The following is a 57671-nucleotide window of genomic DNA, read 5'->3' as shown; positions in this document are numbered from 1 at the left end:
ATGAAAGACAATTATGATTTAGTCGTCATCGGCGGCGGACCTGGTGGTTACGAAGCAGCGATTCGTGCAGGACAGTTAGGTATGAGCGTGGCTTGTATCGAAAAACGCGTTTATAAAGGTGAGCCAGCCCTCGGCGGTACTTGCTTAAACGTCGGTTGTATCCCATCAAAGGCGCTACTCGATAGCTCGCATCGCTATGAAGCCACCAAGCATGACCTTGCTGAGCATGGTATTAGCACAGGCGACGTTGCAATCGATGTTGAGCAAATGATTGCGCGTAAAGAAGGCATCGTTAAGCAATTGACCGGCGGCGTTGCAGCATTGTTAAAAGGTAATGGCGTTGACTGGCTACAAGGCTGGGGCACATTAGAAGATGGTAAAGGCGCGGATAAAAAAGTTAAATTTACCGCATTAGAAGACGACTCTGAGACCACCATCACTGCTAAGAACGTGATTCTTGCGGCAGGTTCGGTACCGATTGATATTCCCGTGGCAAAAACTGATGGCGACCGTATCGTTGACTCTACCGGCGCGCTTGATTTCACTGAAGTGCCAAAGCGTTTAGGCGTGATTGGGGCAGGCGTGATTGGTCTTGAGCTTGGTTCAGTATGGCGCCGTTTGGGTGCAGAAGTAGTTGTTTATGAGGCCCTACCAAGTTTCTTAGCTGCTGCTGACAAAGACATTGCTAAAGAAGCTGGTAAGATACTGAAAAAACAAGGCCTTGATATCCGTGTTGATACCAAAGTGACCAATGCTGAAGTCAAAGGCGATCAAGTCGTTGTGACCAGCGAAGCCAAAGGTGAGTCATCTGAAGAAAGCTTTGATAAGCTTATCGTTTGCGTTGGCCGCCGTGCTTACTCTGAAAAACTGTTGGGCGAAGACAGCGGTATCACTTTAACTGAGCGCGGTCTTATCGAGGTTGATGACCAGTGTAAAACCAACCTTGATGGTGTTTACGCCATTGGTGACTTAGTCCGTGGCCCTATGCTTGCGCATAAGGCGATGGAAGAGGGCATGATGGCGGTTGAGCGCATTCATGGTGAAAAAGCGCAAGTTAACTATGACACGATTATCAATGTCATTTATACTCACCCAGAAATTGCCTGGGTTGGTTTGACTGAGCAAGAAGCAACTGAAGCGGGTTATGAAATTAAAACTGGCTCATTTAACCTAGCAGCTAACGGCCGTGCACTTGCGCAAAGTGAAGCACAAGGCTCTATCAAGGTCGTTGCTGATGCCAAAACAGACCGTCTATTAGGTATGCATGCTATCTGTGCTGGTGCGGGCGACATTGTCCATCAAGGTATGATTGCGATGGAATTTGTTTCTAGCATCGAAGATTTGCAGTTGATGACGTTTGCGCATCCAACCATCTCTGAAGCGGTTCATGAAGCGGCGTTATCAGCAGATGGCCGCGCGATTCACGCCATCCAGCGTAAAAAACGTAAGTAATTTTTTAGCTCAAAAGCGTTTAAGATTCACGGCGTTTAAGAGTCACTGCGTTTAAGACAAAAAGCTTTTAAGTCATTAAAGGCGTTTGAGTAAATATCAAGTTTGACCTGATGGTGCGACCGCTATCCCTATAAAAGTAGCGGCCGTCGTCATCATAAGTGCCGCAGAGATATTCTGCTAGGCACTTGTTTTCACTTTTTATTAATTGTAAAAAATAAAGGATACAATCAATGAATTTACATGAGTATCAAGCAAAAGAGCTACTAAAAAGCTACGGGCTGCCCATTCAAGAAGGTATCATCGCTCATAATGGCGACGAAGCAGCTGCTGCTTTTGATAAAACGCCAACCGACATTGCGGTTATTAAAGCGCAGGTTCATGCGGGTGGTCGCGGTAAAGCTGGCGGTGTAAAGCTAGTTAAAACTCGTGAAGAAGCCAAACAAGTGGCGGAAGAGCTTATCGGTACTAACTTGGTTACCTTCCAAACTGACGCCGAAGGCCAACCAGTGAATTTTGTTTTGGTTGCAGAAGACATGTATCCAGTACAAACTGAGCTATATCTTGGCGCGGTTGTTGATCGTTCTACGCGCCGTGTTACTTTTATGGCATCAACCGAAGGCGGCGTTGATATCGAAGAAGTTGCAAGCGAAACCCCAGAAAAAATCTTTAAAGTCAGCGTTGACCCATTAGTTGGTCTCATGCCTTATCAAGCCCGTGAAGTGGCGTTTGAGCTTGGCCTTGAAGGCAAACAAATCAATCAATTTGTAAAATTAATGACCGGTGCTTATCAAGCATTTGTAGAAAATGATTTTGCGCTACTAGAGATTAACCCACTAGCGGTTCGCGAAAATGGCGAAATCGTTTGTGTTGATGGCAAAATCGGTATCGACTCAAACGCACTATATCGTTTGCCTAAAATTGCCGCCCTACAAGACAAAACGCAAGAAAATGAGCGTGAGCTAAAAGCGGCTGAGTTTGACCTAAACTATGTTGCTCTAGAAGGTAACATCGGTTGTATGGTAAACGGTGCTGGTCTTGCCATGGCAACGATGGACATCATCAAACTGTACGGCGGCAAACCTGCTAACTTCTTGGACGTTGGCGGCGGTGCAACCAAAGATCGCGTGGTTGAAGCGTTCAAAATCATTCTAGAAGACAGCAGCGTTGAAGGCGTTTTAATTAACATCTTCGGCGGTATCGTACGTTGTGACATGATTGCAGAAGCGATTATCGAAGCAGTTAAAGAAGTGAACGTTCAAGTTCCTGTTGTTGTTCGCTTAGAAGGTAACAACGCTGAAAAAGGTGCCGAGCTACTAGAGCAATCTGATGTAAAAATTATCTCAGCTCAGGGCCTTGCAGACGCAGCGCAAAAAATTGTCGATGCGGTTAAAGCATAAGTCTTTAATATGAGCCGTGAGAATAAGCGCTGTTTTATTGATAACACGCTTAAACAAACGCTTAAGCATTATAGTCAAAGCGTGATAGCAGTTTTTTAGTGTGCATATTAGTGGTTAATATTTAACGATAAATGACTAGTAAACTGTTATTGCAAGACAACCGAATAAGGAAAAAATAATGAGTGTATTAATTGATAAAGATACCAAAGTATTGGTACAAGGTTTTACTGGTAAGAACGGTACATTCCACTCTGAACAAGCCATCGAATATGGCACCAAAGTTGTTGGCGGCGTAACCCCAGGTAAAGGTGGTCAAACGCACTTAGGTTTGCCGGTCTTTAACACCATGGCAGAGGCGATGGAAGCAACCCAAGCTGACGCATCAGTGATTTACGTACCAGCGCCATTTGTTCTAGATTCTATCATCGAAGCAGTCGATGCAGGCGTAAAATTGATCGTTGTCATCACTGAAGGCGTCCCAACAATCGATATGCTAAAAGCCAAGCGTTATATCGAAGAAGCAGGCGATGTGCGCATGGTTGGTCCAAACTGCCCAGGCGTTATCACCCCAGGTGAGTGCAAAATCGGTATCATGCCAGGCCATATCCATCTGCCAGGTAAAGTGGGCATCATCTCACGCTCTGGTACGTTGACTTATGAAGCCGTTGCCCAGACCACCAAGCTTGGCTTTGGTCAATCAACTTGTATCGGTATCGGCGGCGACCCTATCCCAGGTATGAACCAAATCGATGCGCTAAAACTGTTCCAAGACGATCCACAAACTGAAGCTATCGTGCTAATCGGTGAAATTGGCGGTACTGCTGAAGAAGAAGCCGCTGCTTACATCAAAGAGCATGTCACTAAGCCAGTCGTTGGTTATATTGCTGGTGTGACTGCGCCTGCTGGTAAGCGTATGGGCCATGCTGGTGCTATTATCTCTGGCGGTCAAGGTACTGCTGAAGAGAAATTTAAAGCCTTTGAAGATGCGGGCATTGCTTATACTCGCGATCCATCAAAAATTGGCGATAAATTAAAAGAAGTTACTGGTTGGTAATTTAGGTATCAAACGGTAACCTACTACCAAATCAGCGTTGAAAAAAATAGAAGGCACTCCTACAATGGGGTGTCTTTTTTTATTCTAAAAATAACTTTTCTTTGACTAAAATTAAAAAATTATGAAAAACAAGATATTGGTAACAGGCGGCGCCGGATATATCGGCTCGCACACTTGTATAGCCTTGCATGAGGCAGGGTATGATATTGTGGTATACGACAACTTGTCTAATAGTAGCCGCGAAGCGGTACGCCGTGTCTCTACCCTTATTGGGCAATCAATCGAGTTTATTGAAGGCGATATCCGAGATGCTGAGCTACTAAAGCAAGTCTTTACCGAGCATCAAATCTTTGGTGTGATGCACTTTGCTGGTTTAAAGGCCGTTGGTGAATCTGTGGCCAAACCCTTACTGTATTACAACAATAACGTCAGCGGTACGATTACTTTATTGGAAGTCATGGCAGCGGCCAATGTTAAGAATTTGGTTTTTTCCTCTTCTGCCACTGTTTACGGCGATCCTGACGTACTACCGATTGATGAGAGCGCAAAGCGTTCTTGTACCAATCCTTATGGTCAAAGCAAACTGATGGTCGAGCATATGCTGCAGGATTTGGCAGCCACCGATGAGGGCTGGAACCTGATTGCGCTTAGATACTTTAATCCCGTAGGCGCCCATCCATCTGGACAAATTGGCGAAGATCCCAATGATATTCCCAATAATTTGATGCCTTATATCTCCCAAGTCGCGGTCGGGAAGCTTAAAAAACTCAGCATTTTTGGTAATGATTACGCTACCGTAGATGGTACGGGGGTCCGTGACTTTATCCATGTTACTGACCTTGCCCAAGGGCATGTCGCGGCGCTTAATTATCTAGAGCAGCAAAAAGGATTAACGAAAGATTGCTCGGATAAAGAAAGCGCAAATAAAAATAGCACCATAGGCTTTTTACCCATTAACCTTGGAACGGGTAAGGGAACGTCTGTTTTAGAATTGGTCACGGCTTTTTCTGAAGTATCAGGGCAAGACATTCCTTATCAGTTTTCTGCTCGCCGCGCAGGCGATATTGCCAGCTGTTATGCCAGCGCTGATAAAGCAAAGGATTTATTAAACTGGGAAGCGAAACTGTCTATCACTGAGATGTGTCAAGATACGTGGCGTTGGCAAAGCAAAAATCCCCGTGGCTATCATAGCGCTTAGTAATTGTTAAACTTATCTTTTACCTTCCATTTTTTAATACAGTCTAAAAATTATGAAAAAAATCACTCACGCTGTTATTCCCGTTGCCGGCTTTGGCACTCGTATGCTGCCTTTATCTAAATCGGTACCAAAAGAGCTGTTACCACTTGGCAATCGCCCCGCGATTCATTACGTCGTTGAAGAAGCGATTGCTGCTGGTATCAAACACATCGTTTTGGTCGGTCATGCGCAAAAAAGTGCGATTGAAAACTACTTTGATATCAATGCTGAATTGGACAACCAATTGCGTCAAAAGGGCAAAGACGCGTTAGCCGATAGCTTAAATTGGTTACCAGAGGACGTAACGGTTTCTATGATACGTCAAGGCAAGCCGCTAGGATTGGGACATGCGGTATTGGCGGCACGTCCAATCATTGGTGAACATGATTTTGCCGTGCTGCTGCCCGATGTGGTGCTTGACCCATTTACCACCGATATGGCAACTGACAACTTGGCGTTTATGATTGCAGCGTTTGCTAAAGACAAGCATTCACAAATATTGGTTAATGAAGTCGCTGATGAAGACGTACATAAATATGGTATCGCCCAGTTAAGTGATAAAAGTGACATCGAGCAGGCGGATATCAATGCGAGCTTTAAGGTGGCAGGTTTTGTCGAAAAGCCAAACTTAGCCGATGCGCCTTCAAAATTGGCGGTCGTTGGTCGCTATGTATTTAGTAATCAAATTTTTGATTACCTGGCTAATACTAGAGCGTCGGTTGGCGGTGAGATTCAACTGACCGATGCGATTGACGCGTTAATTAGCCAATATGGGGTCAATGTCACGACCATGCGCGGCGACAGTTATGATGCAGGCGATATGCGCTCGTATATGCAAGCGTTTATATATTTTGCCGAGCAGCAATTAAAGGACGATAAATAGCTCATGGATGCGATAACTATTAATAAAAAATGTAACAGTGCCCGCCACTCCGAGTACTGGCAGCATTTGTGTCAGCTGGCGGAGCAGCCTTGGTCGCTTGCGACATTGTTCGCGCAAGATAGTGAGCGTACGACCCGTTTTAGCACGCAAGCGGGTGCGCTATATATGGACTATAGCAAGCAGTGTATTGATGAGCGTGTGTTAAGCAATTTGCTTGGCTTAGCGGATAGCTGTGAGTTATCTGTTCGTATTAAATCCTTGCTACAAGGGGCAATGGTCAATACCAGTGAGGAGCGTGCAGCACTGCATACCGCGTTACGCTTGCCGTCCACGGCAACGTTACAAGTAAGCGAGCAAAATGTCGTTGCTGATGTGCACGAGAGCTTGGCGCGGGTAGAAAGGCTGTCAGAGCGCGTACGCAATGGTACGTGGCGCGGGTTTTCGGGTAAGGCGATTACGGATGTCGTTAATATCGGCGTTGGCGGCTCTGATTTAGGCCCGCTGATGGCCACTACTGCGCTTGATGAGTGGGCAGATACCGACATTGAGGTGCATTTTGTCTCCAACATGGATGGCACGCAGCTTGATAATTTGCTAAAGCATTTAAACCCTGAAACCACATTATTTATTATCTCCTCCAAATCCTTTGGCACCGTTGATACGCTGTCGAATGCCAAAACTGCGCTGTCATGGCTGCTTGCGACATCTAAGCTGCGCGCTGGTACGGAAGACAGTGTGTTACGCCGCCATTTTATCGGCGTGTCGGCCAATTGTGAAAAAATGAGTGCCTGGGGCATTCATCCTGAGCATCAATTGCAGCTTTGGGAATGGGTTGGCGGGCGTTTTTCATTATGGTCGGCGATTGGGCTTGCCATTGCCATTCGTATCGGCATGGCTAGGTTTAAAGAGCTGTTGGCGGGCGCTCATAGTATGGATGAGCATTTTGCCCAAGCGGATTTTGCCGAAAATCTACCGGTACTCTTAGGTTTACTTGCCGTTTGGAACAGTACCTTTTTGCAAGTCAATGCGCATACCGTGCTGCCTTATGATGGGCGTTTGGAGTATTTGCCAAGTTATTTGACCCAGCTTGAGATGGAAAGTAATGGCAAATCGGTGACGCAGTATGGCGGGCGCTTGGATTATGATACGTGCCCAATTTTGTGGGGCGAGATTGGCTCAAACGCGCAGCACGCTTTTTATCAGCTCTTGCATCAAGGGACGCAGCAAGTGTCTTGTGATTTTATCGCTTGCGTCCGGCGTTATAGTGACAGCACCACAAATGAGTCACTACAGCAGCAGCACGAATTGTCTTTGGCCAACTGTCTGGCGCAAAGTCGGGTGCTGGCGTTTGGTAATGCTGCTATTGCTGATGGTGATGTTAAAGCGGTTTCTTCTGCTGATAAATATAAGTATTACCGCGGCAATCAGCCATCAACCACGCTCCTTATCGATGAGCTGACCCCGCATAGTCTGGGCGAGCTGATTGCGCTTTATGAGCACAAGGTTTACGTCATGGCAAGCATTTGGGATATCAACCCGTTTGATCAATGGGGCGTTGAGATGGGTAAGCGCATGGCAGAGTCGGTACACACCGCCATGCAGCAAGGCGGTGATGAGCAATTTGACACCTCGACAAATCAGCTACTGCAGCATATCAAACTGTTGTCTTAATAGAGCCACTGCCAACTTAACCATGCTACTACATTATCAACGCTGCTAACTTCCTAACAATAAAAGGTCACCTTATGAGCGCTGCTGCTATAGATAAACTAGAGACACACAAGTCCCGATCTGCATCAAACGTGTTTAATCCATCCGCTACAAAAACCAGCGTTTGCGTCGTTGTCGGTCACAGTATCGAGGCCATTACCAGTGCGGTAGTGCTGGCAAGTCTCGGTCATGCGGTGCATTTTTATGCGGACAAAGACATGTTGACGCAGCAATTACAGCAATATGGTTTTGAGCATCATTTGCAGGCGCTGTGGCAGATGTATGTACAGCAGCAGCAGATTCTCAGTTATCCTTTACCAGATAGCGCTGATAAGCTACTACAGCGCTATGAACAATCAAATCAGCATAATGGTTATGACGATAATAAGAGTGATAGCAATGATAGCAATGATGAGAAAGGAAGAATTGCTGAGCAAAAAGCAGTTTCGCTGTATTGGTTGTTTTTAGACAGTATCAGCCCAGTATGGCAAGAAGACAGCTGGATTACCGCCTTTAATCACAGTCATGAGCAAACGTTGCCGCTCATCATGAGTGGCATAAAGCGGTTAGGGGCAGTTGCTGCCTTGTCCAAGCAGTTGCAGCGCGCGTGGGTTTATTATGTGCCGTTCGTGTTTTTAAAAGACGGCGACGCTTATAGTTCGATGTTAAATCCATCGCTGTTGTTGCTTGGTGAAAAAACGCCAAATAGCAGCCATCATTTAAGTATGCTGCAATCTTTAATGCAGCATGCGCGCGCCTTTCATCAAGCCGATATTGCGACCATAGAATTTGCCCGTAGTAGTATCATGGCGATGCTTGCCACAAGGGTCAGCTTTATGAATGAGATGTCGCGCTTGGCTGACAGTCAACAGGTCGATATCCAGCAGGTCAGCCACATCATGGGACTTGATGAGCGCGTCGGCAGTAGCTACTTGCAAGCGGGCTGGGGATTTGGCGGTAATACGCTCCCAACTGAGCTGGTTAAGTTGCAGCAGTCGAGTACAGAAAAAAGCCTGGCTATGCCGCTATTACAGTCCGTCATCCATATCAACGAAGATCAAAAAGAGCTGATTTTTCGCAAATTTTGGCAATACTTTGATGGGTTTATCGATAATAAAACGGTGATTATTTGGGGCGGTAGTTACAAGGCGGGCTCGGGACGCACGGCAGAATCCGCCATTCATCCATTGCTAGCGCTGCTGTGGTCTTATAATATCCGTACGCTGGTCTATAGTGATAAAGCATGGACGGAGCTTGCCGAGCTTTATGGAGAGCAGTCTTTGCTTGAATTGATTGCCAGTCCGTATCAGCAGCTTAAAGCGGCGCAGGCGATTTTTATTATCAGTTGGTTACCAGAAAACAGACTAAATACTGCTAAGCTTAATGAGCAAGCGATACCTATATTTGATGCGCGCAATGCCTTGTCACGGCAGCAGGTCGAGAGTTTAGTGGGAGACTATATAGGGATTGGTCGCGCTAAGTGATGGGATTTATCAACTGTAAAGTTAGCCTTTAAATAAGACAGTTTTGAAACTTATAACACATAATAAGCGCCTGTTAATCTAAGATTAGCAGGCGCTTATTTTATCAATAGATAGATAGGCCAAAATCCTAAGCAGAGACAGCGCCTTGGGTGGCAAGCCAGTGCTGTATTTCTTGCGTTTTGCTGGCTAATAATTGCTTATCACCACGACTTTCGATGTTTAGCCTAATGAGTGGTTCTGTATTGGAAGCACGTAAATTAAAACGCCAGTCGCCAAAATTCAGGCTTAAACCATCAAGCGTCGATTTGGTTGGATTTTCGGCGCTAAACTTGTCTTCAATGGCGCTGATAATTGCCTTTGCATCATGCGTGGTCAAATGAAAATTTAGCTCGCCTGAGCTTGGATAGGCCGCAATATAGCCGCTAACCAATTCTGATAGCGTCTTACCGGTAATCGACAATAACTCAATGGTCAACAGCCACGGAATCATGCCGCTATCACAGTAGAAAAAATCACGGAAATAATGGTGGGCGGACATCTCGCCACCATAGACCGCGCCAGAATCACGCATGACTTGTTTGATAAATGAATGCCCAGATTTGCTAATAACCGCCGTGCCATTGTGCTCACGTATGACGGCTTCGGTATTATAAATCACCCGCGGGTCATAGACGATTGACACGCTCTGCTCTTGATGTTGGTATTTATTTAAAAACGCCTGCGCGAGCATACCAACGACATAACTACCATCGATAAATTCACCGTATTCATCGAACAAAAAGCAGCGGTCAAAATCGCCATCAAAGGCAATACCAAGATCCGCTTTATGGTCTAATACCGCCTGCTGAGTGACGGTTCGATTGGCCTCAATCATAGGATTGGGGATGCCGTTTGGAAAGCTGCCATCAGGCGTGTGATGCAGTTTAATCACTTCAATCGGCGCGCCAGCTTGGGTCAGCTTGTCGACTAACAAGTCGACGACGGGACCGGCGCTACCATTACCAGAGTTCATAACCAATTTAAGCGGTTTTAATTTATCAACATCAATAAAACTCATGACATGGTCGATATAAGCGCTTTTATCTGCTCGTAATTGTAAATTGCCTTGCGTATTATTTGTATTAAATTGACCAGATTGCGCCAGCGCCTGAATCTCTGCCAAACCATCATCGGCGCTAATCGGTTTTGAGTGTTCCTTTACCAGCTTTAAGCCATTATAATTAATCGGATTATGACTGGCAGTGACTTCGATACCGCCCAGCGCTTGATAATAACTGGTGGCAAAATACACCTCTTCTGTACCGGTCATGCCCAAATCAATCACATCGACGCCCGCGTCCAACATACCTTTGATGGCCGCTTGTTTTAACTGCTCGCTGGAGTGGCGAATATCGCTACCAATAACAATAGCAGGCTGTAAACCTTTAAGATCAGCTGGGCTATCTGATGCGCTATAACGCTCAAATAAAATCTGCGCAAAGGCGCGTCCGATACGATAAGCGATGTCTTCATCGAGATTGACGCCAAGCTCGCCGCGAATATCGTAAGCTTTAAATGAATCAATTTTAATCGGCGCAAAGGGAAATTGCGGTGTTTTATAGTTTGTATGTTGAGTAGTATCAGAGGTGGGCATAACGATAAAATCCTTGCGTTTTAGCAGTGAGATAATAATTAAGTCGGTCACACGATTATAAGCTAATCCGCGTTCAATGATACACTAACGCTACCATAACGATAAACTCAGCCATATTTTGTTGCCTTTGCCATTAAAGTCAAAGAACCCCTTTCAGAGAGCTCCTTTATGAATAATCCAGACATGATAAATAATAAAAAACACACTCAAAATGATAATGCAAAACCGTCGACTGACAAACATGACAAACAAGTCTCAGCGCCTACGCCTGTGCAAGGCGTGCCAGCGGCCAGTGGTGAATTGGACGATTTATTGGCGTTAATGGCGCGGCTGCGGGTCGACTGTGCGTGGGATAAAAAACAAAGTAATCATAGCCTTATTCCGTATGCCATCGAAGAAGCCTATGAGCTCGGCGAGGCGGTACAAAGCGATGATGATGAAGACATCAAAGGCGAGCTTGGCGATGTACTCTTACAAGTGATTTTTCATTGTCAAATATATGCTGAGCAAGGTCGCTTTGATATGAGTGATGTGATGACGACCTTGCAAGAGAAATTGATTCGTCGGCATCCGCATGTGTTTGAGGCAGAAACGCTAAAAGACGATGCCGCGGTCAAAGAACGCTGGGATGAGATTAAGGCAGAGGAAAACCAAGCCCGCGCCGCACGTGGCAAGCCAAAACGACGTTTGGACAATATCAAGGCGGGTAGTGCGCTGATGCAAGCGCAGGAAGTACAAAAGCAAGCGTCAAAGTTGGGTTTTGATTGGGAAGGGGTCAGCGGCGCATTTGATAAACTCGAAGAAGAAATTGCTGAATTAAAAAGCGAGCTGACCGATAAATCAAAAACCGAAATCAAAGCCAATATGAGCGATATTGAAAAAGAGCTCGGCGATTGTATGTTTGCGCTGGTCAATGTCGCGCGTAAACTAAACCTCGACGCTGAAACTGCAACGTTAACCTGTGTGCATAAATTCAAATCGCGCTTTGGTTATATTGAAGAGCAATTGGCCGCCGCTGGCAAGTGTGTCGAGGACAGTAACATTGATGAGATGGACGCCTTATGGGACGCGGCGAAACAACATGAACGCGACTAATAAATCGTCACCTGTTAAATGGACATTCATTAGACGGTCATTCATTAAATGCTCGCCCGCTGATTTGCTTAAAAAATGGGTTATTTTTTTAATAGGCATATTTTTTATCATTCTTATGCTATCTAATCAGGTTCTAGCTGCACCATGTTTTAATAATGCCCAAAGTGCTTATGATTATCTGCTATCACAAGAAACGGCGCAAAGCCAAGCGCGCGCGCAGACCAGCATTAATATCAATCGCGCCACAGAAGCGGAGCTGGTGGCATTAAACGGTATTGGCAGCAGTAAAGCGCAGGCGATTATTTTATATCGTGAGATGTTTGGCGGTTTTAAAACGGTTGATGAATTAACAAAGGTAAAAGGCATCGGAGCAAAAACCGTTGAGAAAAATCGCCAGCGTTTAAGCGTGCAAGATTAAGCCCTTTATTTTTAGTAAATTGACCCCAATATTGACAAAATAGCATGTAAGTAAATGTCATAACACACCCACCATGGTCAAAATTTGTTAAACTAGCAGATACATCCGCCTGCTAGATGCTGTGTTCATCAAAGGTGGTTAAGAATAAAGGCGAGGAGTAGATGCATGGCCGAGCGTGCCGCCAAGCAGTTAGAACTGAATAAATCTGAATTACCCAATTCCATTACCGAAGTGATAGCTACCCTAACCCGAGCTGGGTTTGATGCTTATATCGTCGGTGGCGGCGTGCGCGATACCTTGCTAGGCCTGCGTCCAAAAGACTTTGACGCGGTCACTGATGCCAAGCCTCATGAGATTAAAGACGTCTTTGGCAAGCGCTGCCGTATTATTGGACGACGTTTCCAATTGGCGCATGTTTACTCTGGTCGCGAGCTCATCGAAGTGGCGACGTTTCGTGGTCCGCCGCTCAATAATGCCAACACCAATCAAGATGGGATGATTTTGCGCGACAATGTCTGGGGCGATATCAAACAAGACTTTGCCCGTCGCGACTTTTCTATTAACGCGCTTTATTATCAGCCACTCAAAGGCGTGGTGCATGATTTTTGCGGGGCGCTGGAAGACATCGATAATAAAATTATTCGCTTATTAGGCAATGCGCCGACGCGTATCGAAGAGGATCCAGTCAGATTGCTGCGAGCCCTACGATTTAAAGCAAAGTTGGGTTTTGACTTTGATAGTGAACTCGCCGCGCAGTTCCACGATGACAATTGGGCGCTGCTGGAGCAAATCTCTCCGCATCGTCTGTATGATGAAACGCAAAAGATGTTTACTGGTGGTTATTTGGTACCATTATTGCCGCTATTATTTGAATCTGGGGCGATGGATAGTTTGATTATTTATCCGCCTGCTGAACCAAGTGCGTTGGTCAAACAAGTCGCCATTAATACCGATAAACGTATCGCCGCTGGCAAAAGTATCAACCCTGCTTTCTTTTATGCCGCGTTGCTGTGGGAAAATTATCTCCATCAATTAGAAAAAGCCAAAAAGCGCAACATGCCTTTTGCTGACGCACAGCTGCATGCAGCGGGCAAAGTCATCGACCGTCAACGTATCAAGACCGCCATTCCAAAATTTGCGGAGCAGTTTATCCGTGATATTTGGATATTGCAGCCAAAATTGGCGGCGCCGCGTAGCAAACAAATTGTCCAGTTGTCTGAGCACCCACGTTTCCGCGCTGCTTTTGATTTCTTGTTATTGCGCGAGCAATGCGGCGATGCCGAGCATCCACTATCAGAATCGACCAATGGTATGGGCGAGTGGTGGCAAAATTATCAAACTTTGACCGAACAGCAGCAGCAGCAAGCGATTGACGATTTTGATGAAAATATTCGTCGCGGCGCTTATAAGCAAGGGCAGCGTGGTCGCGGACGTAATCGTCAAAAACAGCAAAGCTCGAACGCTAATGCTAAGGTAAATCACATAGAAAACGATCAACAAGACAAAGCATATCGCAATGGCAGTGCCAAGCCCGCGCTTATGAATGATGCGTCAGACGTGCCATCACGTCGCCGCCGCGCTGCTAGTCACTCTTCTGACAAACAGGTTGATAACGATATCAATAATGACAGTCGTAGTAACAGTGCTCGTCATAACGGTTATGATAAGCAGCAGGCAACACAAGACAGTCATGAGCTTGCACAATTGCAGCAATTATCACTGGCGAATACTGATAAGCAAGCGACAAATAAGCGCCAAGATATAAAACCAGCGCCGTTATTTGTCATCGAGCATGAAAAGGTTGTGCCGCCGCTGCGTAAACAATTGCCAAGTGACGAAAAGCCGGAATTTGCTTCTAATTCCGAGCAAGCAGCTGTAGCGCAAAGTACAAATACTGAAAACGCCAAAGTTAAGAAAGCAGCGATAGAACGTCAGTCAGGTATCTCTGACAAAGCTGATAAGCAAGCTCAGCAGCAGAATGCAGAAGTAAAACAAGCCGATGCCAAGTATGTTACTAGTAAGCCTGTTTCTAGCAAGTCAGACCCCGCTACAACAGCGGATACTAAGCGCACAGTGGCCCAAGCTCCCGCGCTCGTCAGCATAAATAACGAGCCAATACCTTATAAACGTCGCCGTCGTCAGCCTACTGTAGACAGCAGTAGTAACGACAACAGTAAAAATAGCGCCGACAATAGCAGTAGCGTAGAGGCAAAACCAGTTGAGCGTAAAGAACAAACGGCAAAGGCTGCCAAGTACGAGAGGAAAGCGCCTAAACCCGCACCGCAGTTTGCTGAGGACACAAACACCGTTTCTAAAAAGTCTGCTAAAGCCAGTCAGGATGCTAAGAACCCAACCGTCAAAACTCAGACGACGAAAAGCCAGGCAGCTATTATTAACACCAATAACGATAAAGGCCCTGTGCCGTCAAAGCGTCGCCGCCGTCAGCCAAGCGTTAACAACGGCTAGGCTTGTTATAAAACCATAAAATAAAGTGATAATTATGAACGCGCACTTTGTTACTAGTGATGATACTAGCGATAACAATAATCGTGACGGCACGACTTGGATTACCTGCTATGTAGGTCTAGGCAGTAATCTAGAAAACGAGCTAGGTTCGCCAGTAGAGCATCTGCAACAAGCCATTAAAACGATGCGAGAACATGAGCAGATACGCACAGTACGTGTGTCTTCTTTCTATGCTTCAGTGCCAATGGGGCCGCAAGATCAGCCTGATTTTGTTAACGCGGTTGCAGGTTTTGACACCACTTTAACAGCATTTGAATTGCTTAGTTTTTGTCAAGCGTTGGAGCAGCAAGCCAAACGCGCCCGCCTGCGCCGCTGGGGTGAGCGCAGCCTTGATGTCGATATTTTATTGTATGGTGATAACGAAATCTCAGAGCCGCAATTAACCATACCGCATGCAGGCTTGTATGAGCGCAATTTTGTCTTGATGCCGCTACGAGAGTTGGCGCCAGAGCTAATTATTTTAAACAAGCCAATAGCGAATTACCCGCCGAGTAACGATTGGACGGGATTAAAGCTCCTAGAACTGAATTAGAACTATAGCCAAAGTAGAAATAGGCGGCTTACTAAAGATATTTAAAATCGGTATGCATTTTATCACAGCAGCAAAAGCCATAGATAGTTAATAGCATTGAGGGTTATATGACGACGTTATCTACTTTAAATAAGTTTAAAAAAGACGGCACCAAATTCACCTGTCTGACCTGCTATGACGCGATGTTTGCGCGCATGATGGATAAAGCGCAGATTGATGCGATTTTGATTGGGGATAGTCTTGGCATGGTGGTGCAAGGTCATGATTCAACCTTGCCAGTTACCGTTGACGATATGGCTTATCATACGGCAAATATTGCCCGTAGTAATAACCATGCGCTTATTTTAGCGGACTTGCCGTTTATGAGCTATGTGACGTTGCCAGAAGCCATTGCCAATAGCCGCAAGCTGATGCAGGCGGGCGCGCATGTGATTAAAATTGAAGGCGGCAGTGAGCTTTGTGATTTGGTCAAAACGTTGGCGCAAGCTGGTACGCCGACTTGTGTGCATTTAGGGCTGACGCCGCAATCGGTCAATGTCTTTGGTGGTTATAAAATCCAAGGCCGCGGTGATGAGGCGGCGGAAAAACTGCTTGCTGATGCTAAAGCCGTGGTTGCTGCTGGTGCTGCGCTTTTGGTGTTAGAATGTGTTCCTGCTGAGCTTGCCAAAGCCGTTACAGAGGCGGTTGCCGTGCCCGTCATCGGGATTGGTGCTGGTGCCGATACCGATGGTCAAGTCTTAGTCATGCATGACATGCTGGGTATGGTACATGGCCGCGTGCCGCGCTTTGTCCATGACTTTTTAACCGATGAACGTAATGGTGCGCACAGTATCGAAGGCGCCTTTGCCCTGTATCACCAATCGGTACGCGATGGCAGCTTTCCCACTGAGCAGCATCAATTTAGCTAGGCTTGTTAAAGTAGGCCATATTTTATTTAGTGACTTCACGATTTTCAGTAAAAAAGCTATTAGCATAAGAAGTATTAACCATGCCAATCATACATCATCATATCTCAGCGCTGCGTCATGCTTTAACGCCTTATTACGGTCGCCAGCGCATTGCCTTAGTGCCAACGATGGGCAATCTGCATGATGGCCATCTTGAGCTGGTAAAGCTTGCCAAGCAGCATGCTGATATTGTGGTCGTGAGTATCTTTGTCAATCCTACCCAATTTGGCGAAGGAGAGGACTTCGATAGTTATCCGCGCACGCTAGAGGACGATGTTGCCAAGCTTGCCACCGTTGATGCGGACTATGTATTTGCGCCAAGTATTGACGAGATGTATCCGGTGTTACCGCCGCCAACGTCAGTTCGCGCTGGCGCAATTACCAGCCAGCTATGTGGGCAGTCGCGTCCTGGACATTTTGATGGGGTTGGCATTGTTGTCTCTAAATTATTTAATATCGTCCAGCCAGATGTAGCAGTATTTGGCCAAAAAGATTACCAGCAATTGGCCATTATTCAGCAATTGGTGCGTGATTTAAGCTATCCGATTGAGATCATAGGCGCGCCTATCGTGCGAGCAGAGGATGGTTTAGCCTTATCGTCACGTAATCAGTATTTAAGCGACGCTGAGCGCAAAATAGCGCCGGTGCTCCATCAAGAATTGCAACGCTTAGCCGAGCAACTCAAAAATGGTAAATATAGCGAACAAGGCGTTGAGCCTTTATTGGCTGCGGCTAAAGCGCGTATTACTGACGCGGGTTTTACGGTTGATTATTTAGACCTAAAAACGGCTCAGCTCGATGCTTTAAAAGCAGACAATTTGCAGGCAAGTTTAGAGGAAAATCAGCAAGATTTGGTGATTTTGGTTGCTGCTTGGCTGGGGCGTGCACGTTTGTTAGACAATCAATTGGTGACAGTAAAGCTGCCATCATGACAGAGGAAATTGCCGGACGCAATGCATGAGGATGACGGATTATGAGTGCAAATAAGGACGACAAGCAAGCCAAATCAGGTAATGAACAAACACCGCCAAATGACAATTTAGCTAAGCCCGCCAAGCTAGCCAGGCCAGCATCCGCTAGCAGCGCAAATAAAGACAGATTAAGTATCTTAGTAGTATCAGGACGTTCGGGGTCTGGCAAAACCTCCGTACTCAATATCCTAGAGGATTTGGGCTATTATTCTATTGATAATCTGCCTTTATCATTGGTTCCTGAAGCGGCGCAAAGGCTGGTTTGCGATAGCGGGATTAAACGCGTCGCCCTTGGGGTCGATATTCGCACGCCGCGCGCCGATTTGTCCAATTTCGCTGCCACTCATGATGTCTTAAAGCAAACGTATGGCGAAGAGGCGGTTACGGTAATATACGTGACGGCGCAAGAGGATATCTTGGTGGCGCGCTTTAATGCCACCCGCCGTATTCATCCTTTAATGGTGCAAGATAGCAAAGGCGTAGAAAATACGGTCGATAATTTGCCAGCGGCGATCGAAAAAGAAAGCCAGCTTTTGCAACCGATATTTAAGCAGGCTGACCTTAAAATCGACACCAGTATGCTGAACATTCATCAGTTAAAAGAGCGTCTGCGCGATTATGTTGGGGCCGATAATCAAATCGCCATTAATCTGTTATCGTTTGGCTTTAAATATGGCAGTCCAATCGATGCTGACTTTGTTTTTGATGTGCGCATTTTGCCCAATCCGCACTGGAATCCGAAGCTGCAAGCGGCGACAGGTCTCGATGCTGAGGTCGCTGAGTTTTTTGCTGATTATCCAGAAGTGGCTGAGATGACTGAAGATATCGCTACTTTTCTCAGTCGTTGGTTACCAAATTTTTTACATAACAACCGCCACACGGTGACGGTCGCGATTGGCTGCACCGGCGGCAAGCATCGCTCGGTATTTATTACCAAGCATTTACAAGATAAACTGTCCGCCAGTTTGCCCAAAGGTTTAACCGTTACGGCCAAACACCGCGAAAAGCATCGTTGGTAATGGCGAGTTTTAATGCCTAATGACTGCAATGGTTCAGCTACAAGGTTTAAATGGCAACACGCAATTAACGTGTTTCATTACACTCTACTATTTACTATCTCGAAAAATGGAAAGCTTTTATGATTGACTGGTCAGAACAAGATATGCGCGTCTCGCGCACAGAGCTCAAAAAAGCTCATGAGCGCTTACAAGCATTGTCGATACCGCTTGCCAGCTTATCGAAAAAGCAACTGAAAGCATTGCCAGCCAGTGATTATTTTATGGCGGAGCTGATGGCGCTTGCCGATATCACCAGTGCTAACGCGCGCAATCGCCAAACCAAACGTGTCGGCAAACTTATCAGTGAAGAAAATCGCCACGAACTTGTCAAAGCCTTGTTCGACGCTTTTTTCCCAAAAGAGCAGATCTCTAAAATTGAAAGCTGGATTGAGCGCTTAAACATCAATGATGAAAGCACGCTTAAACAGTTCGTCAAACAATACAAGGCGTCCGAGCGTAATAGCCTGTATCAGCTGCTACTTTGGATTGAGTACGCCAAGCACATACAAGACGACGAGCTAATGGCAGAATCAAAAGAAGACTTGGCCAGTTATATTCGTGAAGTGGCCATATTATCGCAGCTTAAAAGCTAATCATTTAGGTTAAAACGGAACATGACTCGAAAAAAAAGCCAATCTTAACGATTGGCTTTTGGCGTTTTAATAAATGTGTGTCTTTTAATAATCTCTGCCGTTTAAGTTATTTTTTCTCGGCACGTACTTTATCGACCAAATAATCAACCACTTTAGGGACGGTAGCGCTTTCACCCGTCACCACATATTTACCTTGTACGACTACTGCTGGTACGCCTGAAAGCTGATAACGCTTGGCGCCTGCTTGTGAGCGACCAATTTTTGTACCAACGGCAAATGAGTTATAAAGGCTGTTAAATTTCTTTTCGTTGACGCCTTTAGACGCATACCATTTGCTCAGTGACGCTTGGTCAAATAACTGTTTGCCATCTTTATGCACGGCATCAAATAGCGCATTATGAGTCTTATCTTCATAACCCAACAGCTGCGCGGCATAAAAACCACGGGCACTGGCTTCCCAAACGGGATTAAGCGCTGCTGGGGTTCTAAAAAAAGCCACGTCTTTGTCTTTGGTTTTTGCCCATTTTTCCATATATGGATTGAGGTTGTAGCAATGCGGACAGCCGTACCAGAAAAACTCGCGCACAATAATAGCATCACCGCTGATTTTCTCTGGGTTATCCAGCACGCGGTAGTCTTTTCCTGCGACATAATTGGCAGCTTGCGCGCCCATATTGGTCAGCCCAATAGCACAAGCCAGACCAGTCAATGCGATGATACGTTTCATACTTTTTCCTTGAGATGTCGAGAGTCAGAATTTTTGCTTCGAAGTTTTCGATTCAGCAGTCATTTCGCGCATTTGTATATAGGTTTTATGTGGTTAAGCGACAATGCGCCGCGTAAAGCAACCTGTTATAGACTACCGCCTATAATAGCGTAAAATGCCCATACTTGTGAACCGGATTCTTAACTAACGGTTGTAAAGCTGTGAGCGATTATTTAAGGTATCTTACCTATGATTTTTAAAGGTATTTTTGCCTTTAATATTTTAACATTGCTATGTAGCTGAATTTTTTGGCGCTAAAAATAATGGTCATACGGAGCTATTGTTAAGCGTTTCACAAACGGTGACGATGTACTCACGACAAAGCCGCCGCTCTCATGCTAATATTGAGCCTATACTGTTGAGCGTCTCAGCGTACCTATAAACGTAAACGATAATAACTATAATGCCGAAAAAGGAAACATCCTATGAGCCAAGCTTTACCTTCTACGCCGCCTGTAAACAGTCAGGCAAATCAGCAAGCAAGCGACGTTAATGACGCCGCCGCTATTAATGTCGATGCCAATGTTGATGCTAGCGAAGTGGAAAAATTTAACAATTTGGCAAGCGAGTGGTGGAATAAAACCGGCGCGTTTGCCACCTTACACGAAATCAATCCGCTGCGTCTTAATTGGATAGAAGACAATGTAAAACGCGGCTATGCGAGTCATGATAACAGTAAAAGCGCAGAGATGGGCTTAGCGGGTAAAAAAGTCCTTGATGTTGGTTGTGGCGGCGGCATTTTGTCAGAATCGATGGCGCGCCGCGGTGCTGATGTTACCGGTATCGACCTTGGGACAGAGAACCTAAAAGCAGCCGCCTTACATGCTGAGCAAAGCAACTTAACTGACACGCTACGTTATCAGCATATCCCGATTGAGCAGTTAGCCGTCACTCATGCTGGTCAGTTTGACGTGGTGACTTGTATGGAGATGCTTGAGCATGTGCCAGACCCAACTGCCATTATCGAGGCGTGTTTCAAGCTGCTAGCGCCGGGCGGGGTTTGCGTGCTATCGACGATTAATCGCAATCCTAAATCGTATCTATTTGCCATCGTTGGGGCGGAGTACGTGTTGCGCCTGCTTGATCGCGGCACTCATGATTACGCCAAATTTATCACCCCAGCTGAGTTAGACAAAATGGCGATCAATGCAGGCTTTAGCCGTCAAGATATCATTGGGCTACATTATAATCCGTTAACCAAGCGCTACTGGTTGGCCCAAAACGTCGATGTCAATTATATGATGGCGGTACAAAAACCCTTGTCGTAAATCGTTTTTATAAGCATTCCTTTTTAACCACTTTTTAAATCAATGTCTTAAATCCATGTTTTAAATAAAAATTAAGAGCGCCTGTTATGAGTCAATTTGTAAAAGCTGTCTTGTTCGACCTTGATGGGACGTTAATCGATACTGCCGCCGATTTTATCCGAATTATTGGGAAAATGAGCGGCGAAAATGATTGGCAAGCGCCACCTGCAGTAGAAATTCGCGAGCAAGTATCCGCAGGCGCTTCGTCGATGGTGCGGCTGATGCTGCGTCATAATGGCCAGCTTGAGGTCAGTGAAGAGGCGCTGCTTACGTTTCGTCAGCAGTTTTTAGACGATTACGAAGCAGATATTTGTGTCGATAGCTGTGTTTTTAGCGAGCTTGAAGAAGTGCTGCGCGTCCTTGAAGACCAGCGGGTGCCCTGGGGCATCGTTACCAATAAACCGCGCTATTTAGCAGAGCTTTTGTTAGAAAAAATGCAGCTAGATGAGCGCTGTTCGGTGCTGGTCTGTCCTGATGACGTATCGCGTACTAAGCCAGATCCAGAGCCGATGTATGTGGCGTTAGAAAAACTTGCTATCCCGCGCGGCGCTGCTGAAAGCGTCCTCTACGTTGGCGATCATATACGCGATATCGAAGCTGGCAACGCCGCTGGTATGACGACAATTTTAGCCGCCTATGGCTATATTCCACCTGAAGATCAAAAAAGTCTAAAGAAATGGGGTGCAGACTATATTGCGGAGACTCCTAAAGACTTAAATAAACTTCTGCTTTCTTCGGGCAAGTTTGACTATTTATAAAGTAAATAATTATAAGCCAAATACGACATAATCGAGATAGCTATTAAGCGTCCTACCTATTCAATAATAAGCCGTGAGTAATGCCATGAGTGACCATACTAATCCGCCAACGCCGCAGCAAAGCAATCAACCAGCTGCGCAAAACTCTGCATCGTCTATATCGCACGACGCTATTCGTAATTTTGTACCGCCTGATAACTGCTTAGATGGCAAGACAATCTTGGTAACGGGTGCTGGTGATGGTATCGGCCGTGTCGCTGCTTTAACTTATGCCCGTTATGGGGCAACGGTGTTATTGTTGGGGCGCACCAGCAGCAAGCTTGAATACGTTTACGATGAAATTGAGAGCTTTGGTGGCAAGCAGCCTGCGATGCTCCCGATGAATTTAGAAGGCGCCACCTATGCTGAGATGCAAACGCTAGAGAATTTGATTGCGAAAGAAGTCGGTCAGCTCGATGGTGTATTGCATAACGCTGGCATGCTCGGTGCTTTAACGCCGCTTGAAATGTACGATGTCGATATGTTTGCCCAAGTCATGAAGGTTAATTTTACGGCTACCTTTATGCTCACCCAAGCGCTGCTGCCGCTGCTTAAAGACGCGCCAAATGGTTCTATCGTCTTTACCTCTAGTAGCGTCGGCACCCATCCGCGCGCATTTTGGGGCGCGTATGCGCTCTCTAAGCAAGCGGTTGAAGGCATGAGCGATATCTTTACCCAAGAAACGCAAAACACCACCAATTTACGCTTTAACTGTATCAACCCTGGCGGCACCCGTACCAATATGCGCGCCCATGCCTTTCCCGGTGAAAATCCGATGAGCCTAAAAACGCCAGAAGATATTATGGGTGGTTACGTGTTTTTGATGAGTGATGAAAGCATCGGCGTGCGCGGTCAAGTGGTTGAGCTACAGCCAAAAAATTAATCATCATTTACCATTTTATTGCTCATTATTTTTATCGCTATTAATGGTATCTATAAAAGCATTTATTGATTGAAATAAATGCTATATAACCCCATCTATTTGTTATTAAAGACTTTTATCAATTACAACCTAAATAGTATTAATAAAAAACAGGATAAGATTATGGCAGGTGGTTGGTCAAGAGATGGGGCAGAGCATGAACAAATGGATGCGACGGTCAACGATGCGTTAGAGCGGGCACGGCGTGCGCTACCAACGGGTGAAAGCGCTGAGTTTTGTGATGAGTGCGGTAACGCCATTCTAGAAGCGCGGCGCGTTGCCGTACCAGGCGTGCAGCACTGTATAGGCTGCCAAACAGAGCTTGAAAAACAAGCAAAGGCGGTCGAGCTGTTTAATCGCCGCGGTAGTAAAGACAGTCAATTACGTTAGTTTTAGGTATAAGAAAAATTTGTTCAGTCGCACGTGGATATTAACGTATCAATTTTATTTTGAATGACTGTAATTATCGTTAGTTAGATCAATAAAAAGCCCTGCACATTGGCTGCAGGGCTTTTTATTGCCTTGAATACCATCAAGCGCTATTCGCTCTTAGCCGCTTCTACTTCCGCTTCGTCAGGGACGAACACATAGCCGACACCCCAAACGGTTTGGATATAACGCGCTTGTGACGGGTTGTCCTCAATCAGGCGGCGCAAACGCGATACTTGCACGTCGATAGAACGCTCCATCGCGCCCCACTCACGGCCGCGGGCAAGGTTCATTAATTTATCACGCGTTAACGGCTCACGAGGATGCTGAACTAAGGCTTTTAACACCGAAAATTCACCAGTCGTTAAAGTAACCACATTGCCTTCACGTTTCAGCGTACGGGTCGATAAATCAAGCGTCCACGGTCCAAATTCAACCACTTCCATCTGATGACTTGGCGCACCCGGCAGCTCACGGTTTTGGCGGCGCAGGACTGCTTTGATACGCGCCAGTAGCTCTTTTGGATTAAAGGGCTTTGGCAAATAATCATCAGCACCCGCCTCAAGTCCAGCAATGCGGTCGGCATCGCCACCTTTGGCCGTCAGCATGATAATTGGAATATCGCCGTTGTCTTCACGCAAGCGCTTACAAATACTGATACCGTCTTCGCCTGGCAACATTAAATCTAACACCACCAATGAGAACAGCTCACGCTGCATCAATTTGTCCATCTGATTGCCATCATGAGCCGTACGGACGACAAACCCATCGTCCTCTAAAAAGCGCTGCAATAAAGAGCGCAAGCGCGCATCGTCATCAACGACTAAGATGCGCTGGTTTAAAGTGTCGGGGCTGTTGTTATCAGTCATACAGTCATCCTCTTATAAAAATTATTATTAGTAGAAACTTTCAGTAAAATTATTAGTAAAACCTATTTATAAAAACATCATTAAAGGATATAACTTAAAATCTTGTTATTATTTAATGATCAATCCGTTGATAAGTTTTATTGCTAAAAAATATAATAGTCGAAAAAACGTATAAAAAATAAAGACTTTTGTTCAATGTGGTAATGCTGAGCTATATTTGCGCCCTTGATACTTTAGTGTATAAGATTGCAATCCTAATTGCATCACTGATACTGATAAATGCTGTATGCGTTTGTTTAACAAGGCGTCAGAACGGATGATATCCGATGATTTTTATGATAAAACAGGCATTAAATAACGAAAAGATAAAAAGGATTTTTATTCATGCAGCTTTTGCTATAATGCAAAACTACATTTCTCAACGATTGATACGTCTATGAGTAGCACTGATACCTTAACGCCATCTCAAACCTCGACAAATGCACAGGTTTTAGATGCAACCACACACGCGAATATTCACGACAAGCTTGCTCGCGCGCTTGGCATTAAGACTGCTCAAGTCAATGCGTTTGTCAAACTTTACGATGAAGGCGCGACCGTTCCGTTTATTGCCCGTTATCGCAAAGAAAAAACGCAAAATCTTGACGATGCGCAGCTGCGAGCTTTAGAGAAGGCGCTTAATTATGAGCGCGATATGGCAACCCGTCGCCTTAAAATTACCGAGCTGCTAAGCACGCAGGGTAATTTGACCGACGAGCTGCAGGCGCGTATTGATAATGCGACGTCGAAACTTGAGCTTGAAGACATCTACTTGCCCTATCGTCCGCGTCGCCGTTCACCAGCCGCAAAAGCACGGGCCGCCGGTTTGGACATGCCAGCAAAGGCTATCCTAACGCAAGAGATTACCCCGACAGAAGCGCTGGCTGATTATCAAGTACCATCTAGTATCTCTGACGATGGTGGTAATGAGATTGACGTCGATTTTAATGATATCGACAAGCAATTGGCAGGCGTACAAGCCATCATCGTTGATGAATGGACGCAAGCGTTGGACTTACTCGATAATCTGCGCAGTGGTTTTGCAAAAACGGCAAGTATTGTATCGAGCGTTGCCAGTGAAGAAAAACGTGAAGTCGGCGAGAAATTCAAAGATTACTTCGAGCATAGCGAAAGCCTTGCGCGTCTGCCAAATCATCGCTTGCTTGCGATGCTACGTGGTCGCCAAGAAAACGTTTTAGGGTTAAAAATCGAAGGCGAAGACGCTCCTTTTATCGACAAAATTATTAAGCATTTTGAGATTGATACCAAAGCGCCAGCTGAGCGTCAGGAGTTTTTGACAGAAGCAGCAACTAGCTTATGGAAAGAAAAATGGCGTCCGCATATCGAGCACCGTTTATTGACCGAAAAACGTCTGGCTGCTGAAGCCGACGCCATTGATGTCTTTGCCAATAATTTACAGCATTTGCTCATGGCAGCACCTGCTGGCCGCAAAGTAATTTTGGGCGTTGATCCTGGTATTCGTCATGGCGTTAAAATGGCAATTGTCGATGCCCAAGGCCATGTGATGTTAGATAGTGAAGACAAGCCAGTTGTGGCAACCGTTTATCCATTTGCTCCTGATAATAAGATGGATGAAGCCAAAAAAGTCATCGATGAGCTGTTAAGCACCTATAAGGTTGATTTAGTCGCAATCGGTAATGGTACGGCAAGCCGCGAAACTGACGCGATGATTAAAGAGATTTTGGCGGCCAACGCTGAGCTAAAAGCCAAAGCCGTTATCGTGAATGAATCTGGCGCTTCTGTTTATTCGGCGAGCGAGCTTGCCAGTGATGAACTTGCTAATTTAGATGTCTCGGTACGCGGTGCGGTTTCTATTGCGCGCCGCTTGCAAGATCCTTTATCAGAATTGGTTAAGGTTGACCCAAAAGCCATTGGCGTTGGTCAATATCAGCATGACGTCAATCAAAACCAGTTAGCAGACAGCCTCGATAAAGTCACGCAAGATAGCGTGAATGCGGTTGGCGTTGATGTGAATACCGCAAGTCCTGCTATCTTGGCGCACATTGCGGGTTTAAATAAAAACGTCGCCCAGCAAATCGTCACCTATCGTAAAGAGCATGGCGCCTTTGATAGCCGTGAAGCGCTAAAAAACGTGCCGCGCTTAGGGGTAAAAACCTTTGAGCAAGCAGCAGGTTTCTTGCGTGTGCATGGCGGTAGCAATCCCCTTGATGCAACAGGCGTGCACCCAGAAAGCTATGCGCTGGTTGACAGCCTACTTGAGCAAACGGGTAAAGCATTGCCAGAAATAATCGGTAATGAAGGCGTGCTAAACAGTATCGATACCACCGCGCTTGCTGCCAATGATGATAACATCAGTGTCAAAGCGATCATTGAAGAGCTTGCCAAGCCTGCTCGCGACCCGCGTCCTGAGTTTAAGACCGCCAACTTCCGTGAAGACGTCAATAGCATTAAAGACTTAAGCGAAGGCATGCAGCTTGAAGGCGTGGTGACCAACGTTACCGCCTTTGGTTGCTTTGTTGATGTCGGCGTGCATCAAGATGGCTTGGTTCATATCTCACAGATGGCCAATGACTTCGTTGCTGACCCGATGAACCGCGTTAAGCCCGGTGATATTGTCTCTGTACGTGTGATTTCTATCGATGAAAAACGCGGCCGTATTGGTTTTAGTATGAAGCCTGAAGGTGTAAAACCTGCACGTTCAGCAGCCAAGGCTTCTGAAAGTACGGGTAATGACGACAAAGCCAGTCGCCCACGCAGCAGCCGGCCAGCTAGTAATCGTGAAAGTAATGACCGTGAAAGTGATAACCGTAAAAATAGTAGTCGCTCAAATAACAACCGCCCAGCAGCGGATAAGCGTCCGTCAAAACCGCGTGGCAATCGTCAAGATAAAGACAATAGCAACAACCGCAGTAAAGCGCCAAGAACGGAGAAAGCAGAAGCGCCCAGTAAAATGGGCACGCTAGGTGCGCTATTACAAGAAGCGGGCGTGACTAAGTCTAAGAAGTAATAAGGACTAAGAAGTAATAAGTTTTGATATCAGAGCATCATAAAAAAGGCAGCCATCAAGCTGCCTTTTTTATGTCTTAAACGACCATTTATAACGCTGAGTTACACCATCATGCAACTCAGTGCGTTTTGTTGATTTACCACTGTATTTTTAACCAACATACCTTAGCGGGCTACAGCAATGCGGCGGCTTTCTTTAAATTCAACATCCGCTGGCTGCGTGGCCAATAGCTCACCGCGTTTGTCTTTTTTCTTCTCTTGCAGAGTAATAGGAGTATCTGTCGATTCTTTGGCGGCCGAGCCTTCGCCTGCAATTAGCGGCTGATAGTTTGCATCGCTATGCTGCATGTTTAGCGCCTGTGCAGGCTGTGCAGATTGTAGAGCAGCGGCTTCTACGCTGTTATTTTCCTCATCTCCAGCTTCATCCATGTCTGCATCCGCGACAGTCACAGACTCATTGCTTTCCACCGCACCGGGCTGTGTGGCCAGTAACTCACCATCTGGCCCTTCTACTTCAGCTTGTAAGGTATTTTCCACGGGCGCAGAAAGCTTATCTGCTGGCGTCACCTCTTTAGTGTTGGCAGGGGCAGCCATAGCAAGCGTAGGTAAAATCAGCGTAGCTCCTAAAATTAGGGATAAAGCATTCTTTTTCATATGAGTCTCCAAAAATAGATAAAGGATAATTTTTTAAACAAGCGAGTTATTTTTTAACAAATAACTTGTTAATGAGAGTGTTTTTCACTTGATTGTACTTTTATTGCCAAACGCAAAATACCAGCTATCTAGCCAGTATTTCAGTAGTAAAGTTATTAACCTTCTAACAGTTTGGTATATTGTTGTGACGTTATGCAACCATCACTCATAAGTTTGAACAATAACCAACCAAGCGTATTCATTCCCAAAAAATTATTCAACAATCACATATTTTCCTGTGCTTGGATCGACAACGCGCTGCTGTTTATTGTTGTCAGGTACACGAATCACAGGAAAGGTTTGGCTGATTTCTGTATCTTCAAGGACGTTGGCATCTGCTTCTTCACCAACGATAACGGCACGATTGGCGCCATCTTCTACCGCAATTGCCGTACCACTTGTGGTGTTAACCCGTTTGATTTGGTCTTCTGGCGCAATGATAACTTCTTTTACACGATATTTAGCCGGACGGATAACGCGTGTGGTTTCGACAACGACTGGCTCCATGCTACGTGCTTCCGTGATAGCAATTTGGGGCTCTGGTGCTGGCGCTTCGGTTTCTTTGGCGACACTCATAATAGGCGTTGGAAATTTAGCGCTAAAGTGGTTGTCACACTGCTGCATGCTTAAACGTACCGGATTGCCAGCTTTATCCATATAAACGTTGACTGGCATATCAGCTGCAATTGGTACATATTTGCCCACCAATGCGCCTGAGACACCGTAGCGACCATTTGATTGTCCCACCCCTAAATCACAGGCACCTGCTGAATAATCACTGGCTTGTAAGTTGTTATTATTTACCACCGTTTGCGGAATCATGACCTCAGATAAGCGCATTTTTTTGATAGAAGCTTCGCCCGCACGCAGCTTTGGTTTTTGATAGGTATAAGGCGTATAAAATTTGGCTGAGCCATCTTTGACGGCCATGACACACTCATCATAAGTATCATAACCGACGTTGCCATGATTATCAGTGGTCATAGCGGCGTTGGCCGTACTGGCAAACATGGCGGCACCTGAAGTTAAAATAGCGGCTGTTAATACATGCAGTTTCATAATCATTCCCTCTTAATTATTGTTAATGTTTCTCTTTGAGTTTTCTAATGGGGTTTACCAACATTGGTTTTGGTATATTTGGGCTCGATGGTTAAAATCCGCGCCATAACCTGTTTTATCCTACGTCAGTTCTAGCAATATGGCTGTGACATTAGTCTGGAAATGTGTAGTTTAATGTATTGAAAAAGGGCAAATGGACAACATCGTTTACCAAAAAAACACGTTGTTATTATTTATTAACATTTGCCTAAAAAACTTTAGCGCCGCGATGTAAGAAAAAAATAATGGAGGAAAAATAGGTAATAAAAAACCGCGTCTTATTATCAAGACGCGGTTAGGCTACTTTACTAAAAATTACATTGCTTTTCTTTTATAAATAGGAAGTTTGCTTTTATAGATAGAAAGTTTTAAGCATCGACGACTTCAAAGCGCAGGCCCGAATGCTCTTCTAGGCGCGCTATTAAACGATCGCCCATTGCCGAGGCAGGTGTCCAAAAACCGCCGCTCACCTCTTTTTTGCTAATGTCTTGCGCTAAGCACAATGCCGCTTGCGCTAACATGCGTGAGGTGCTGCCGTACCCCGGGTCTTTATCGCCGGTTACCTTGGTATGAATGGTATCGTTATTGGCCGTTTGCCCAAATAAGCGAATATCAAAATAGCCGTTTTCTTGCTCTTCTTTAGAAGGACCTGAGCCTGATTTGGGTAACACATGCTTAGATAATAGCTCGCGGCTCGGCTTAATCATCATAGCGGTGGCAAAGCCTAACAAGCCTGCGCTCATCGCATAGCTCGATAGTTTTCCTTTAACGCCATCTTTCATCCACATCGCTTCGTCGTATTTAAAGTCGCGGCCATATTCATAACCGAGCAGCTGGTTACTACGGTGCACGATACGCGTGTTGATGCTAGCCATGACAAAAGGCGCAAGCCAGCGTTTGTGTTCGTCATCGTATTCTGGTTTGCTGATATTGTCTTGGCGCACGTTTGGCGCATCTTTATCGTCGTTGAGCAAATAAGGATTGGCAACTTGCTTACGGCGTGATTTATCTTGCCCGACTTCTTCAAAGATGGTGGCCATCGACGCAATAGTGCCACCAGATAAACCGCCTTTTGCCGCTTTGACGCGCATGTGGATGACATCGCAGGCGCTACCGAACTTTTCTTCCGCTTGCTGCTGGGTAAAGTAAACGCCCAAATCTGAAGGGATAGAGTCAAAGCCGCAAGAGTTGACGATACGTGCGCCGCTTTGCTTTGCTGCATCCTGATATTTATCCATCATATCTTTGATAAAGATAGCTTCGCCCGTGAGATCAACATAATCAGTGCCATTATGGGCGCAAGACTTAATCAGCGGCTCACCGTACTTTAGGTAAGGGCCGACGGTTGAAATAATGACTTGAGTTTGCTTAGTCATCTTATCGAGGCTAGCAGCATCGTTACTATCGGCAATAATGATATCAACTTTGCTGGCAAGCTTAGATTGCAGCTCATTGAGTTTTTCCTCATCACGTCCGGCTATTGCCCACGTGACGTTCGCGCCGTTTTTGTCTTTAGCGTTCGATAAAAACTCTGTTAAATAATGCGCCGTAATCTGACCGACAAAACTGGTCGCGCCATATAAAACCACCGCATAGGAGCGTTTTTCGTTGACCGTTGATTGCTCATCATTTGCTGTATTGGTGGTGTTTGAAGTGTCCGTGTTCATACTTATTTTCCTTATTAAGTAGTGGTTATTGTTAAATTATCATTGTCATTAAATGCTACTGAGTAGCTGTCATCGTTAATGGTTAAATAGCTATTGCTATGCCGCTAAAAACCTTTGCTAAGCCTAAAACAAGCTCTTCAGCTTTATAGCAGATTTTGGCATAAAAATAACCGCGTTTCGGTGATTGTTCACCATCTCTACACATAAGTCTTGCAAAGCCAAGTAAAAAATCATCAAAGCTAGGATTTGCTACAAAGTTTACATAACCTATCGACATTATTACCAAAATGAACGTTTTCTAAAGAAAATCATTGCTAATCTATATTCGTAAGCAGTGATAAGCAGTATTAAAACAAAAAGCAAATTTTTAGGTGAATAAAATCGCTGACTGGCTAGTGAACGGTTTATTAGATGTGTTAGTAGCGACAGTCGCCATTTGAACACCGAGTTTTTTAACCATGATTTGAGGAGAATACTATGTTTCGTTGGGCTATTATTTTTGCCGTAATTGCATTGATTGCAAGTTTACTTGGGTTTGGCGGTATCGCTGGACTGTCTGCAAACTTTGCTTATATCTTATTAGCAATCGCGGTCATTTTATTCATTGTCGCATTTGTCAGTCGCCGTATGTAATAGCGAACAATGACTGCTTAGATTTTAAGTGTTCAGCTCTATAATAAAAAAGTCCTCAATAGAGGACTTTTTTATGGCTAAAAATTTGTATCTCTAATCATCGTAATCAATACAGTACTCATGATTAAATGCGAGAAGACTATTAATATTAGAAGGTTTTAGGTTGGATGATATGCTCCATGCGTCTGGCTAAGCGTATATCAAGGCTAGTAATACCGCCGGTATCGTGAGTGGTGAGGCGCACATTAACGACGTTGTAAATATTGCTCCATTCAGGATGATGCTCGAGCGCCTCAGCATGAAAAGCCGCTTGATTCATAAAGCTCATGGCTTCGACAAAATCGCTAAAATGGTAGCTTTTGACGATACTGTTACCGTCGCGCTGCCAGCCCGCTAAGTCTTCTAATTGTAAGTCGATTTGTTGGTCAGATAAACTACTCATGGTGATATCCTTTATTATTATTAGAGAGGGTGATACGGTTATGGGTCTGCTACTTTCTATTTTTATCCTAACTACTGCCTATTACCTAAGATGATGGGGGATAACTGAAAAAATATAAACAGCCATACAGGACAAAAAACCCACCTATCTCTGAGTGCTTATTATATAGTTGCTTACATAGTTGCGAGCAAAGATATAATAAAGAGCGTCAGGCAAATAGGAGGGTAGTGATACGTATTGGAGCTTAAAATATGGCTTTTATAGCATAATTGCTGTTAAAAGGCGTTATTTATGGCGCCTAAAGCAAATCTTGAAATTCAGGGTGCCTATCAATATATGAGGCGACAAACGAACACTGCGGTACTACTTTTTTATTATTATCTTGCGCGTATTTTAACGCATGTTTGACCAACGCTGAGCCGATACCGCGGCCCTCTAACGCTCGCGGGACGATAGTATGGTCATATACCAATTTATCGCCGCGCTCTTGGTAGCTGATATAACCAGTTTGCCCATTGATTGTGGTTTCAAAGCGCTTTGCTTGCTCGTCATGCACGATATCTATATCTGGTTTAGTATTGTCGTTAGACATAAAAAATCTCCCTGATTGGTATTTATCATTATTTGGCGCTACTGATTAAGCAATCTAATTATTTGTCTTTGCCCAATCCGCAGTAGCTTATACTTATTCTGCTACTTATTCTGCTTATTGTGGGCTTTTTTGAGCGAAGTTTCTAGTCATTTACCGTAAGACTAGATAGGATGAATGTTACTGGCCGCGTTTTCACCCAACATGGCTGTAAACGTTTGTCATTTAAGGTTTTATGCTAAACGCTTGGGCATAAAGGATTGCTAAAACAGCGTCCTGTAAACGAGAAATGGTTAAAAAATGCTAAAAGGCGCAAAACGACAGGTAAAACAGCCTGTTAGCTTGCAGGGCATGCGCCACAATGCGATAATGGTAGACAATTTATAACCCTGATTTTTGAGGCGCAGTCCATTTAGCATGCTTGCTGAGTGCGGTTTGTAGGCCTCGTCTATGCAGTCTGTCGGAGTGTTAATGGCTCAATATATCTACACGATGAACAACGTGTCAAAACTTGTTCCACCTAAGCGTGAAATTTTAAAAAATATTAACCTATCGTTTTTCCCGGGCGCCAAAATTGGTGTGCTTGGTATCAATGGTGCGGGTAAATCGACCTTGCTACGCATTATGGCGGGCGTAGATAAAGATTTTAGCGGTGAAGCGCGCGCGCAGACTGGTACTAAAGTCGGCTATTTGCCGCAGGAACCCCAGCTGGATGACAGCAAAGACGTCCGCGGTAATGTTGAAGACGGTATGCGTGAAGCGTTAGATGCGCTCGAACGTCTCGATGCGATTTATGCGGAATATGCTGAGCCTGATGCCGACTTTGATAAGCTTGCCGAAGAACAAGGCAAAATGGAAGACATCATTCAAGCGTGGGATGCGCATAACTTAAATACCCAGCTAGAAAAAGCTGCTGATGCGCTGCGTCTACCACCATGGGATGCGGACGTTAGTAAATTATCGGGTGGTGAAAAACGCCGCGTGGCATTATGCCGCCTGCTATTATCGCGTCCTGATATGCTGTTACTTGACGAACCAACCAACCATTTGGACGCCGAATCTGTCGCTTGGCTTGAGCAGTTCTTGCAGAATTATAGCGGTACTATCGTTGCCATTACCCATGACCGTTATTTCTTAGATAACGTCGCCCAGTGGATTTTGGAGCTTGACCGTGGCCATGGCTATCCTTATGAGGGCAACTATACTGAGTGGCTCGAGCAAAAAAATAACCGTCTTGAGCAGCAGCAAAAGCAAGAAGAGTCTTTTGCCAAAGCACTGAAAAAAGAGCTTGAGTGGATTCGTAAAAACCAAAAAGGTCAACAAGCCAAGTCTAAATCTCGTGTGCAGCGTTTTGAGGAGCTAAACTCAACGGAGTTCCAAAAACGTAATGAGACCGCTGAGATTTATATTCCACCAGGCCCACGTTTGGGTAACAAAGTCATCGAAGTCAACAACATCTCCAAATCATTTGGCGATCGTCTGCTTTATGAAAACCTAAGCTTTAACGTGCCAGCGGGCGCTATTGTTGGTATCATTGGCCCAAATGGTGCGGGTAAAACCACGCTATTTAACATGATTACCGAACGTGATACCCCAGATACGGGTTCCGTCGATTTGGGTGAAAGCGTGAAGGTCGCTTATGTTGGTCAGGTTCGTGACAACTTAGATGATAAAAAGACGGTTTGGGAAGAAGTCTCTGACGGCTTAGATATCATCAAAGTAGGGGACTATGAAACCCCAAGCCGCGCTTATATTGGCCGCTTTAACTTTAAAGGCTCAGACCAGCAAAAGCACGTCGGTCAATTATCAGGTGGTGAGCGTAACCGTTTGCAACTTGCTAAAACGCTAAAGCAGGGCGCCAACGTCTTACTTCTTGATGAGCCATCAAACGATTTGGATATCGAAACCTTACGTGCGCTAGAGGACGCGATTCAAGTATTCCCAGGAACGGTGATGGTGGTCTCGCATGATCGCTGGTTCCTTGACCGTATCGCGACCCATATTTTGGCATTCGAAGAGGAAGGCCCGATTTGGTTTGACGGTAACTACTCTGAGTTTGAAACGTATCGCAAAAAGACCATGGGTGATGACGCCAGTCCTAAGCGTATGAAGTATAAAAAGATTTCTACCTAGGGTAGTTATTTCTAGTATGCATTTTTAGACAGTAATCTTAGATATAAAAAAAGACCTCTAATCATTAGAGGTCTTTTTTTATATTTCGCATTTACGCTATTTATTAGCGCTTACGGCCAAATTTACGCTGCCTTTTATTACTAATCTCAGTAATGGCGTGGGCAATCTCTTCTTCATTAAGACTGGCGACCTGCTGCAAAATTTGCATCATGTCAGGGCTTAGGACATATTTGGCATAGTGGGCAATATTATCGATGCGCTGATCAAAGGTTAGTATCCCCGTTTCTTCCTCTTTTTGCAGATAATCGAGGCGCGTCAAGGCACTGATAAAGCTGGTAAATAGCGCACGATCAAAGAAGTCAGGGATGTCATCGGCATATAAAACCGACAAGCGCTGACCAAGCAGATGACAGAGGTCAACGACTTCGTTTTCGGTCAAATTACCCGAGCCTTGCTGCGCAAGTAGCGCAAGGGTCATAAAGTAACGTTCAAGACTTTGTTCAACTGGGGTTGCGAGCACTTGTAGCTGCTGATAGTGCTTACTATTTGTCTCAGGTACGCTTAACATGCCGTTACCCAGTTCAACAATTAGCCCATTGGCAAGCAGGCTATCGACTTTTTTATTGAGGGTATCTTGTAGGCCATGCGCCGAATAATATAAAAACAGCTCGCTTTGTAGGAACGGATATAGCTGCTCGGCGATACTGTTTAGACGGCTGCGTTCGATGCGGCCGTTACGCGCCACCAAAGCCGCTAAGAAAGACAATAAAATAAAGACGTGCAGGATGTTGTTACGGAAATAGCTCAGCAAGGCCGCTTGTTTACCAGCAACCTGAATAATGTCACCCAAGATATGCGGTATGCGTTCGATAAGCTTTAGCTTAATGCCATAATCAATGATTTGCTGCGGCGTCATATCCGTGATAATCGTATCATCAGAGTAGGGCAGATACTGCGCCAGACTTTGGTAAAGGGCGATTTGCTCACGGCAAATATCTTCATCAAGCGCCGCTTTTGGTGCTGATAATAGTACCAATGACAATAGCGACACAGGGGTGATGACCGCCGCTTTATTGATATGCTGCATGACTTTGACGCCAATATTATCCACCATGGCGCTGGTTTTATCATCAAGCGGCGTATCGGTGCGATCGGCAGGTAAGCTATTGGCAGACACCTCAAATTTTTGCATAAAGTCGCTAAGATGCAGCGGCGTGCCAAAGCTTAAATGCACATTGCCAAAGATACGCTCAATCTTACGCCCAACTTTGAGGAGACCGATTAGCGATTCTGACTCTTTTGGCTTACCTTTTAGCTCACCCACGTAGGTGCCGCCTTCCATGATGCGCTCGTAACCGATATAGGTCGGTATAAATACCACAGGCTTATTGGTTTGGCGCAACTGACTGTGGACTGTCATCGCCAGCATGCCCATCTTTGGTGGCAAGAGTCGCCCTGAGCGCGAGCGTCCGCCTTCGATAAAGTACTCAATCGGTGTGTTGCGGGTAATCAGCGTGTGCATATACTCACGTAACACCGCGGTATATAGTGCATTGCCGCGGAAGCTACGACGTATATAAAAGGCAACGGCGCCGCGTAATAAGGGTCCTAAGATGGGCACATCTAAATTGTCACCTGCGGCAATATAAGGAATGCTCAAGCCGCGCTTATAGATGACATAAGACAGGAGCAAGTAGTCGACATGACTGCGATGGCAAGGCACATAAATCAGCTCATAGTCAGTCGCCAGCTCGCGCACGCGCTCAAAGTGATGCACCTCTACGCCGTCGTAAAGCTGCGTCCATAGCCATGTCAGAAATTTGTAAAAACCACGGATGATAGAGTAGGAATAATCATTGACCATCTCATTGGCATAGCCCTTGGCTAACATCCGCGCTTCACGAACACTGATGCCTGACTCTATGGCTTCTGTTTCTATTGCGTGTTTGATAGCAGGCGAATAAACCAATTTATCGACCAAGTTACGTCTGTCCGACAAATCGGGCCCGAGCATACTGGCACGCTGTTTGTCTAAATAAACGTTAAGCTGTTGTTGCAACGACCGCACCAGCTCGCGGTTGCCATCAGCTGATGCCACCATTGCATAGCTTGGTGCGGCGTCGCTTGGTACAGTGTCGCTTAGTGCAGTGCCGCTTGTGTCATTAGGACTGCTATCGCCATCACTTTTTAGGCTGTCATTAATAAGAGTGCGCAAATCTTGCGGCGGATGGAACTGGACAAAGGTATCGCGCCCCATAACGCCGATATTAAATAACTGCTTGGTAATGCTAGGGTCTTCCCAGTTATCGGCGGTCAAGAGTTTAAATAACGAGTCTTCTTTTTCTGGGGCGCGTCCCCAAAGAATCGTTACTGGCACCAAACGTACTTTTAATTCTGGATGTTGTAAGACCGCAGCAACTAGGCGCGATAGGCGAGGGGAGAGCTGGTTATCTTTGGCATGCGGATGATGCAAAAATATAATGGCCGCGTTTTCTTTAACATCGTGGGCAATGTCTTGTACCCCGACCAAGGCTGGCGGCAGATTGTGCGCTTGCGTTTGCAGGTCAATCAAAATACTGTTGGAGCGCGAATAGTCTTGCAGCACATAAAATCTAAGAACATTGTCGTCCTCATCAAATTCTGGCAACTCGCCCAAAAGCTTTGGCTTCACAGCGACATCAAGCAGCTGTCCCGATAGTTTGCGATAGAGCTGGTTAATCGGCGCATTGGCATAAAGGGTTGACGCAACCGGCAACATCTCAGCCTCGAATTCTGGGGTTGAGGTTGTATGGTCAGTTGCGACGGGCGCTTTAAAAATCCGTTTTTTTAAGAACTTCGGTATCATAATCAGTATCAAAATAAGTCAAATGTGGTGCGCTTATGATGCCATAAAAGCCGTCAAAGCGATATATTGAGTCTGTATATACTGTCAATATTAACAATTTCGCGGAAGAATATAGCCGATAAGAAGGCGGCTTAGAGGCACCATCATTTAAAGCCAAAGGTAGTAAAAACGCAGTTTCGCATGCTGCGATATTCGTGATACTGTATTGAGATAAAAGCAGTATTAAGGTTAAATCAGAAATGCTATATTTAAATTCATTAACTAGCTCAGCCAAAACATTATGACTCCTGCTATTAAACTTGCCAAACAGCGCAACCTTGATTATCAGTTGCATGAATACACTCACGACAGTAACGCCGCCTCTTTTGGATTAGAAGCGACTGAAAAACTGGGCATAGCTGCCGAGCGTGTGTTTAAAACCTTGGTGGTGTCAACCGACGCTGGCGCGCTTGCGGTGGCGATATTGCCGGTCGATAAAACCTTAAACTTTAAAAAAATGGCCAAAGCTTTATCGACTAATAAAATGCTGGCTTGTAAAAAAGTACAAATGGCCGACCCCAAACAAGTCGAACGAACGACGGGCTATGTGCTCGGCGGTGTCAGCCCATTGGGGCAAAAAAAGCGCTTACCGACGCTCATCCATGCCGCAGCCCAAGAGCAAGCAACTATTTATGTGAGTGGCGGTCGCCGTGGCCTAGAGATTGAGTTGCCACCTGAGCAATTGGCGACCACGCTTGCTGCGCGCTTTGCAGATATCATTGATGATTAAAAATGGTTAAGAAGAACTCTACACACCGTTTATTCTGCGCCTTTGTCATTTGCTCTTATCTGCGCTTTTGTCATTTACTCTTAATAGTGTTTGCGCTGCTTATTGGCAGATTTGCTATTTTTAATAAGGATTTTATCCATGCCGCATTTAACCATTCAAGTATCGCCAAACGTTATGATTGCTCATGAAGAGTCATTTCTTAAAGTACTAAATCAAGCGCTATGGGATAGTGGGCACTTTGGTAAGCCTGCTGATATCAAAGCGCGCATCGTACCGATTGAGACGTTTTTGGTCGGCGTAGAAGATGATGAGCAACGCAACGGCTTTGTTTATGCGCATCTAAAAATTATGAGCGGCCGCAATGAAGTCATACGGCATCAGCTTGCTGAGTTATTGACAGCTGCCATAGAAGAGACATTAAGTGAACAGCAATCAGGGCGTGCAGACATCCAGATATGTGTTGAGGTAGAAGAGATCAGCGTGATTTATCATAAAAAAATGCTTAGCTAGCCTTGAAAGATGCCTGTTTATAACCTAGTTATTTTCGCACAATGACTTACTGGCATATTTAGGCAATATCATCACCTCGGCTTTATAACCAGCGGTTTTACCGTGAGTTGCCATCAAATTGCGTGCGATACGCAAGCGATATTCGCCAGTGGCAGGCAAGCAGCCTTGATAAATAATCCCGCCTTTGGTGCCGTCATACTTGCCATTTGGCATATACAGCACACCAACATTGGCAGTCTCAGGCGTGCCAGCAAGTGGCGCAATATTGATAATGGCATATTGCGCAGCGCTTGCATTAAAACGATACCAGCGCTCATCTTCATTAGGTTTTAATTTACCAGTAACAACACTACTAACAGCGCCTTTGGCAAAATGAATGGTGGTATCGCCAGTTTTAGCCAGCGCGTTACTTGCGCCAGTGCTGATTAATGTGGCACTTAGCAACAGCGTTTTTAGCACTCGTGCGCTTGATAAAGTAGTTTTATTGTTAATCGACAACATCACTGCCTCCTTATTAAGTTATTGTTTATCAGCTGTCTGTTTTTGGATGTCTATTATTTGATAACTATGGTTCTAATTTATTCTCTGACTTTTAGTTAACCATAAAAAAACGCCTAATGCATAGGCGCTTTTTTTGTGAATTATTGCTTAATTGTGAGGCAATCTTAGTCTAAGAAAGCAAAGTTATCGATTTTCATTGCCGTCATGCTCTCGCTTGGGGCAACCATACTTTCGGCATGGCCTGAGGTACGTGGTAAGATTTTATCAAAGTAGAACTCGGCAGTTTGAACCTTGGCTTTGTAGAATTCTGGAGATTCCGTGCCACCGTTTTTAAGCTTGTCATAAGCGACCGCCGCCATACGCGCCCAGTGATAACCCATCATCACGTAGCCTGAGTACATCAAGAAATCATCCGATGCCGCAGAGATAATTTCGCGGTCTTTACGTGCCATGAGCATTAAGCGGACGGTCAATGTGTTCCACTCAGCGCATAGTTTGGTCAGTGCCCAAACGAATTTACGCATGTCTTTATCAAGCGCATACTCGCCGCACCACTTCATGATGCTTGAGGTGTAATCACGAATGATTTTACCTTTAGATTGCAAGATAACCTTACGGCCTAATAAATCAAGCGCCTGCACGCCAGTGGTGCCTTCGTACATGGTAGCGATACGAGCATCACGAGCGATCAGCTCCATGCCCCACTCTTTGATATAACCGTGGCCGCCATAGATTTGCTGCCCGTGTTTGGCCGCTTCGATACCAAGCTCCGTTAAGAAGCCTTTTAGGATAGGCGTATAGAAGCCCAATTTATCATCCCATTTTTCAAATTCGGCATCATCACCGTTGGCAACGCCCTGTGACATTTTATCCGCATAGCGAGCGGCATGATAAATCATCGAGCGGCCACCTTCAGCAAAGGCTTTTTGGGTCAATAACATACGGCGTACGTCAGCATGATGAATGATGGCATCAGCGACTTTTTCAGGGTCTTTGGTACCTGACAAAGTACGCATAGAACGGCGGTCTTTGGCGTATGGTAGCGCATTTTGGAAAGACAGCTCAGTGTGCGCCAAACCTTGGATACCTGTACCAATACGCGCGGTGTTCATAAAGGTGAACATCGCTTTTAGGCCTTTATTTGGCTCACCGATAAGGAAACCTGTCGCATCATCGAAGTTTAAAACACAAGTTGACGATGAGCTGATGCCCATTTTGTGCTCAATAGAGCCACAAACCACGCCGTTACGCTCGCCAGACTCGCCTTCAGCATTTGGTAAGAATTTTGGTACGATAAATAGTGAAATACCACGCGTGCCTTCTGGTGCATTTGGTAGACGAGCCAAAACGATGTGCACGATGTTATCGGTTAGGTCATGCTCACCGCTTGAGATAAAAATCTTGGTACCGCTAATTTTATAAGTACCATCATCTTGCGGGATGGCTTTTGATTTTACTTGGCCCAAATCGGTACCACACTGCGGCTCAGTCAAACACATGGTGCCCGACCAAGTGCCTTCAACCAATTTAGGTAAGTAAGTCGCTTTTTGCTCGTCTGTACCGTATTGTAATAAGGTATTGATACAGCCGGTTGATAGACCAGGGTACATCGCCCAAGGCCAGTTAGCCGTACCAATCATCTCAGCTTTGATGAGGTTAATTGACATCGGTAAGTTCATACCGCCGTACTCTTCAGGGTACGAAATACCTTGCCAGCCGCCTTCGACAAATTGATTGTACGCTTCTTTAAAGCCTTTTGGCGTGGTGACCTCACCATTTTCAAAATGACAGCCTTCTTCATCAGCGGGCTGATAGATAGGCGACAGGACGTTTTCAGCAAAATCCGCCATGCCTTGCAAAATCATATCGACGGTTTCAGGATCCGCGTTTTCGCCATTATCTAAGCTTTTATAATGCGTTTGATAATCAAAAACATCATTTATCAAAAACTTGATATCACGCAAAGGTGCTTTGTAAGTTAACATAGTCGCTCTCTTTGGTTATTCGCTAACATAGACGGCAGGCTCAGTCACTGAGCCTCGGTTCATGTAAACGGGTGTTTAATTATTCGGGATAAAGGTAGACAATATCACGGGTCGTCATTTAGATTTATTAAGAACAGCTTATCCATTTCGATGACCGTTAAGGCGTCCTTGATAAAAAACAGCTGTTGTGGCGTTGAGGTCAGTATAAATCTTCTATCGTGACAAATATACAAACAATAACTAATATTCATTATATAACAAAAAACACAGAAAATTAAGTTATCAATGTAAAACTATGAATAGATAAATAAGCGTTTATACACATGTTTTAGTTTAGAGAGCTTTAGTATAGATAGCAGCGTGGCCGCAAAACAACCGTTAAGTGTATGGTTTACGTGCACGCACGAGATAAAGGAAAGCCAATTATGAGCGCATCAAAGCACAAGGTAGCGCGAGCATCTTGGCTGACAGCATTGTTTGCTCGCCTAAAAAGTCTCATCGATGGTGAGCTTAACCATTTATTAACCGTCAACCGCAGCAAGCGACCGTGGCATATGCCAATTATCGCCGCCATTACCATCAGCTTCCCCGTGTTTGTCGGTGCGTACTTTGATGCCTTGCCGTCCGGTATTAAAGCGTCGTTAGGGGCGATGGTTATTTTAAATACGCCGCTAGCAGGAAAGCTGCCGTATCGCTTGGTGACGGTGATGGCGTGGGGTTTTGCCATGTCGCTGTGCTTTGCCCTTGGTCTGATAGCTCAGCAAGTCCCCATGTTAAAACTGCCAATATTTACGTTAATGGCTTTTGGTATCGTGATATTTGGGCGTTATTATCGCCAGCCGCCGCCAGCAGGCTTGTTTGTGATGATGGCGGGAGCGATTGCATTATTTATCCCGCTGCCCCTAGAAGACATCATGCCAGCTACGGGTCTGGTGATGCTTGGTAGCGGCTTTGCTTTGGTCATGGCGCTGCTGTATTCGCTGTTTTTATTAGCAACGCGCCCATCGGCACCGACGCCGTCCTATAGCTATGAGCCCGATACCATCACCGAAAGTGTGATTGTCGCCGGTTTTGTCAGTTTAGCCTTACTTATTGCGATCACTTTACAGCTAACCAATCCGTATTGGGCGGCGGTGAGCTGTTTTTTAATTATCCAAGGTATTCATCTGCGTACCATGTGGATTAAGCAAATACATCGTTTGCTTGGGACGATGTTCGGCGTGGGGCTGGCGAGCTGGATGTTAGCGTGGAGCTTACCAATATGGGGTGTGGCGCTGGCGATATTGGGCTTGATGCTGTGTATCGAAACCTTGGTCGACCGCCATTATGGCATGGCAGTGATATTTATCACCCCGCTGACGGTATTTATTGCTGAGTACGGCAGTGGTTTACCCTTCTCTGAGCAAGCTTATCAACAAGTTATCCTGGCACGCTTATTTGATACCATGATTGGTTGCTTGGTAGGACTAAGCGGCGGGGTGGTGATACATTCAACCAATTTACGCGTACCGCTACGTAAGTTGGAAAATTGGCTGCTGGCGCGTTTTGGTTAACTTTATTAGCAAATAAAAAGCCGTATGATTTCTATTCATACGGCTTTTTTAGTCGCGGTTTAAGCTGTTCATTCAATGTACTTATAAACTGTCGATGACTTGCGCAACATCGACCTTATGTCCTGTCCAACGCTCAAAACTTAACGCTGCCTGCCCGATAAGCATGCCATAACCGTCTGACGTTTGTGCGCCGCGCTTGGCAAAATGCTGTAAAAACGGCAGCGCGCGTCCATACATCATATCGTAAGCATAACCGCAGCTGAGCGCGTCATTAAGTGGCAGCGTATCACCTGATAACCCAATCGAGGTGGCATTGATGATGATATCAAACGCGCCGCTTAGCGCCTCAGTGCTACAGGTTTTAATCTGCTGATTAGCAATCGTCTCACTTGCAGCGCTTAGCTCATTAACCAAATCTGTTACTTTACTCAATGTGCGATTGGCAAGGGTAAGCTCGCTGATACCCGCTTCAATCAATGGCAATATCACCCCGCGTGCTGCGCCGCCTGCGCCGATTATTGCCACGCGTGCGTCCTTTAAAGGCCAGTTTAAACTTGTTATATGATTGACCAGACCTTGGCCGTCGGTATTATCACCATATATCGCCTCAGCTATTGGCGTGCCATTTTTTAACAGGGCGTTATTCAGCAGTAAGGTATTGACGGCGCCAGCGATTTTGGCGTGCTCAGACAAACCGCCACGCGCCGCGCAGCACTCATAAGCCATTTGTTTAAAAGGGACGGTCACATTGGCACCAACACCGCCGCCATGAAAAAAAGCTTCAATCACTGCGGTAAAACTGGCCACATCATCGGGGCAATACTGGCGCTGATAACTAATCTTAAGCCCAGTTTGCGCTGCAAATAACGTATGAATTTCAGGAGATTTACTGTGGGCAATCGGATTGCCAATAACGATAAAATGCTGGGTCATAAAGGGTCCGCTGCTTATAAAGGGAGAAATAGAGGCAAAATTAACAGGTGAAAAGTTATCAATAAAAAAGTGGCCGTTTAATTATCTTATGCAACGCCACTTATCCAGTCCTACTTATCATAGGGGATAACGTTAGCTTTCACAAATCTATACTCCGCCAACTATGCTAAGACAATAAAAAGGCTAAAAACGGAGCGAATAATTGGCCAGATAAATCATGCCTTTATCTCGTGAGGTCTTTAACAAATCTGTACTCTGAGGGAGCGTTATGTGTAAGGTAAAGGCTAGTCAAGGGTTAAGCAGTTGGGTAAACTAGAGAGCATAAAAAATTCAAGCGGCCTTGTGCCTTACGTTTATTAAAAGTTAGAAGATAAAAGTTAAAAGGCTGATTGATAACACTTTATATAACTAACAAAGTATATAACTAGAATACCTTAACAGCATTGTTTATTCATCGTTCATTATCAGCGGCAAAAGCCCGCTCGTTAATCCCGTTTTCGGACCCCTCTAAAAGTGTGAGTAAATTGCCCATGTGGAATAAAAGCCTACAGACCCTTATGGTTAGTACGTTAATGGCAGTTGGCGTGTCTTTGAGCGCCTGTGATAGCAATAAAAATAGCGAGACCGCCGCTGAAGACGTGAGCGCTGAGAGTAGCGAGCAGACCGCCGCTGAGGCGCCTAAACAAGAAAATACCGCCGCCAACGCTGACCTCGATGACGCAACCGCCGAGCAAGGCACGCCAGTAAAATATGATGTCGCTTCATGGGGCACTGATAAAGTCAAAACGCTAAAGGTCGATGAGCTAAGTGAAATAAAGTCGGCTTTTGGCAAAGTGGTCAGCACCGATGAGAATAGCTTGGATTATGCCAGTAATCCGGCGTCCAAATATCGCTTTATGCCGGACGACGCGCCCTATTTGGACGTGATTGATTCTGAAAAATATCTCGAGCTTGGTTGGTATTTTGCCAACCCAACGGACTCTGATAAAGAAAAAGAGCTCAGTCAAAACCATGCCAAAAAATCTTATCAACTGGCGCGCCAACTAATGGGTGATGAAGGCGGTAAGCTGGTCACTGATATGTTAAATGGTCAAATCGTCAAAAATAAAACCATCGGCGGGCAAAAAGTAGAGCTGGCAAAATGCGAGTTTTATAGCTGTATGTTGGTGATCAATAAATCTGCTGCCCAAACCGACAATACATAAGCGGAGCTGGTCTTGACGTCGCCCAAATCGCCCAAACGCTGGGTATGTTTACACCCATCAAGCGCGACAATGGATGGCTCACGGGTCGCGCTGTCATTAGACAATCGCGGACTGGCATACGGCGATGGTTTCTTTACCACCATGGGCGTCATTGATGGACAGGTACTGTGGATTGATTATCATCAGCAGCGCCTCGCTTCCCATGCAAAAGCGCTGCATCTAAAGCTGGACAGCGACTCACTATTAGCGTTATTAACGATGTTAAAAACGCATGCCAAGCAATTACAACAAGGTATGCTAAAACTTATCGTCACGCGCGCTGCCCAAGTGGTTCGCGGTTATGGCTATGCGCCAAATACGTCCGGTAGTGCTTGTGAGATTTGGCTTAAATCCTCGGCGCTGGACGTTGCAACCGCGCAAGCGCTGCCTTTACCTGATGGGCAATTCATCCCGCTGCAACCTGCCGCGAGCGCCATCTGCTTGACCTCTCAAATTGCTTGCTTGCCGCCGCCGCTTGCTGGACTTAAAAGCTTAAATCGTCTGGATAATGTGCTGGCAAGTGGCGAGCTGAACGCTATCAAGGCGCGATCGTTAAAATCTCAATTATTAGCATCTAAGGCTGTCTTACCACTTGGCGAAGGTCTGCTACGCGATATGAGCGGACAATGGGTTGAAGGCACAATGAGTAATGTGTTTTATCAGTTATCTGCTTCACGCTTGGTAGAATCGCCAGTCGCAAAATCGTCCAATTGTCCACATCCGCAAAACAACAGCAACTATCTGAGCACTGGTCAGTGGTACACGCCATCAATGGCGCAGTCTGGTGTCGCTGGCGTAATGCGGCAAGTCATTATCGATGGGTTAGCGACCAGCGAAAATCCCGTCATTGTCCGGTCATTACAAGATGAAGATTTGCCCTATTTAAGTCAGCTATTCTTTTGTAATGCACTGCGCGGTATTATGCCCATGACCAGTCTGACGTTATTGTCGGGTGAAGTGGTGGGTTTTGAAGCGATTTAATCATTTTTCAAAATGTTAAATTTGGTATCAATACAATCATCAGGATATAAAATAATATTTTCATTGCGATACATATCTTGCGCCTTTAACAGTGCTTCTTGTCCGTTCTCTGCGCTAATCTCCACGATGTTACTTAGCTTCTCAACAATCTCTATCTGAAAGACTTTCTTTACTTTCTTATCTATTTTTCTCATTATTATTCCCAATGTATCCTTATCAAAATTTCTTGAGGATTCATATGCGCTAGGTTAGCAAAGGCGCTTAAAAGAAGTGATCGTCTTTTGTTACTTGAGTGAAGCTAAAGGAAGAAAAAAAGCGCTTAACATAGTTTTCGATACTGACCGCGACCTAAAAACTCAATAATGCCTTTATCGCGTAACACTTGTAATTGCTGGCGGATTTTATCTGGAATGTGATTGTTTTCAGGATGTTTGAGTTTTAATAAGTCGACAAACGTATAAACTTGCTTGAGAGAGAAGTTAGCATCGAGTTTATCGATGCACTGCCAAACATCCAGCGTCCAACCACGTGTCTGCTGTGATTGCGTACGTAAAAACAAGGTTTTTTGAAATTGCTCGGTGACATTGTCGCGGGGTATGACGCGCTGGTCTTTAACCAAAAATACCTTTCCTGATTCGGGCACTTTACGCAAATCAATATTGCAGCCGACCCAGCCGGCGCGTTTGGCAGTGATGGATAAAGGCTTGCGTTTCATAATCATATCCGGTTTAAAAAACTGTTTTGGAATGATCAAAAAATTATTTACCCTATATTCTTGCGAGTAGGTCAGAAAGAAAAAGCTGGGATTATTATCGCTATTGATACGCTTAATCATGGTGTCATATGCGCCATCATTAATAATGTGGCTCAATTTTGCCTTTTTACTTTTTAATTCATATTCCTCGCTGCAATGTGCGCAATAAAAGTCAGCGACGGGTTGGTTATTCGCAAATTCAAGCAAGGGTTCGGTATTGCAATTAGGACAATAACTTTGCTTAGCGACCCAATCTTCACTGAGTACACGAATTTTTTGTGATTCAGATGTATAGTTTTTGGCAAGACTTTGATTAAAATTAAGGTTCATAGCCCGTTTTCTTATTAAAGGAAGTATTTAAAAGGAAAGATTCAGAGTGATAAATAAGCAATATGAGTATGAAGCCATATAATTTACCCTAAACAGCAAGTTAATCGATAAGCTAAGCAAATACCATTGAAAATCGCCCAGTTCAGTGCTAAATTCTAGCAAACTTCTGCCTCGCGAGTTGCCATGAGCAAGCAAACCCCTGAAATACCCCCTAAACGCCCTGATGAGTCGCCAACAAATAATCATGATGGTACGGCTGATCAGCCTGTCGATACCACAGCGCCAGCCAAAAAACCTACTATTGATGACGTGAGCGCAGAGGAAGTGCCAGCAACGGATATCTCGCTCATTAGCGGTGGTTCTAAACCGCGTCATTATAAAGCTGATAATCCCTCGTTTTTTATGCAGCGCGGCTATCAGGTGTTATTGGTACTTGGACTGATTGCCGCGTTCTTTTTGGTGATGGTGTATCAGACCTTGTTTGGCCGTATTGAGCAGCCGCAGCAAATGGTAACGATTGAGGCGGGGCAGACCTATTATGGGCTATTGCCGCAGTGGCAACAGCAGATCCCGCTGTTTTCTGCCACGATTGCCAAGCTGTATATGAAAACGCAAATTGATGGCCCATTGCACGCCGGTATTTATCAATTACCAGAAAATCCTACCTTTGCTGAAGCACTAGAAGTATTGGGGCAAGGGGTAAAAGCGGCGATGGTCAAGGTACAAATTATCGAAGGCAAAACCGCAAAAGATTTATATCAGGCGCTACGAGATAACGACGGCATTAAAAAAGAAGTGCTAACGGCGGATAGCACGAATGCCAGCATCGCGCAGGCGTTGGATTTGGTCGGCATTTTGCCAGATGCGGTGGTTAATAGTAATGATGCTATCGTCAATCACAATCTTGAAGGCTGGTTTGCGCCTGACACCTATTATTATGGCGAAGGCAGCACGGATAAGCAGGTATTGACCGATTTGTATAAGCGTCAGCAGCAAGCATTGACCAAAGTGTGGGAAAATCGCGATCCTGATTTGCCTTATAACAGTCCGTACGAAGCGCTCGTTATGGCATCGATTATCGAAAAAGAAACCAGCGTGGCAGAAGAGCGTCCTTTGGTCTCGGCGGTATTTAGCAATCGTTTGAATAAAAACATGCGCTTGCAAACCGATCCGACCATTATTTATGGTATGGGTAGCCGTTATAAAGGCAATATTCGCCGTCAAGACATCGATGAAAAGACGGCTTATAACACCTATCAAATCGATGGTTTACCGCCAACGCCAATCGCATTGCCATCTGCAGCCTCGATTGAAGCAACTTTGCATCCTGCCGATAGCGACGCCTTATACTTTGTGGCGACCGGTAATGGCGGCCACAAATTTACCAATAGCTTAAATGAGCATAACCAAGCGGTAAAAGAATATCTCAGCGTCATGCGTCAAAAGAAAGCACAAACGCCGCCGCCGTAATTTAATCCTCTGCCTTTTCGCAAAAACTTATCGTGTACTGAGCGTTATGTCGTTATATGAATAGTTACATAGACAGCGACACAACGCTCATCAATGACATAAGGCCATATCATGTCAGCATCGCCGCAAGAAAAATCATCGCAAGAAAAATCAGCGCAAATAAACTCATCTGAGCATTTCATTAATACAGCATCTACTTCTACAGCGTCCACTCAAGGGCGCTTTATCAGCTTTGAAGGGTCCGAAGGCGTGGGCAAGACCACCGCTATTGAGAATCTTTGTAAGCGCCTGCAAGCAAAGGGCATTGATTATGTGCGCACCCGTGAACCGGGCGGTAGTCCATTTGCTGAGCAGCTGCGTGCCATTTTATTAGACCCTGCTACCAAAATTAATGATGATACTGAGCTGCTACTGATATTTGCAGCGCGCTGTGACCATTTGCAGCAAGTGATTTTGCCCGCGCTGCAACGCGGTACGTGGGTGATATGTGACCGCTTTACCGATTCAACCGTTGCCTATCAAGGCTTTGGGCGGGCGCATGGTGATAGTACTGTACGCGCTAAAATTGACACGCTTATCGAGAAATTTGTCGCACAATTACCAGATTTGACCTTGTGGTTAGATTTGCCAGTATTAGAAGGCATGGCGCGCGCCAATAAACGTAGCGCCGCTGACCGTTTTGAGCAGCAAGCGACGGAGTTTTTTACCCGAGTGCATCAAGGTTTTAGCGTCCTTGCCAGCGAGCAGCCTGAGCGCATCCAACGTATTGATGCTCAAGGTAGTGCCGAAGAAGTGAGCGAGCGTATCTGGCAGACGGTGCAGGAAAAATTTAAGCTAGACTTAGACTAGGGCGCGGCACTAATCTGGAGAAGTAAGTTTAAAAGTCTTAAACTACGAAGACTTTTAAATGATTGTAAAAACATTTCCGAAGTGTGGCGACGCGCTAAGAAAAACTCTGAATATAAGCTTAAATGTTTGCTTATAGATTGCTATAACTATTATTATATCAATGAAGGATTTTGAAAAAAAAGACAATAACCTAAACCGGAGTAAATAATGATTACCCATGTACCTGATGTAACTTTCAAGACCCGTGTTCGTGATGAGTCTATCGGTGGTGACAATCCATTTAAATGGTATGACCTAACCACAGATGAGTTGTTTGCCAATAAAAAAGTGGTGGTGTTCTCACTGCCAGGAGCCTTCACGCCAACTTGCTCGACCAGTCATCTACCTCGCTATGAAGCGCTTTATGATGAGTTTAAGGCATTGGGCGTCGATGAAATCGTTTGCATTTCTGTTAATGATGCCTTTGTCATGTACCAGTGGGGCCTAAAGCAAAACCGTGAAAACGTCTTCTTACTGCCTGATGGTAATGGTGAGTTCACGCGTAAAATGGGTATGCTGGTTGATAAGAGTAATCTTGGCTTTGGTATGCGCTCATGGCGTTATTCGATGTATGTTGACAATAAAGTAATCAAAAAAGTGTTTAAAGAACCGGGTTTTGACGACAACTGTCCAACAGACCCGTTTGAAGTATCAGATGCAGACACCATGTTAGAATATTTGAAAAGTAATGTTCTCTAGCACTGTCATTTCTACTTTTTATTAAGTAAAAAAAGCCCCAACTACTGAGTTGGGGCTTTTGTGTTTATGAGTTAGTATAAAAAATAGCTTTATTATTTATTACTATCGGCACTAGTGACGCTATCGACAGTAGCAGCCATATTTTTTACCGTATCGTCATTACTCGATTTAGCGGCGTGGTCGCCACTTGAATCGGGTAGGCGGTTTGGATCAAGCGTTCCTTTTTTGGTTTTCGGCGCGCTACCATTGCCGTTGGCATTGCTAGGCGTCTTGGTTTTTGAGGTTGCTGTCGAATTGTCCGACATTACTCCTTTATTAGCAGCCTTATCTTTATTAGCGGCCTTATCTTTAGGGGCGCTTGCTTGAGTATTTCCCTTTTCAGCATGAGCATTTGATGGCTGATTTTCAGCCACAGTTTTTTTCTCCGATGCTGTTTCAGGGGCTGTCTCAGTGGTTGTTTCAGTTGTTGTCTTAGGGACTGTTTCAGCAAAGGTATCCGCCTTTTTATCGGCTTCCTTAGCAGTTGGCGCTACAGGCTCAGGCGCAGTGGTTTCGCCATTATCATCGGTCAGCTCAATCTCTTTACGCTTTTCAGGCGCTTTTGAGCTGGACTCAAAGCTCGCATCTGCCGCCGCGCGCGCTTGTTCTTGTTTCGGCGTCACATCGACAGGCTTTGGCTGTACTTCATCATCAACGACCAATGAAATCAACTTCCGATCACGCGGCACCGTGCCATCGAACTTATCGGTAATAATGTGCAATTTACCTTCTTTATCGACGGTATAAAGCGGCACAAACTGCTTATTATCGGCTTTATATTGCTCAAAGCTGTAGCTGTCAGTGATGTTGGTGATTTTGATACGCGCTTTTTTCGATAGCATACTGGCAAGCTTGGTATAAGTGACATCTTTGCCAAACAGCCACTGCGAGTGGAAATTGCCTTGTTTGTCATCGCGCTCGCTTTTGACTTTTTCATCGCTAAATTTCAGGCGATAGATTTTGCGCTCGCCAAACTCATGGCGATAATGAATCTCGGACAAGGTATTCATCTCTCTATCGGTACTCATGGCAAACAAGCGCCCAATACCGATAAGGTCTAAATGATGGTCGGCATGGTCAGAGATGGGATTACCAAAGTAAGTGCGCAGACCGCTCATGCGCGCGCGGGCAATATTGGTATAGTTATTGTGCGCGACAATGACATCAAACCCTTGGTCTTTTAAGGACGTCGCGACCAATAAAGCGATAGGATTGGAGCCTACAACCAAAATACCATTGGTTTCAGGCTCGCGCACGCCCAAGAAATTACCAACCATTTTTGCGCCCAAACCCTGAATCATCACCGTGCCAATAATGACCAAAAAGACCAAAGGCACCAGCAGCTCAACGCCTTGGATGTCATATTCTTGCAAGCGAATGGCAAATAAGGAGGAGATAGCAGCAGCAACGATACCGCGCGGCCCAATCCAGCTAATCATCAGCTTTTCGTTGGTTTTTAGATTCGAGCCGATAGACGACGCCCAAACAGACAAAGGACGCGCGATAAACATTACGATCGCTAGCAATACCAAGCCTGCAAAACCTACGCTAAGCAAGCTTGCAAGCTCAACACGGGCCGCAAGAATAATAAATAATACCGACACCAATAAAATGGTCAATGATTCATTAAACTCTAAAATCGTCTCGCGCGGGAATTTTGGCCAGTTAGCCAGCGCCACCCCAAGGACGGTGACGGTTAATAGACCAGATTCGTGTTCTAAGTGGTTGGAGATAGAAAACAGCAGCAGCACAAAAGCAAGGGTAAAAACATTGCGTAAAAATTCAGGAATCATATGGCGCCGCATCAAAAACGCCAATAGCCATGCGCCAGCTAACCCTAACGCTACTGCCAACACTACAATCTTGGCAAACAGCAAAATACTACTGGCTTCGCCGCCTGAGATAATATATTCATAAACCAGTACCACCGCAATCGCGCCGATAGGATCGATGATGATGCCCTCCCATTTCAAAATATTCGAAATGGTTTTATTGGGGCGCACGCTGCGCAGTAATGGCATAATGACCGTTGGGCCAGTGACGCAGACCAAGGCACCGAACAGCAAAGCAATCAAAGGGTCAACATCAAACAAAAGGTAAGTCGATAGCGCCACAATGACGATAGTGATAAGCACACCGACCGACACCAGCATCTGTACCACAGAGCCGTGCTGTTTAATCTCATCAAACTCTAAAGTCAGCGAGCCTTCAAATAAAATAATCGCCACGCCAAGCGAGATAAAAGGGAACATCAGCTCGCCAAGTACCAAATCAGGATCAAAAGCGCCTAATATCGGGCCAACGATAATACCAATCAGTAATAAAAACAAAATGGACGGTTGCTTTAAATACCAAGCCAACCATTGGGCGGCAATGCCAAGCCCAACCACGCCGGATAACAATAGGGCGGTATCCATAAATTAATCCTTTTATAATCTTGTCATATTTTATATCTATTCAGGCGCGCAACACACACTGCTAGCATAAGCCGCAGCAAAAGTCGCCTAAATGAGTTGTTGCAAATATCCGTCACCGCTCAGCGCTAAATCTAGCGCTTATTAATAAAAGCATCAATCGCAGCGTTCATCAAAACATGCAGCACAGCATCATGCAAAAAATGAATCAAAGTACGAATGAGATATGCTATCTATACGATATCGCAGTAAAGACAAAAGCTTTTTCAGATCACTAAACTTAATCTAAAAAAGCAAAAGATGAAAAATAAGCTGATGATCGCCAACCCGTCAAAATAACAGGCCACAGAAGATAACTTTTGTTTGTTGTATAAATTATTTGGCTTGTTATCATAACATGGTTTTATTTTATGTATTTTAAGGGTGGCTTTGCGCCGCTTTATTAGCTAAACAAAAAGCTTGACAAAGCTGACATTGCCAGCATGTTGTTAATAAGGCGGCCTTGCGTTATTTTTTAGTATTGCTAGCTTATTATTATTGATAACCTAGCCGTGACGATAGTGATGGTTTTTTAATGACGACATTTCAACAGCAAATGCAAATTACCTCGCTTTTTTTAAATACGAAAAGATAAAGTTTTATACCATAAGTCCAAAATGGACGGTAAACTAACAGGCAGACTTTTTTGCAAGCGTGCATTGATAAAATGCTCATGATAAAAGTACAGGACACAAGCATGCCGTAAAATTTATAACCTAACATTATTTAGCCTAACAGTATAAAGTCAGGTTTTTTAAATTTTCATTCATGAGCAAGCTGAGCTATGGTCAGCGCAAAGCATTCACCAAAACTGATGAAATATGCCAAAATTATTAACAATGGTCCTATTTAAACTGTTGATAACAAACAGTTTATAACAGCTATAAAGACTTATCATATGGAGGATAATATGCCTATCAATATGTCTAAAGTATCAAATACGCATAATGTGACGCGCTGGTTACAACAGAGCGCGTTGGCACTTGCCATTGCAACAAGCATGGTCGCTGGTATCAATATAGCGACCGTGCCAAATGCGCAAGCGGCCGTTACCACCGCCGATTTTTCCGGCTTGGTTCAGCAAGTCACCCCAGCGGTGGCGCGGGTAAACGTGACCAAAACCGTCAGCGAGGCCGAGCTTGCCAAAGCGCAAACCGCTGAGCTGTTGCGTCAATTTTTTGGCGATCGCTTGCGTATTCCTGACCAAGCAGCGACGCCTGCGATTGAGCATGCTTATGGCACCGCCTTTTTTGTTACCTCTGATGGTTATATGCTGACCAATCACCATGTGGTAGCTGGTGCAGATAAAATTACTGTGACACTCAACGACAGAACAGAGCTTGATGCAAAGCTCGTTGGTAGTGATGAGCGCTCGGATGTGGCGGTGCTAAAAGTGACGGGTCGTCAGTTCCCAGCGCTGCCAATTGGCGATTCCAACGCGCTAAAAGTAGGGGAGCCAGTATTGGCAATTGGTTCGCCCTTTGGTTTTGATTATTCGGCTTCAGCGGGTATTGTTAGCGCCAAATCACGTAATTTTTCCCGTGAAACCAGCGTGCCCTTTATCCAAACCGATGTGGCATTAAACCCTGGTAACTCTGGTGGCCCACTATTCAATCAGCGCGGCGAAGTCATTGGCATCAACTCGCGTATTTTTAGTGGCACAGGTGGCTATATGGGGCTGTCATTTTCTATCCCGATTGATGCGGCAATGGATATTTATGAGCAGCTAAAAGATAACGGTGAGGTTGCACGTGCCTATTTGGGTATTTTTCCACAAGATATCGACCGTAATTTAGCCGAAGCTTATAATTTAGCGCGTCCGCAAGGCGCGTTATTAACGCGCGTGTCACCAGACTCTCCCGCCCAAAAAGCAGGCCTAAAATCGGGGGACATTATTTTAAAATATAATGATGTGCAAATCATGGAAGCCTCAGATTTATTAAATCTGATCAATCGGGCACGGCCGAATGATATCTTTCGCGTCCAGATTCAGCGTGATGGCAAACAATCTGTGGTCATCGGTAAGCTCAGTAACGCCTCTAATGATATGCAGTCGCAAACCGGTGCTCAGCAGACCAACGGCATTAGCCTAGGACTGGCGCTGCGCAATTTAACGCCGGAGGAGCAAAGAGAGCTGGCGTCTGATAATAAGACTGGCGTACTGGTCACAGCGATTGAACCGACGGGACTTGCGGCGCGCTCGGGCATACTGGCAGGCGACGTTATCACCAACCTGCATCAAAAACCCATTAAAACGGTCAATGATTTTTCTAGTGCCGTCTCCTCTTTACCCAAAAAAGGGGTGGTGACGATTGAAATATTGCGTCAAGGTATCCCGGGTATTATTGGTTTGCGGATTGAGTAGCGATTGCTAAAGTCATTGGCCGGTTTTGAGTGTAGGGTGATATGCGTGTATTTATCGTCCAACTATTGATGTGTTGACGATTGGTTAAAATGTTTAAAAAGGTTTTATCGCTACTAAACAATTACGCTACACTAACTGTTTAGTTTTCGCGCTAGATTTTAACACCAATTTTTAAGACCAATAAAGCAGTGCTTAGCAGCGCAATAGACAGCCGTTTTTTGCGGTATAGCGACTTTAAGCATGAATTGATTGATAGCGATAAAGCCAAAATATGCTACACTAACAGGCGTTTTTATTGTTATCAGCTGATTAAATGCCAGCAGATAAACATAGCATTAATAACATTTGCATATATAAATAAATAGTATGAACATCACGCAAGAGATTGCCCCTGACGTTAGTTTTATTTAACGTGAAGCTTTATAGAGCGTATAGAGGCACTTGCAAACGACTTATCATGTGATAGCTTTAATAAAAGCTAGGATAATACAGGCACGGTTATGAGCACAGCATACGACGATATTAAAACCCGACTACAAGGCTCAATGGTCGCCTTGGTAACGCCCATGCACCCTGACGGCACGGTCGATTATAAACGTCTGGCAGACCTCATAGATTGGCAGATTGAGCAGGGCACACATTGCCTCGTCGCTGTCGGTACCACGGGTGAATCAGCGACCTTGTCGATGCAAGAGCACAGCGATGTGATTCGCTATTTTGTCCAGCATGTCAAAGGTCGCGTACCCGTCATTGCTGGTACTGGCGCCAACAATACGATGGAAGCCATCAAGCTGACCCAAGATGCCGCTGATGCGGGTGCAGACTGTGCGCTGTTGGTTGCGCCTTACTATAATAAGCCGCCGCAAGAAGGCTTGTTTCAGCACTATAAAACCATCGCTGAAGCGGTAAAAATACCGCAGATGCTTTATAACGTGCCGGGTCGCACCGTTGTTGATATCGCTCAAGAAACCGTTGAGCGCCTTGCAGATATTGATAATATCGTCGCTATTAAAGACGCTACTGGTTCGGCCGTCCGCGGTGAGCAATTGATTAAAGCCGTTGGTGACAGAATGGTCGTGTTATCGGGTGATGATGGTACCGCGCTTGAGCTTATGAAGTTTGGTGGAAAAGGCAATATTTCGGTGACAGCCAACGTTGCGCCAAAAGCCATGAGTGAAACCTTTAGCGCAGGGCTGCGCGGAGATTTTGACGCCGCTCATAAAGTCCATGACGTGGTTAAGCACTTACACCGCGATTTATTTATCGAATCAAGTCCTATTCCTGTCAAATATGCACTGCATAAAATGGGTATGATAGACAAAGGTATTCGCTTGCCATTGGTATGGTTGGCTGAAAAGCACCATGCAACGATTGATGAAGCCTTAATCCGTGCAAACTTAGTGTAGTTATAGGCAAATAGCTGCGGATAAAATAGCTATACGAAATAACTATGCAAAATAGCTATGCAGAACAGCTATGTGCAGACATAGTTTCCTGCCTACGCAATAAAAAAGCGCCGTTTATCAGATAGTGTAAAAATAAGAACGTTTTGCTAAATAAGTACTAAATCAGCAATCATTGCTAACTTAGAGAGATAATATGATGACAGTATCATCAAACCCTGTAAAAATATTCCCGATGCTAATGACTGTGGTTTTGGGGAGTACGTTCGTATTGAGCGGCTGTCAAGCGACAAAAGAGCTGTTTGGTAAGCGCGATAACGGTAGCCTTGAGTATCAACAAAGCAAAAAACTGGCGCCGCTAGAGCTGCCCGCTGCGCAAGAAACAGCGCCCTTTGTTCCGCTCTATCCTACTCCTAATGTAGGTGCCAATACCTTAAAGTTAGAAAACGAGTCGGGTAAGCAGTATCGGTTGCCAAAACCGCAGCGCGCTGTTGCGGTAACCCAAGCCTCAGAATAGACCTTTTTTTATCCCTACCTATACCGCTGGTTTTTTATGATGTTAAGCAGGTTTGTTCTTTAACCTAGTATAAAGCGCTTAATATAAAACACTTAGCGGTCACTGCGCGTTTTTACCACATAAGCTTGAACGAACAGGAACTCCCGTAATGCAAAAGCAACAACTGCTGTATAAAGGCAAAGCCAAATCTGTTTATGAAACAGAAGACAACGATCTGCTGATTTTACACTTCCGCGATGATACCTCAGCGCTCGACGGTAAGCGTATCGAGCAGCTCGCTCGTAAAGGCGTGGTGAATAACCGCTTTAACGCCTTTGTGATGCAAAAGCTGGCTGACGCTGGTATCGAAACCCATTTTGAAAAGCAATTGTCAGATGATGAAGTGCTGGTCAAGCGTTTGGAGATGATTCCGGTTGAGTGCGTCGTACGTAATTTTGCTGCTGGCAGTTTGGTGCGTCGACTTGGTTTAGAAGAAGGCCAAGCTTTGACGCCGCCTACTTATGAGCTGTTTTATAAAGATGATGCGCTTGGTGATCCAATGGTCAACGAGTCCATCTCTATTTCTCTTGATTGGGCAACCGAGGCTCAGTTGGCAAAAATGAAAGAGCTAAGTCACCAAGTAAACGAAGTGTTAAAAGAGCTGTTTGACGCCGGTGATTTAATACTGGTAGATTTTAAACTCGAGTTTGGCGTGTTCCATGATCGTATCGTTTTAGGTGATGAATTTTCACCGGATGGCTGCCGCATTTGGGATAAGGCGACCAAGAAAAAGCTCGATAAAGACCGTTTCCGTCAATCATTGGGTGATGTGATTGAAGGCTATGAAGAAGTGGCAAAACGTATCGGTGTGCCGTTAAACTAAGCTTATCAAACGCTAAATTTATCGATCCCTTCATAAAAAAACTGAGCCTTGAGCTCAGTTTTTTTATGGGGATAGTTATGTTGAAAATAACTACATTAAAGACAGTTATAGTCAAAATATCCTAAAAACGCTACGGTATTGCTGATATCAATTTTTTGTAGCCTCTGTCTGCGTAGGCACAGCAAGCAAAAAAAATTGATATCAGCAG

General features: G+C 45.1%; 50 protein-coding genes. 34 read left to right on the top strand and 16 right to left on the bottom strand.

All coding sequences use genetic code 11. The features are described from left to right. The 7 genes from lpdA (at nucleotide 1) to B4240_RS08685 (ending at nucleotide 9217) form a co-directional block, all read left to right on the top strand. Nucleotides 1–1452, top strand: a complete 1452-nt coding sequence (gene lpdA, locus B4240_RS08715; RefSeq protein WP_296238393.1) for a dihydrolipoyl dehydrogenase — start codon at nucleotides 1–3, stop codon at nucleotides 1450–1452. Between the two features lie 230 nt (nucleotides 1453–1682). After that, on the top strand, nucleotides 1683–2849 hold the full coding sequence (gene sucC, locus B4240_RS08710) for an ADP-forming succinate--CoA ligase subunit beta (protein WP_296238391.1): 1167 nt from the start codon (nucleotides 1683–1685) through the stop codon (nucleotides 2847–2849). Nucleotides 2850–3027: 178 nt separating this feature from the next. After that, nucleotides 3028–3903: a succinate--CoA ligase subunit alpha gene (gene sucD / locus B4240_RS08705; protein WP_296238389.1), complete on the top strand. Its 876-nt coding sequence runs from the start codon at nucleotides 3028–3030 to the stop codon at nucleotides 3901–3903. Nucleotides 3904–4024: 121 nt separating this feature from the next. Further along, nucleotides 4025–5101 (top strand): UDP-glucose 4-epimerase GalE, encoded by a 1077-nt coding sequence (galE, locus tag B4240_RS08700; RefSeq protein WP_296238387.1) that lies wholly within the window; start codon nucleotides 4025–4027, stop codon nucleotides 5099–5101. 52 nt (nucleotides 5102–5153) lie between these two features. Beyond that, a complete protein-coding gene (locus tag B4240_RS08695) occupies nucleotides 5154–6023 on the top strand; it encodes a UTP--glucose-1-phosphate uridylyltransferase (protein WP_296238385.1) in 870 nt (289 codons plus the stop codon). 3 nt (nucleotides 6024–6026) lie between these two features. Further along, complete coding sequence (pgi, locus tag B4240_RS08690) at nucleotides 6027–7694, top strand: glucose-6-phosphate isomerase (protein ID WP_296238383.1); 1668 nt, start codon at nucleotides 6027–6029, stop codon at nucleotides 7692–7694. A 74-nt stretch (nucleotides 7695–7768) separates the two neighbouring features. Next, a complete protein-coding gene (locus B4240_RS08685; RefSeq protein ID WP_296238381.1) occupies nucleotides 7769–9217 on the top strand; it encodes a UDP-glucose/GDP-mannose dehydrogenase family protein in 1449 nt (482 codons plus the stop codon). A 127-nt stretch (nucleotides 9218–9344) separates the two neighbouring features. Here B4240_RS08685 and B4240_RS08680 read toward each other — a convergent pair whose 3' ends face one another. After that, nucleotides 9345–10850, bottom strand: coding sequence for a phosphomannomutase CpsG (locus B4240_RS08680; RefSeq protein ID WP_296238379.1), 1506 nt, complete (start codon nucleotides 10848–10850; stop codon nucleotides 9345–9347). Between the two features lie 168 nt (nucleotides 10851–11018). Between B4240_RS08680 and mazG the strand changes: the two genes are divergently transcribed. The 8 genes from mazG (at nucleotide 11019) to yjgA (ending at nucleotide 18990) form a co-directional block, all read left to right on the top strand. Then, nucleotides 11019–11945: a nucleoside triphosphate pyrophosphohydrolase gene (mazG, locus tag B4240_RS08675; RefSeq protein ID WP_349679088.1), complete on the top strand. Its 927-nt coding sequence runs from the start codon at nucleotides 11019–11021 to the stop codon at nucleotides 11943–11945. 115 nt (nucleotides 11946–12060) lie between these two features. Further along, on the top strand, nucleotides 12061–12363 hold the full coding sequence (locus tag B4240_RS08670) for a ComEA family DNA-binding protein (protein WP_296238377.1): 303 nt from the start codon (nucleotides 12061–12063) through the stop codon (nucleotides 12361–12363). Nucleotides 12364–12528: 165 nt separating this feature from the next. Continuing rightward, nucleotides 12529–14829, top strand: a complete 2301-nt coding sequence (gene pcnB / locus B4240_RS08665; RefSeq protein WP_296238375.1) for a polynucleotide adenylyltransferase PcnB — start codon at nucleotides 12529–12531, stop codon at nucleotides 14827–14829. Nucleotides 14830–14863: 34 nt separating this feature from the next. Then, entirely contained in the window at nucleotides 14864–15421 is a 558-nt protein-coding gene (folK, locus tag B4240_RS08660; protein ID WP_296238374.1) for a 2-amino-4-hydroxy-6-hydroxymethyldihydropteridine diphosphokinase, read from the top strand. 107 nt (nucleotides 15422–15528) lie between these two features. Then, nucleotides 15529–16329 (top strand): 3-methyl-2-oxobutanoate hydroxymethyltransferase, encoded by an 801-nt coding sequence (gene panB, locus B4240_RS08655; RefSeq protein WP_296238372.1) that lies wholly within the window; start codon nucleotides 15529–15531, stop codon nucleotides 16327–16329. 80 nt (nucleotides 16330–16409) lie between these two features. Next, nucleotides 16410–17300 (top strand): pantoate--beta-alanine ligase, encoded by an 891-nt coding sequence (panC, locus tag B4240_RS08650; protein ID WP_296238370.1) that lies wholly within the window; start codon nucleotides 16410–16412, stop codon nucleotides 17298–17300. 41 nt (nucleotides 17301–17341) lie between these two features. Then, the gene (rapZ, locus tag B4240_RS08645; RefSeq protein WP_296238368.1) at nucleotides 17342–18358 is read left to right on the top strand and encodes an RNase adapter RapZ; all 1017 of its coding nucleotides are present in this window, start codon (nucleotides 17342–17344) and stop codon (nucleotides 18356–18358) included. Between the two features lie 119 nt (nucleotides 18359–18477). Continuing rightward, a complete protein-coding gene (gene yjgA / locus B4240_RS08640; RefSeq protein ID WP_296238366.1) occupies nucleotides 18478–18990 on the top strand; it encodes a ribosome biogenesis factor YjgA in 513 nt (170 codons plus the stop codon). Nucleotides 18991–19096: 106 nt separating this feature from the next. Here yjgA and B4240_RS08635 read toward each other — a convergent pair whose 3' ends face one another. Next, on the bottom strand, nucleotides 19097–19717 hold the full coding sequence (locus B4240_RS08635; protein WP_296238364.1) for a thiol:disulfide interchange protein DsbA/DsbL: 621 nt from the start codon (nucleotides 19715–19717) through the stop codon (nucleotides 19097–19099). Nucleotides 19718–20181: 464 nt separating this feature from the next. On the opposite strand from B4240_RS08635, the gene ubiG reads away from it, so the two are divergent. The 4 genes from ubiG to B4240_RS08615 all read left to right on the top strand — a co-directional run bounded on the left by ubiG (nucleotide 20182) and on the right by B4240_RS08615 (nucleotide 23172). After that, complete coding sequence (ubiG, locus tag B4240_RS08630; RefSeq protein WP_296238362.1) at nucleotides 20182–21024, top strand: bifunctional 2-polyprenyl-6-hydroxyphenol methylase/3-demethylubiquinol 3-O-methyltransferase UbiG; 843 nt, start codon at nucleotides 20182–20184, stop codon at nucleotides 21022–21024. A gap of 86 nt (nucleotides 21025–21110) precedes the next feature. After that, the gene (locus B4240_RS08625) at nucleotides 21111–21821 is read left to right on the top strand and encodes an HAD family hydrolase (protein ID WP_296238361.1); all 711 of its coding nucleotides are present in this window, start codon (nucleotides 21111–21113) and stop codon (nucleotides 21819–21821) included. 85 nt (nucleotides 21822–21906) lie between these two features. Further along, on the top strand, nucleotides 21907–22743 hold the full coding sequence (locus tag B4240_RS08620) for a YciK family oxidoreductase (protein WP_296238359.1): 837 nt from the start codon (nucleotides 21907–21909) through the stop codon (nucleotides 22741–22743). Between the two features lie 162 nt (nucleotides 22744–22905). Continuing rightward, on the top strand, nucleotides 22906–23172 hold the full coding sequence (locus B4240_RS08615; RefSeq protein WP_296238356.1) for a DksA/TraR family C4-type zinc finger protein: 267 nt from the start codon (nucleotides 22906–22908) through the stop codon (nucleotides 23170–23172). Between the two features lie 149 nt (nucleotides 23173–23321). Here B4240_RS08615 and ompR read toward each other — a convergent pair whose 3' ends face one another. Beyond that, complete coding sequence (gene ompR / locus B4240_RS08610) at nucleotides 23322–24080, bottom strand: two-component system response regulator OmpR (protein ID WP_296238354.1); 759 nt, start codon at nucleotides 24078–24080, stop codon at nucleotides 23322–23324. A 436-nt stretch (nucleotides 24081–24516) separates the two neighbouring features. On the opposite strand from ompR, the gene B4240_RS08605 reads away from it, so the two are divergent. Beyond that, the gene (locus tag B4240_RS08605; protein ID WP_296238352.1) at nucleotides 24517–27108 is read left to right on the top strand and encodes a Tex family protein; all 2592 of its coding nucleotides are present in this window, start codon (nucleotides 24517–24519) and stop codon (nucleotides 27106–27108) included. Nucleotides 27109–27272: 164 nt separating this feature from the next. On the opposite strand, the gene B4240_RS08600 is transcribed toward B4240_RS08605, so the two are convergent. The 4 genes from B4240_RS08600 to B4240_RS08585 all read right to left on the bottom strand — a co-directional run bounded on the left by B4240_RS08600 (nucleotide 27273) and on the right by B4240_RS08585 (nucleotide 30842). Continuing rightward, a complete protein-coding gene (locus B4240_RS08600; RefSeq protein WP_296238350.1) occupies nucleotides 27273–27761 on the bottom strand; it encodes a hypothetical protein in 489 nt (162 codons plus the stop codon). Nucleotides 27762–28013: 252 nt separating this feature from the next. After that, nucleotides 28014–28859 (bottom strand): hypothetical protein, encoded by an 846-nt coding sequence (locus B4240_RS08595; protein WP_296238349.1) that lies wholly within the window; start codon nucleotides 28857–28859, stop codon nucleotides 28014–28016. Between the two features lie 407 nt (nucleotides 28860–29266). Then, complete coding sequence (locus B4240_RS08590) at nucleotides 29267–30565, bottom strand: saccharopine dehydrogenase family protein (protein WP_296238346.1); 1299 nt, start codon at nucleotides 30563–30565, stop codon at nucleotides 29267–29269. Nucleotides 30566–30647: 82 nt separating this feature from the next. Next, nucleotides 30648–30842 (bottom strand): hypothetical protein, encoded by a 195-nt coding sequence (locus B4240_RS08585; protein WP_296238344.1) that lies wholly within the window; start codon nucleotides 30840–30842, stop codon nucleotides 30648–30650. Between the two features lie 200 nt (nucleotides 30843–31042). Between B4240_RS08585 and B4240_RS08580 the strand changes: the two genes are divergently transcribed. After that, nucleotides 31043–31198 (top strand): DUF1328 domain-containing protein, encoded by a 156-nt coding sequence (locus B4240_RS08580; protein ID WP_296238342.1) that lies wholly within the window; start codon nucleotides 31043–31045, stop codon nucleotides 31196–31198. Nucleotides 31199–31346: 148 nt separating this feature from the next. Here the strand turns inward: B4240_RS08580 and B4240_RS08575 are convergent, their stop codons facing one another. Both B4240_RS08575 and B4240_RS08570 read right to left on the bottom strand, forming a co-directional pair. Continuing rightward, nucleotides 31347–31640, bottom strand: coding sequence for a 4a-hydroxytetrahydrobiopterin dehydratase (locus B4240_RS08575; protein WP_296238340.1), 294 nt, complete (start codon nucleotides 31638–31640; stop codon nucleotides 31347–31349). A gap of 298 nt (nucleotides 31641–31938) precedes the next feature. Further along, on the bottom strand, nucleotides 31939–32232 hold the full coding sequence (locus B4240_RS08570; protein ID WP_296238338.1) for a GNAT family N-acetyltransferase: 294 nt from the start codon (nucleotides 32230–32232) through the stop codon (nucleotides 31939–31941). Between the two features lie 468 nt (nucleotides 32233–32700). Between B4240_RS08570 and ettA the strand changes: the two genes are divergently transcribed. Then, nucleotides 32701–34362: an energy-dependent translational throttle protein EttA gene (gene ettA / locus B4240_RS08565; protein WP_296238453.1), complete on the top strand. Its 1662-nt coding sequence runs from the start codon at nucleotides 32701–32703 to the stop codon at nucleotides 34360–34362. Between the two features lie 103 nt (nucleotides 34363–34465). Here ettA and plsB read toward each other — a convergent pair whose 3' ends face one another. Further along, nucleotides 34466–37207 carry a glycerol-3-phosphate 1-O-acyltransferase PlsB gene (plsB, locus tag B4240_RS08560; RefSeq protein WP_296238336.1) on the bottom strand — a complete coding sequence of 914 codons (2742 nt, stop codon included), beginning with the start codon at nucleotides 37205–37207 and terminating at the stop codon, nucleotides 34466–34468. A gap of 280 nt (nucleotides 37208–37487) precedes the next feature. On the opposite strand from plsB, the gene ybaK reads away from it, so the two are divergent. Both ybaK and B4240_RS08550 read left to right on the top strand, forming a co-directional pair. After that, nucleotides 37488–37976: a Cys-tRNA(Pro) deacylase gene (gene ybaK, locus B4240_RS08555; RefSeq protein WP_296238335.1), complete on the top strand. Its 489-nt coding sequence runs from the start codon at nucleotides 37488–37490 to the stop codon at nucleotides 37974–37976. Nucleotides 37977–38114: 138 nt separating this feature from the next. Continuing rightward, nucleotides 38115–38486 (top strand): 5-carboxymethyl-2-hydroxymuconate Delta-isomerase, encoded by a 372-nt coding sequence (locus tag B4240_RS08550; RefSeq protein WP_296238332.1) that lies wholly within the window; start codon nucleotides 38115–38117, stop codon nucleotides 38484–38486. Between the two features lie 24 nt (nucleotides 38487–38510). Here B4240_RS08550 and B4240_RS08545 read toward each other — a convergent pair whose 3' ends face one another. Beyond that, entirely contained in the window at nucleotides 38511–38987 is a 477-nt protein-coding gene (locus B4240_RS08545; RefSeq protein WP_296238330.1) for a hypothetical protein, read from the bottom strand. A gap of 164 nt (nucleotides 38988–39151) precedes the next feature. Further along, nucleotides 39152–40972 carry an acyl-CoA dehydrogenase C-terminal domain-containing protein gene (locus B4240_RS08540; RefSeq protein WP_296238328.1) on the bottom strand — a complete coding sequence of 607 codons (1821 nt, stop codon included), beginning with the start codon at nucleotides 40970–40972 and terminating at the stop codon, nucleotides 39152–39154. 425 nt (nucleotides 40973–41397) lie between these two features. Here B4240_RS08540 and B4240_RS08535 point away from each other — a divergent pair, with 425 nt between their 5' ends. Continuing rightward, a complete protein-coding gene (locus B4240_RS08535) occupies nucleotides 41398–42525 on the top strand; it encodes an FUSC family protein (RefSeq protein ID WP_296238327.1) in 1128 nt (375 codons plus the stop codon). Between the two features lie 81 nt (nucleotides 42526–42606). On the opposite strand, the gene aroE is transcribed toward B4240_RS08535, so the two are convergent. Next, entirely contained in the window at nucleotides 42607–43458 is an 852-nt protein-coding gene (gene aroE, locus B4240_RS08530) for a shikimate dehydrogenase (RefSeq protein WP_296238325.1), read from the bottom strand. A gap of 530 nt (nucleotides 43459–43988) precedes the next feature. Between aroE and B4240_RS08525 the strand changes: the two genes are divergently transcribed. Then, nucleotides 43989–44663, top strand: a complete 675-nt coding sequence (locus tag B4240_RS08525; protein WP_414707116.1) for a hypothetical protein — start codon at nucleotides 43989–43991, stop codon at nucleotides 44661–44663. Between the two features lie 12 nt (nucleotides 44664–44675). Beyond that, a complete protein-coding gene (locus B4240_RS08520) occupies nucleotides 44676–45683 on the top strand; it encodes an aminotransferase class IV (protein ID WP_296238322.1) in 1008 nt (335 codons plus the stop codon). Here B4240_RS08520 and B4240_RS08515 read toward each other — a convergent pair. Further along, nucleotides 45680–45877, bottom strand: coding sequence for a DpnD/PcfM family protein (locus B4240_RS08515; protein ID WP_296238319.1), 198 nt, complete (start codon nucleotides 45875–45877; stop codon nucleotides 45680–45682). The genes B4240_RS08520 and B4240_RS08515 overlap by 4 nt on opposite strands. 125 nt (nucleotides 45878–46002) lie before the next feature. Then, nucleotides 46003–46767 carry a DpnI domain-containing protein gene (locus tag B4240_RS08510; protein WP_296238317.1) on the bottom strand — a complete coding sequence of 255 codons (765 nt, stop codon included), beginning with the start codon at nucleotides 46765–46767 and terminating at the stop codon, nucleotides 46003–46005. A gap of 183 nt (nucleotides 46768–46950) precedes the next feature. Between B4240_RS08510 and mltG the strand changes: the two genes are divergently transcribed. From mltG to B4240_RS08495, 3 genes are all read left to right on the top strand, one after another. Then, entirely contained in the window at nucleotides 46951–48237 is a 1287-nt protein-coding gene (gene mltG / locus B4240_RS08505) for an endolytic transglycosylase MltG (protein WP_296238316.1), read from the top strand. Nucleotides 48238–48348: 111 nt separating this feature from the next. Beyond that, a complete protein-coding gene (gene tmk / locus B4240_RS08500) occupies nucleotides 48349–49086 on the top strand; it encodes a dTMP kinase (protein WP_296238314.1) in 738 nt (245 codons plus the stop codon). A gap of 207 nt (nucleotides 49087–49293) precedes the next feature. Continuing rightward, on the top strand, nucleotides 49294–49824 hold the full coding sequence (locus tag B4240_RS08495; RefSeq protein ID WP_296238312.1) for a peroxiredoxin: 531 nt from the start codon (nucleotides 49294–49296) through the stop codon (nucleotides 49822–49824). 92 nt (nucleotides 49825–49916) lie between these two features. Here B4240_RS08495 and B4240_RS08490 read toward each other — a convergent pair whose 3' ends face one another. Further along, complete coding sequence (locus tag B4240_RS08490) at nucleotides 49917–52280, bottom strand: cation:proton antiporter (RefSeq protein WP_296238311.1); 2364 nt, start codon at nucleotides 52278–52280, stop codon at nucleotides 49917–49919. A gap of 946 nt (nucleotides 52281–53226) precedes the next feature. Between B4240_RS08490 and B4240_RS08485 the strand changes: the two genes are divergently transcribed. From B4240_RS08485 to purC, 4 genes are all read left to right on the top strand, one after another. Continuing rightward, nucleotides 53227–54681 (top strand): Do family serine endopeptidase, encoded by a 1455-nt coding sequence (locus B4240_RS08485; RefSeq protein WP_296238309.1) that lies wholly within the window; start codon nucleotides 53227–53229, stop codon nucleotides 54679–54681. A 500-nt stretch (nucleotides 54682–55181) separates the two neighbouring features. After that, on the top strand, nucleotides 55182–56087 hold the full coding sequence (dapA, locus tag B4240_RS08480) for a 4-hydroxy-tetrahydrodipicolinate synthase (protein ID WP_296238308.1): 906 nt from the start codon (nucleotides 55182–55184) through the stop codon (nucleotides 56085–56087). A 193-nt stretch (nucleotides 56088–56280) separates the two neighbouring features. Continuing rightward, nucleotides 56281–56601 carry a hypothetical protein gene (locus B4240_RS08475; RefSeq protein ID WP_296238306.1) on the top strand — a complete coding sequence of 107 codons (321 nt, stop codon included), beginning with the start codon at nucleotides 56281–56283 and terminating at the stop codon, nucleotides 56599–56601. 148 nt (nucleotides 56602–56749) lie between these two features. After that, a complete protein-coding gene (gene purC / locus B4240_RS08470) occupies nucleotides 56750–57463 on the top strand; it encodes a phosphoribosylaminoimidazolesuccinocarboxamide synthase (protein WP_296238305.1) in 714 nt (237 codons plus the stop codon). Nucleotides 57464–57671: the final 208 nt, after the last annotated feature.

This window comes from Psychrobacter sp. UBA5136 (assembly GCF_002414005.1).
Lineage (GTDB): Bacteria > Pseudomonadota > Gammaproteobacteria > Pseudomonadales > Moraxellaceae > Psychrobacter.
The sequence above is the reverse complement of the archived record's forward strand: the minus strand, read 5'-3'. Positions and strand labels throughout refer to the sequence as shown.

Excerpts from the sequence above, each read along its gene's own strand:
- B4240_RS08475 (WP_296238306.1), top strand. The coding sequence starts at position 56,281 with ATGATGACAGTATCATCAAACCCTGTAAAAATATTCCCGATGCTAATG.
- yjgA (WP_296238366.1), top strand. The coding sequence starts at position 18,478 with ATGATTGACTGGTCAGAACAAGATATGCGCGTCTCGCGCACAGAGCTC.
- B4240_RS08485 (WP_296238309.1), top strand. The coding sequence starts at position 53,227 with ATGCCTATCAATATGTCTAAAGTATCAAATACGCATAATGTGACGCGC.
- B4240_RS08595 (WP_296238349.1), bottom strand. The coding sequence starts at position 28,859 with ATGAAACTGCATGTATTAACAGCCGCTATTTTAACTTCAGGTGCCGCC.
- B4240_RS08605 (WP_296238352.1), top strand. The coding sequence starts at position 24,517 with ATGAGTAGCACTGATACCTTAACGCCATCTCAAACCTCGACAAATGCA.
- plsB (WP_296238336.1), bottom strand. The coding sequence starts at position 37,207 with ATGATACCGAAGTTCTTAAAAAAACGGATTTTTAAAGCGCCCGTCGCA.
- B4240_RS08495 (WP_296238312.1), top strand. The coding sequence starts at position 49,294 with ATGATTACCCATGTACCTGATGTAACTTTCAAGACCCGTGTTCGTGAT.
- galE (WP_296238387.1), top strand. The coding sequence starts at position 4,025 with ATGAAAAACAAGATATTGGTAACAGGCGGCGCCGGATATATCGGCTCG.
- B4240_RS08575 (WP_296238340.1), bottom strand. The coding sequence starts at position 31,640 with ATGAGTAGTTTATCTGACCAACAAATCGACTTACAATTAGAAGACTTA.
- B4240_RS08545 (WP_296238330.1), bottom strand. The coding sequence starts at position 38,987 with ATGTTGTCGATTAACAATAAAACTACTTTATCAAGCGCACGAGTGCTA.
- panB (WP_296238372.1), top strand. The coding sequence starts at position 15,529 with ATGACGACGTTATCTACTTTAAATAAGTTTAAAAAAGACGGCACCAAA.
- B4240_RS08580 (WP_296238342.1), top strand. The coding sequence starts at position 31,043 with ATGTTTCGTTGGGCTATTATTTTTGCCGTAATTGCATTGATTGCAAGT.
- tmk (WP_296238314.1), top strand. The coding sequence starts at position 48,349 with ATGTCAGCATCGCCGCAAGAAAAATCATCGCAAGAAAAATCAGCGCAA.
- B4240_RS08635 (WP_296238364.1), bottom strand. The coding sequence starts at position 19,717 with ATGAAACGTATCATCGCATTGACTGGTCTGGCTTGTGCTATTGGGCTG.
- B4240_RS08615 (WP_296238356.1), top strand. The coding sequence starts at position 22,906 with ATGGCAGGTGGTTGGTCAAGAGATGGGGCAGAGCATGAACAAATGGAT.
- B4240_RS08570 (WP_296238338.1), bottom strand. The coding sequence starts at position 32,232 with ATGTCTAACGACAATACTAAACCAGATATAGATATCGTGCATGACGAG.
- B4240_RS08620 (WP_296238359.1), top strand. The coding sequence starts at position 21,907 with ATGAGTGACCATACTAATCCGCCAACGCCGCAGCAAAGCAATCAACCA.
- B4240_RS08600 (WP_296238350.1), bottom strand. The coding sequence starts at position 27,761 with ATGAAAAAGAATGCTTTATCCCTAATTTTAGGAGCTACGCTGATTTTA.
- B4240_RS08695 (WP_296238385.1), top strand. The coding sequence starts at position 5,154 with ATGAAAAAAATCACTCACGCTGTTATTCCCGTTGCCGGCTTTGGCACT.
- B4240_RS08535 (WP_296238327.1), top strand. The coding sequence starts at position 41,398 with ATGAGCGCATCAAAGCACAAGGTAGCGCGAGCATCTTGGCTGACAGCA.
- sucC (WP_296238391.1), top strand. The coding sequence starts at position 1,683 with ATGAATTTACATGAGTATCAAGCAAAAGAGCTACTAAAAAGCTACGGG.
- pcnB (WP_296238375.1), top strand. The coding sequence starts at position 12,529 with ATGGCCGAGCGTGCCGCCAAGCAGTTAGAACTGAATAAATCTGAATTA.
- lpdA (WP_296238393.1), top strand. The coding sequence starts at position 1 with ATGAAAGACAATTATGATTTAGTCGTCATCGGCGGCGGACCTGGTGGT.
- ubiG (WP_296238362.1), top strand. The coding sequence starts at position 20,182 with ATGAGCCAAGCTTTACCTTCTACGCCGCCTGTAAACAGTCAGGCAAAT.
- mltG (WP_296238316.1), top strand. The coding sequence starts at position 46,951 with ATGAGCAAGCAAACCCCTGAAATACCCCCTAAACGCCCTGATGAGTCG.
- B4240_RS08685 (WP_296238381.1), top strand. The coding sequence starts at position 7,769 with ATGAGCGCTGCTGCTATAGATAAACTAGAGACACACAAGTCCCGATCT.
- B4240_RS08625 (WP_296238361.1), top strand. The coding sequence starts at position 21,111 with ATGAGTCAATTTGTAAAAGCTGTCTTGTTCGACCTTGATGGGACGTTA.
- B4240_RS08490 (WP_296238311.1), bottom strand. The coding sequence starts at position 52,280 with ATGGATACCGCCCTATTGTTATCCGGCGTGGTTGGGCTTGGCATTGCC.
- B4240_RS08680 (WP_296238379.1), bottom strand. The coding sequence starts at position 10,850 with ATGCCCACCTCTGATACTACTCAACATACAAACTATAAAACACCGCAA.
- ettA (WP_296238453.1), top strand. The coding sequence starts at position 32,701 with ATGGCTCAATATATCTACACGATGAACAACGTGTCAAAACTTGTTCCA.
- B4240_RS08585 (WP_296238344.1), bottom strand. The coding sequence starts at position 30,842 with ATGTCGATAGGTTATGTAAACTTTGTAGCAAATCCTAGCTTTGATGAT.
- B4240_RS08540 (WP_296238328.1), bottom strand. The coding sequence starts at position 40,972 with ATGTTAACTTACAAAGCACCTTTGCGTGATATCAAGTTTTTGATAAAT.
- dapA (WP_296238308.1), top strand. The coding sequence starts at position 55,182 with ATGAGCACAGCATACGACGATATTAAAACCCGACTACAAGGCTCAATG.
- ybaK (WP_296238335.1), top strand. The coding sequence starts at position 37,488 with ATGACTCCTGCTATTAAACTTGCCAAACAGCGCAACCTTGATTATCAG.
- sucD (WP_296238389.1), top strand. The coding sequence starts at position 3,028 with ATGAGTGTATTAATTGATAAAGATACCAAAGTATTGGTACAAGGTTTT.
- B4240_RS08670 (WP_296238377.1), top strand. The coding sequence starts at position 12,061 with ATGCTATCTAATCAGGTTCTAGCTGCACCATGTTTTAATAATGCCCAA.
- panC (WP_296238370.1), top strand. The coding sequence starts at position 16,410 with ATGCCAATCATACATCATCATATCTCAGCGCTGCGTCATGCTTTAACG.
- B4240_RS08510 (WP_296238317.1), bottom strand. The coding sequence starts at position 46,767 with ATGAACCTTAATTTTAATCAAAGTCTTGCCAAAAACTATACATCTGAA.
- B4240_RS08515 (WP_296238319.1), bottom strand. The coding sequence starts at position 45,877 with ATGAGAAAAATAGATAAGAAAGTAAAGAAAGTCTTTCAGATAGAGATT.
- ompR (WP_296238354.1), bottom strand. The coding sequence starts at position 24,080 with ATGACTGATAACAACAGCCCCGACACTTTAAACCAGCGCATCTTAGTC.
- aroE (WP_296238325.1), bottom strand. The coding sequence starts at position 43,458 with ATGACCCAGCATTTTATCGTTATTGGCAATCCGATTGCCCACAGTAAA.
- mazG (WP_349679088.1), top strand. The coding sequence starts at position 11,019 with ATGAATAATCCAGACATGATAAATAATAAAAAACACACTCAAAATGAT.
- B4240_RS08590 (WP_296238346.1), bottom strand. The coding sequence starts at position 30,565 with ATGAACACGGACACTTCAAACACCACCAATACAGCAAATGATGAGCAA.
- B4240_RS08550 (WP_296238332.1), top strand. The coding sequence starts at position 38,115 with ATGCCGCATTTAACCATTCAAGTATCGCCAAACGTTATGATTGCTCAT.
- B4240_RS08525 (WP_414707116.1), top strand. The coding sequence starts at position 43,989 with ATGTGGAATAAAAGCCTACAGACCCTTATGGTTAGTACGTTAATGGCA.
- folK (WP_296238374.1), top strand. The coding sequence starts at position 14,864 with ATGAACGCGCACTTTGTTACTAGTGATGATACTAGCGATAACAATAAT.
- pgi (WP_296238383.1), top strand. The coding sequence starts at position 6,027 with ATGGATGCGATAACTATTAATAAAAAATGTAACAGTGCCCGCCACTCC.
- purC (WP_296238305.1), top strand. The coding sequence starts at position 56,750 with ATGCAAAAGCAACAACTGCTGTATAAAGGCAAAGCCAAATCTGTTTAT.
- rapZ (WP_296238368.1), top strand. The coding sequence starts at position 17,342 with ATGAGTGCAAATAAGGACGACAAGCAAGCCAAATCAGGTAATGAACAA.